The sequence below is a fragment of the Clostridium sp. FS41 genome, assembly GCF_000954015.1.
Classification (GTDB): Bacteria; Bacillota; Clostridia; order Lachnospirales; family Lachnospiraceae; genus Enterocloster; species Enterocloster citroniae.
In genome coordinates this window covers 115,343-173,013 of sequence record NZ_JYHN01000051.1, presented here as the reverse complement: position 1 = coordinate 173,013, position 57,671 = coordinate 115,343, and the positions used below count along the sequence as shown (strand labels likewise).

Genomic DNA, 57,671 nt, shown 5'->3' with positions numbered 1-57,671 from the left:
GATCAAAGCTGGCCCAGCTGTTGGTATACTTAACTTCCATGGTGGCATCCGGGCATACGGAACGCACGCCCAGGAAGAAGGATGTATATCCGCTGATAACCTCAGCATATGGATAAGCGCCCACATATCCGATCTTGCAGGCATCCTTGGCCACTGTGCCGTTCTCGATCATCTGGTTCAGTTTAAGGCCTGCAACCACGCCTGACACGTAACGAGCTTCATAAATAGATGTAAAGTAGTTATGCATATTGCTCAGACCGCTGGAAGCCGCCTGGAAACCGGTAGCATGGCAGAACTGAACCTCAGGATACTCCTTGGCTGCCTCGATCACATAGGACTCATGTCCAAAGCTGTTGGCAAATACGATCTGGCATCCCTGGTCTGCCAGGTCCATGGCTGCATCCTTGGCTGTCTCATCCTCTGGAATGTTCCACTTAACAATGATCTGATCGTCAGACAGGCCCAGTGCCTCCTTCATCTCCATGGCGCCGGCATAGTGGGCAGCTGTATATCCCTCATTCTCATCGCCTATGTAGACAAAACCAACCTTCAGATCTTCCTTGGCCACACCGCCCGCAGGCGCTGGTTCCGTGGCCTCTGTCTCAGCCCCGTCTGCTGCCGCAGATGACTCCACTGCTGCTGTGGTGTCCGGTGCCGCTGTGGTCTCCGCTGTCTTGGATCCGCCGCAGGCTGCTAATGACAGTGTCATCACACCGGCCAGGGCCACGCTGACAAACTTACGTAATTTCATAGTACTCTCCTCCATGAAGTGTCGCGTACGATCGGAGGTTCCGAAAGTACACTGTAATTTTAGGGTCAGACCCTGATTGAACATCCATCTCCGCCGTCTGTCCATCCTGCTTTGCGGTATATTCAGCCCAAATTCAGGCTGCATCCCTTGCTATGCGTCCTTTATTTGGTTCAAATCTCCCACAAACAGAAAACATATCTGACGGAAAACAATGATCAAACACGCTCCGGGACCGAAAATACGTCAGGTTCTGACAGTGCCGCAATACTATACAAAGCCGTACCATCTTCTTCCTGACGCTCCATCGCTGTCCTACCCTGTTAAAAGTAACACAAATACGTAGTTAAGTATATCACTTTTTCCATCATTGTCAATATTAACCAGTAATTTCAACCTATTTTTACACAATAAAGTACATCCGCTTTGATTTATCAGCAATCCCCACTCATATTCTTAAGCTACACTTATATTTCAGGCTTGGTCCCGCCCGTTTTCGCAAAATACCTCGCACATAATTCCGGCTCCCAAACGGAACCCATGGCTGAATGTATGGGATTTCTCCATGAAAGTCAGCTCCAGGTAATGCTCCATCAGAGTGTCAAACTCAGCCCTCATATCCTCATCCAGCCGTTCCGTGAAACGTTCCATCTCCTTCAATGATTCCCTGCACATTTCATCATATTCCTCACAGCCCTGTATCACACTGTCCGCGGGGTGCAGCTCTCCTGCATAAAGCATGTCCAAAATTTTACCCATTCCTTATTCCTGCCTTTCATCTGTCAGTATACGGCAGGGCCTGGCCCATCCTGTACTTGATCCCGTGTCTCTGCTGCCTCTCTCCTCATCCAAAATCCATCTTATCCATCATCTATTCCTACCCTCAATGGACAAAGGTAAATATATCCCCTGCCTGCTGAGGGTACCATCTGCTTATCTCAAGGCACAGATACGGAGCACATTCCAAACGCCCCCACCCTGTCTATGATTTAAGAATAACACAGCCCCGGGGCAAATGCAAATTTAAATTGCATCTGTCCCGGGGCTGCAATACAAGAATCCGTATTCAGGATCACGCTTCCTGCACCCTGTTAAAGATCTCCATAAATTCCTCGCCGGTAATAGTCTCCTTCTCCAGCAGATGGGCAGCTATCTCATGGAGCCTGGTTTCATTGTTCCGAAGGATATCCAAAGCCTTGGCATGCTGTTCTTTCACGATCTTAACAACCTGTTCATCTATGAGCCTGGCAGTCTCCGGCGCACAGGCCAGGGAGGTGTCACCGCCCAGATACTGGTTGTTTACAGTCTCCATGGCAACCATATCAAATTCATCCGTCATGCCGTACCGGGTGACCATGGAGCGGGCAATCCTTGTGGCCTGTTCAATATCATTGGATGCGCCTGTGGTGATGGAATGGAAAATGAGTTCTTCAGCCGCCCGTCCCCCTGTAAAGGTGGCGATCTTGTTCAGCGCCTCCTCCTTGCTCATGAGATACCGCTCTCCCTGTTCCACCTGCATGGTATATCCCAATGCACCGGATGTCCTTGGTATGATGGTGATCTTCTGCACCGGTGCGGAGTGTGTCTGGCAGGCCGCCACCAGGGCATGGCCAACCTCATGGTATGCCACGATCTTGCGCTCCTCCTGGGAGATCACGGCGTTCTTTTTCTGGTATCCCGCAATGACGGTCTCTACGCTTTCCTCCAGGTCCGCCTGCACCACGGCTCCCCTGCCCATTCTCACCGCTCTCAGGGCTGCCTCGTTAATGATATTGGCCAGCTCCGCTCCGCTGGCTCCTGCCGTTGCCCTGGCAATGGCATTGTAATCCACATCATCAGACATCTTCACATTTTGTCCGTGTACCTTTAAGATGGCTTCCCTCCCTTTCAGGTCAGGCAGCTCCACGGGCACTCTCCGGTCAAACCGGCCCGGACGCAGAAGGGCCTTGTCCAGGGATTCCGGACGGTTGGTGGCAGCCAGGATCACAACCCCCTTCTTGCCGTCAAATCCGTCCATCTCGGTCAGAAGCTGGTTCAGGGTCTGCTCCCTCTCATCATTTCCGCCCATCCCGCCGCCGTCACGTTTCTTTCCAATGGTATCGATCTCATCAATGAATACAATACAGGGCGCCTTGTCATTGGCCTGCTTAAACAGGTCCCTGACCTTGGCCGCGCCCATGCCCACAAACATTTCCACAAATTCAGAACCTGATATGGAGAAAAAGGGCACATGGGCTTCACCTGCAACAGCCCTTGCCAGCAGCGTCTTACCTGTTCCGGGAGGTCCCACCAGAAGGGCGCCCTTGGGAAGGTTTGCGCCAATGTCCGCATACTTCTGGGGATTGTGCAGGAAATCCACGATCTCCTTCAGCGCATCCTTGGCCTCCTCCTCGCCCGCCACATCTGCAAATGTGATCCCTGTTTCATTTTCAGCATAAATCTTTGCATTGGACTTTCCAAAAGTCATGGCATTGTTACCGCCCATGCGCTTGCTCATCATGCGTCCCATGATCTGTCCGATGATTACAAACATCAGGATGGGCGCCACCCATGACATCAGGAAACTCAGCAGCGGGGAAGCCTTTGTGGGAATCTCCCTTGTATAGTTTTCCACCTTTCCTTCCGACTTAGCTGTGTCCAGACGCTGGGCCAGATTATCACCCGGCACAGGGCCTGTCTTGTAAGTCACATTCCACTGCTGGTCCTTGGTGGAAAACTGGACCTGTGTCTCATCGCTGCTCATGTACACGTCTTTCACATTACCGGAATCCAGCTGTGTGATAAATTCACTGTAGGGAACCTCAATTGAGCGCTCCATCATGGGAAATACCAAGGCATTTAACACCATGACGATCAATATGACTAAAAAATAATAGTAGATAAACGGCTTTTTATTACCTGGGCCGCCGGCTGTTCTCTTGCCGTCTTCACTTGTACCCATATATGTTCTCCTTTTCTCTTCTCATACTCTGTGATGCGTCTTCCTACGCATCCCCGTATTTTTTGTTTCCGTTCACATGTAAGATAATACGAAATGCAAATTTTGTCAATGATTTATAGTAAATTTTTATTTACTTTTAATATTTATTGACATTTCTCCCGTTATGTGATAAAACGTGAAAAGAGGACTCACAGAGGAGGTAGTTACATTAATGACTGATCATACACCTGATTCCAGAACTGTGGGGGAACATTTCCTGGAATTTATCATCTCATTTTTTAACCTGGCAAAGGGCAGGTACCAGCAGCAGAACCAGATCAAGGCCAACTCCGTGGCCTTTCATGCCCTGGTGGTATTAAACCAGCCGGGCCGTCCGGCTCCCACCATGTCGGAGCTGGCCTCGGAACTGGAGATCACCAAACAGCAGCTGACCAAACTGGTCAATGACCTGGAGGAAAAGCAGCTGGTGGAAAGACAGCATGACCACAGGAACCGGCGCCAGGTCTATCTGACCATCACTCCCACCGGCGTCAGGATCGTGCAGCAGTTAAAGGAAGCCATGCTCAGCTGCACCATGGCCGGGCTTTCCGGCTTTACCAGGGAGGAGCTGTCTGAGATGGATGACTGCCTGGTAAGGCTTTCCGCCCTTTTAGACAAGTTCGACCCCCAGAAGCCCCAGGATATGGACTGCGGGGATTTCCCTCAGATATAGGATTTGCGAAATCTGACACAATATACAAAAAGGCCGCTGCCCTTGACCGGAAACATTTCTGCTTCCGGCCAAGGGCAGCGGCCCTGCTATATATGAAGTACCTGTTATGTTACAGCACCTTGCTGAGGAATGATTTCAGTCTCTCATTCTTAGGATTGCCGAAAAACTCTTCCGGCGCAGCTTCCTCCATGAAATACCCTTCATCCATAAACATTACGCGGTTGGCCACCTCCCTGGCAAATCCCATCTCGTGGGTAACCACCACCATGGTCATCTTTTCCTTGGCCAGATCACGCATAACGCTTAATACCTCGCCTACCATTTCCGGATCCAGGGCGGACGTGGGCTCGTCAAACAGCATCACATCCGGTTTCATGCACAATGCCCTGACAATGGCAATACGCTGCTTCTGACCGCCGGACAGCTGGCTTGGATACGCATGAGCCCTGTCGGCCAGGCCCACACGCTCCAAAAGCGTCATGGCCTCCGCCTCGGCCTCCTGGGCGCTTTTTCCCTGGAGCTTCATGGGAGCAATGGTCAGGTTCTTCATGATATCCATATGGGGGAACAGGTTAAATTGCTGAAACACCATGCCCATCTTCTGGCGGTGCTTGTCAATGTCTGTCTTGGGATCCGTTATATCGGTCCCCTCAAAATAGATCTGGCCCTGTGTGGGTTCCTCCAGAAGGTTCAGACATCTCAGGAACGTACTTTTGCCCGAACCGGAAGGGCCTACCACAAACACCACATCACCTTTGTATATATTTACATTGATTCCCTTTAATACATGGATGTCGCCAAAGCTTTTACCCAGATTCTGTACCTGGATCAATGGCTCTCTGTTCAAATTACCGCTCATTCTGCCTTAACCTCCCTTCCAGGATCTGGATCAGTTTTGTAAATATCATGACAATGACCAGATACACAAGGGCTACCGCGATCAAAGGCATGAAAGCGCTGTATGTCCTGCTTCGGATAATATCGCCGCCCTTTGTCAGATCCTGGATGGCAATATAACCGGATACGGAGGTTTCCTTTAACAGGGAAATGAACTCGTTGCACAGGGTCGGGAGCACGGTCTTAAATGCCTGGGGCATGATGATGTACCACATGGTCTGTACATAGTTAAAGCCCAGACTGCGTCCTGCCTCCATCTGTCCCGCGTCAATGGACATGATACCGCTTCGGAATATCTCAGCCACATAAGCGCCTGAGTTGATGCCAAATGCCATAATGGCCACCAGCACCTTGTCGATCCTGGCACTGCCAAACACCACAAAGTAGATGATCAGCAGCTGTACCACCACGGGCGTGCCGCGGATTACGGTCAGATACACTTTGCAGATGGCATTTAACAGTTTCAGTTTGTGGGTCTTTTCATAGGTGGAGCGGATCATGCCCACAATGAAGCCCAGCACAATGCCCATAAGACAGGCAAACAGTGTGATAATCAATGTTGTCTTCAAACCGTCCGTGAGATATTTCCACCGGTTCTCAGAAACAAAGTTCAGGTAAAATGCATCTGTAAACGTATTCCACATGCTAATCGTCCTCTGCTCTTTCTTCTATAATAAATCGTAAAAACTGCCGCAGACTGCCGAAGACAGTACTGCGGCAGTCCGATACCGGCCAATCATGCCACTGCCGGCACCCTCATGTCGTTATATCAGTCAATTATTCTGCCTTGATATACTTAGCAACGATCTCATCCAGAGTACCGTTTTCCTTCAGGGTCTTTAATGCGCCGTTGATCTTGTCTAACAGCTCTGTATTGCCCTTCTTTACAGCAATCGCATATTCCTCATCTGTAAAGGACTCCTCAAGGATCTTTAAGCCTTCGGTCTGTGCAACAAACGTCTTGGCAGGCTCGCCATCGATCACAACCGCATCGATTTTGCCCTGGCTTAATGCCTGAACAGCCTCAAAGCCCTTGTTGTAACGCTCTACCGTGGTGCCGTCTGCTTCCAGGTCAGATACATAGATGTCGCCGGTGGTTCCAAGCTGAACGCCTACAATCTTGCCTGCCAGGTCATCCGGGGAAGCAATCTCGCTGTCCTCTTTTACAATTACCTTCTGGGACGCCTTTGCATAGGTATCGGAGAAGTCTACGGACTGCTTGCGGTCCTCTGTAACAGTCATGCCTGCCAGGCCCATATCAGCCTTGCCGGAAGTGATCTCAGGAATAATGGAATCAAATGCAATATCTTCAATCTCCAGTTCCATGCCCAGTTCGCCTGCAATTGCCTTTGCGATCTCCGCATCAATACCAACGATCTCGCCGCCGTCATGGTACTCATATGGCGGGAACTCTGCATTAGTAGCCATAACCAGAACACCGCCGGCTGCCTCTGTCTCAGCTGCCTCAGCTGATGTCTCTGCGTTTTCAGCTGCCGTTGTATCTGCTGCCGTTGTGTCTGCTGCTGTAGTTGCTGCAGTGGTTTCTTTTGCACCGCCGCCGCATGCGGTCAGGGAAGCTGCCATAAGCGCTGCCATGGTCAGAGCTATCATTTTCTTCTTCATAATTACTCTCCTCTTTTCTTTTATGCATGAAAATGCATAACTATAAAAATATTTAACATTTTATATTATAATGCATTTTTTAAGTTTAGCAAGAGGAAAATGCGGGAATTAGCAAAGAATTTCCTTTCAGCCTTCCAGGCCGGCTCTGCGAAGAGCTGCACAGAGCAGATGCTTGGCCAGCACCGCGGTAGTCACCGCACCCACGCCGCCAGGTACGGGTGTAGCCATGGAAGCCGTCTCTGAAATGGAATCAAAATCCACATCCCCGCACAGCTTACCGTTCTCATCCACATTGATCCCCACATCGATCACAACCGCGTCACGGCCCACATACCGGCTGTCCAGCATTTTGGCACGGCCTGCGGCGGCTACAAGGATCTCTCCGTCACGGCAGGTTGCTTCCAGTTCCCTTGTCCTGGTGTGGCAAATGGTAACGGTTGCATTTTCTTTCAGCATCAGCATGGACAAGGGGCGGCCAACCACCATACTGCGGCCCACGATCGTCACACGCTTTCCTGTAATAGGGATATTGTTTGCTTTCAGCACCTCAATAACCGCCTCCGCGGTACAGGGGGCAAATCCCGTGCTGTCTCCTGCAAACACCTTTGCGATGTTGGACGGGGAGATGCCGTCCAGGTCTTTTGAAGGATCGATCATCTTCTCAATGTCGGCTTCCACAATCTGTTTTGGCAGGGGGCGCAGCAGCAGGATCCCTGTCACATCCTCATCACGGTTGATCTTATGAAATTCCTGTTTAAACTCCTGGTCCGACACATCTTCCGGGAACACATAGGACTGTACCCTGAGTCCGAAGCTCTCCATCTTTTTTGTGGCGCCCCGCTCATATGACATGTCGTCCGGCCGCTCTCCCACCCTGACAATTGCAAGTTTCGGCACATGCTCTCCCAGCCGGGAAAGCATCTGTGCGGCCTGCTCCTTAATCTTGGCAGAAACCTCTGCCCCCTTTAGTATCTCCATTGTTGTCTCCTTCCTGTTGCCAACTGTTCACTCCAAAACGTGTCTGCATTTTACCGTTTCTCACTTCAGCTGTTCCAAAACCCCGGCATAGATCCGGTCCGCCCTGGCTGTTCCCTCTTCGATCAACCGCTCTGCCCTGGCATTCAGGTCCTCTGCCTTATCCCTGTTCTTCATGGACTTCGTATTGATATACACATTCATCACGGCTCCCAGGACCGCGGTGCGGATAAACTGCACACCCACTCCCACGTCACTGATTGCCAGCCGGCTTCCCTTTTCCCCCAGGACTTCCAGGATATCCAGCATTTCCACTGCCCGTTCCATGATCTCCAGCGGAACACAGCTTGCGTCCAGCAGGCGTTCTTCCATCACCTTTTCCTTATAAGCCTTTTCCTCCGGCGTGGCGGAAGGAAGGCTGTAGCACTGGGCCAGTGGGGCAAACACCTCTGCATCCCTGTCTGCCAGGGCCACAAACTGGGCCTGCATCTTTTCCATCCTGGATAGAAGCCCCTGTATCTCTTCCTCCACATCCGCATACTTTTTCTTTCCAATGGTCAGGTTTCCCACCATCCGGCCAAGGGCATTGCCCAGGGCCCCTGCCAGGGCCGATGCCCCGCCGCCGCCCGGCACAGGCTGTTTAGAGGACAGTACCTCCAGAAATGCTTCTATTGTCTTTTGTTCTACCATACTGACGACCTCCTGCGTTTTATCAATGTTATTCCGTACTGCTCCATGCACTACTTCCCGGGGCGTGCCGCCCTATACGATTTTGACCCCCATCAGCTTTGCCAGCTCCGCTGCCTGAAAAAGGTTCACCTTGACACCTGAAAGTTCCGTGTACTGGTCTGATACCATTATATTGTCAATGGTGCAGTCTGACAAGTCCATTCCTTTTAAGGGCGTCCTGAAAAAATCCGTCTGAGTCAGATCTGTTTTGGAACACGTTGTTTTCTTGAATTTTACCTCGGACAAAAAGGACTCCCTAAGGCAGCAGCAGGTGATCTCACAGAATTCCCAGTATGCCGTGGAAAAATTGGCATAGCGGAACTGGCATTCCTGAAACGTCACCCACTTGAAGCTGGAATTGGTAAACCGGCTTCCGTCCCCTTTACAGCCCTTTGCCTTTGTGTTTTTCCAATAGCTGTCCCCAAAGGTACAGTTGGAAAAATCGCAATTGTCAAATAAGACATTGCAGAAGGATGCCCCTGTAAAATCACAGTCCGTGAACCGGCATCTTACAAAGGTGACCGTGTCAAATTCCACCCGCTGTCCCTTTGCCTCCTCTGCAACCTCATCCGTGTATTTCTGATTCTCCACAGGGCATTCCTCAAGGGCTGCCTGCACAATGTCATTTAAAAGCATATGTTTCCTTTCATTATTATTCATTCGCCTTGGCGCACAGCTTCTCCACATCCAGGCGTATGACCGCAGTGCGCCGAAGCATTGCGTCAGGATATTCCCAGGTTCCGGTTCCGGACATATGCTTCATGATACAGTCCAGTCCGTGCCGTTTCTCCTCCGGATCCTCCACCACAGCGATCCTTCCCTCCCCCACAATACTCCGGTAGCGGAATGAGAAACCGCAGGCCGCATCCGCCCTCACCAGTTCATGTGCCGTGTCCATCTCAAAACCGGCACATCCGTTTTTGCGGATCAAGTCCATTTTCCTTCCCTTCGCCGCGCCATGAAAGTATAATACATTGCCCGCACTGTCATATCCAAAATTTACAGGCACGATATATGGGCACCTTCCGTCAGCCAGCGCGATCCTGCAGCATTGACACTCCCGTATGATCTTAAGGATGCTGTCCCTGTCCGCTATCTCCCGTTCTTTTCTTCTCATTTCCATCTTTATTCCTCCAAAATTTCCTCAAAGGTATTCTGCATCAGGGAAAGAAAGCTTTCTCCGTGGGACTGCTCGTGAAGGGACCTGCCCCCGTATCGTTCATAATACAGTTCACTGTCCCAGTCAATCCGTATGCCTTTAATAAACCGGTCCGTATGATCCATGTCAAACTGCTCCTTATTCCGGCGCCCTTCAGCACGCATCCGGCCTTCTAACCTGGACCCATGCCTTGCTGCCGCCGCTCTTTTCCTTAACCACCACGATCTGGCGCTCGATCCGTTCCTTTAACTCGGACACATGGGAAATGATCCCCACCAGGCGCCTTCCCTCCGCCAGATCCCCCAGGGCTTTCATGGCAAGGTTCAGGGTATCCTCATCCAGGGATCCAAAACCTTCATCCACAAACATGGTATCCAAACGGATCCCCCCTGCCGCTGACTGGATCTCGTCTGAGAGCCCCAGGGCAAGAGACAGGGATGCCTGGAAGGATTCCCCGCCGGACAAGGTCTTGACGCTCCGCTCCGTGCCATTGTAATGGTCTATTACATTCAGCCCCAGGCCGCTCTTTCCCCGGTTGTCCTCCTCAACACAGCGTTTCAGCTCATATTGGCCGCCGCTCATGACCATGAACCTGGTGTTGGCCCTGGCTATGATCCTCTCAAAATATGCCATCTGGACATAGGTTTCAAAGGTGATCTTTTCTTTGCCTCCCACTTCCCCTGAAGCGGTATCGGACAGGGATTTCACCCAGTTCCATTGCTGCTGTATCTCCTCCATGGCATCCTTCTGCCTCATGATCCGGCTGAATGCCATGCGGTTGGTCTCCAGGCGGTGGTGGACCCGGCTTCGTTTTTGTTCCAATGCCTCCAGCTCTGACTTGGCGGCGTTCTGAGCCTGGGATAACCGGGCCATCCGGTTCTGCAGATCCGTGACCGCATCTCCTGCCGATTCCGCGCCCTCCGGTTGTTTTGTCTCCCCCGGCTGTTTTATATCCTTGCCCGCGTCTGCCTCCCCCGGTTGTTTTATATCTTCCAGCTGTGCCCGCAGGGCCTCTGTCTTGGCCTGGGCATCCATGGCTGTGCGGCTTCGTTCATTGTACTGCATTTCCGCCTCTTTGTATGCCTGCTCCATCTGCGCCAGGACGCCGCGCTTGTGGGCCAGCTCTGCCTGCGCCTGGTCCCTGTCCCCAAATGGGAGAGTTTCCGCCAGTTCCTTCAGCTGGCGGTCCAGGCCCTTTTGGAATTCCTGGGCTTCTATGAGAAGCTTTTGGGCATTCTGCCTTTTCTCCCCGGCATCCTCCATGGATTTTCTGCGTCCTGCCTTGCCCTGTTCCAGTTCTTCCTTTCTGCGGACCCGGACTTTGGTGTCAGCCACCCGCCTTCGGCCGGCCTCCTCCTGCCGTATTAGCTGTTCTTTCAACTCACCTAACATTTCCTCCCATGTTCTCAGAAAATGCTGCCCCAGTCCTCCCTGCCGCTCCCCTGACTCCGCCTGTGACAGACGTTCCCTCCATGAATCCTTCCATGAACTCACTTCAAGGTCTATCTGCTGACGCATCCTGGTATAGCGGGTCTGAAGGCCTCCTGCCAATTTCCCTGCTTCCAGGCTCATGGCCGATGCGGTCCTGTTCTTTTCCTCAGACTCTTTTGCAGCCTGGTCCACCCGTTCCTTTGTCACATCTTCCCCCACCCCCGCAAACGGGGCCGGAGACGGATGGGACACGGAACCGCACACCGGGCAGGGGCTTCCATCCGTCAGTTCCCTGGCCAGGATCCCCGCCTGGTTGTCCAGAAATTTCTGGTAAATGCTTCTGTAAGCAGCATCCGCCTTCCGCCGCTCCTCATCTGCCCTTTTGTATCTTTCCTGGGCCTGCTCCAGACACTGTTTTTCCCTGTGATACTCTTTGAGCTCCGTGTCCAGTGTCTCCACGCGAGCCCTGTAATCCGCCAGCTTATCCATGGCAGCCTGGGCGGCCTGATATTCCTCGCCTGCGTGTTTTAATGCCTCCAGCTCCGCCTCATCCTGGGCCAGGCGCCTGCGCCATTGATCTTCCTCCTTACAGGCGGTAAGCACAGCTTCCTCAAGCTTCACAATACGGCTGTTCCATGACCGGATGCTGCCTGTCAGTTCATCATACTGGACATAGGATTTCATGGCCTCCTCCATTTTGGAGATGGATCCGATCAGACTGTCCCGCTCCTTTTGGCGCCCTTTCTCCCTTTCATACAGCTCTCCGGCGGCTTTCAAAAGAGGTGCATTTTCCTCCGCAGTCTTTCTGGCTGAATCTAAATCCAGAAGAATACGGACCGCTGACTGGGCCCTGCCCAGCAAAAGGCCCAGGGTGGCCATTTCCTCCCGCACTTCCTTCATCCGGTCATCCGCACCGGCCTCCTCCCGGCTGTCCGCATCGATCATCTGCTCCAGAATCCCCAGCATCCCCTCCAGGCTTCCCTGCTGCGCCTCCTTCCAGCGGATCGACAGGTCCTCACGTTCTTCATGAGGCATCACTCCGCCGGTATACTGTTCAATGCTTTTCCTGCTGTCCAGATACTGGCCGTACAGGCCTTTTGCCTGCTCCTTCAGCTTTTCCTGGAACTGCTGGTAAGGGCGTGTCCCAAAAATTTCCCGGAATATCAGTCCCCGGTCCTCAGTCTTGCCTGAGAGGAGACGTGAAAAACTGCCCTGGGCCAGCATGGCGATCTGTGAAAACTGCTCCCTGCTAAGGCCCAGAAGCCGCTCCGTCTCCTGGGTCACTGCCTTATCCCCGGTAATGACCCGGCCGTCCGGCATATACAGAACTGCATCCGGCTTTTCCCTTGTCTCGCCCTCGCCCCTCTGCTTTGCACGCATGTATTCGGGATTCCGCCGCACCAAATACTCCAAACCGTTATATAAAAATGCCATTTCCACAAATGTCCGTCCATCCATGGGTGCATATTTGCTTCTCAGCATCCTGGGCCTGCGGCTCTCACCGCTGGCATTTCCATAGAGTGCAAAGGTGATGGCATCAAAGATTGTAGTCTTTCCGGCGCCTGTATCCCCTGTAATAAGATACAGCCCCCGGTCCCCAAGGGCCTCCATATCCAGTTGTATCTCTCCCGCATATGGCCCGAATGCGGATATGGTCAGTTTTGTCGGTCTCAATTTATGTCCTCCCAGATCCCTTCCATCAGCTTCCTGGAATATTCTTCCTGTTTTCCGCTCATGGGCTGGTTATTCTGAAGCTCATAAAGCTCCCCAAACAGTTCCATGGGAGACTTGTGTATCTCCCCCGCAGTGTCCACGGTCTGCCCGGCCCTGGTACGCCGGTTGTCGTAATCCAGTTTCATTACATTGGGATAAATGGACCGCAGCTTTCCAATGGCATCCAGTATATCCTCCTCATCCGTCAATGTAATGTGCAGGTAATCATCCGTGGCGGTCCCTGCATAGAATCCCCGGTCCGTAACCTGGCTGTAGCTGCCTTTGATCTCCCTCATGTCGTGAAGTGGATGAAGGGGCCTGACGGAAACGGAAACATTCCCCTTTTCAAACAGTTCCACCACGGTCACTGATTTCTTATGTCCTGCCTCTGAAAAAGAATACTTAAGAGGCGTACCGCAATAGCGCATGGTCTCCCGCCCGATCTTCTGGGGGCCGTGTATGTGCCCCAGGGCCACATAGTCAAAATCCCGGAACAGGTCTGCACTGACCTGTTCCAGTCCTCCGATGGACAGTTCCTCAGAATCACAGGCCGAAGCACCCATCACAAACTGGTGAGCCATCAGTATGTTCCGTTCGTCTGCAGAAAAGCCTTCTCCGCTTATGTTTTCCAGCACACACCTTACCGCATGGTCAAAGGTCTCTGCCTCCCGGCCGGGATAGCACCGCCTCACAACCGCAGGCTTTACAAAGGGAAGCATGTACACGGATACGCTTCCATATTGGTCATTCATCCGCACCGGCTCCACATGCCCGTCAAACACAGGCGACATGTACACGCCCCGTCCGGCCATAAGCTGCGCCCCGAAGGCCAGACGCTCGGGACTGTCGTGGTTTCCGCTGATCACAAACACAGGCATATTCCGGTCCGCCAGACTGGTAAGAAATGCGTCAAAAACCTGCACTGCCTCGGCAGGCGGCACCGGTTTATCATACACATCCCCGGCAATCAGCACGCCATCCGGCTTTTCCTGGTCTATTATGGACAGGATTTCCTTTAATATATATTTTTGATCCTCCAGCATAGGGAATTCATTGACCCGCTTTCCAATGTGCAGGTCTGAGAGGTGGATAAACTTCATTTGGATCATTTCCTTTCCGGATTCATTTCTTCCGTTGCCATTCACAGGTGCCCTGGGAACAGCTACTTCTTCCATCATCATATCATAAAATCCTGGATTCCGGGTAGAAATTTCCTCACCCCTGTGTTACACTTGTGGCGAGGTGAATATAAGATGAATCCAATGCTATTATTACAGCTGAAACCATCCTGGGAACAATTTAAGACCAATCATCCCAAGCTTATGAACTTTGTAAAAGCCGCTTCCAAAGACGGCTTTATGGACGAAGGTACCCTGATCGAGATCAGCATTACCAACAGTTCAGGCAAGACCATTGCCTCCAATGTGCGCGTGAAACAGGAGGATCTCACATTTCTCACCACGTTCAAAAGCGTGCTGGAGGACGAGTAAAGGCGGGGATATCCCCGCCTTACAATTCAGATGCTATAAATACTCCCCGCAAAATACGGCTATCTGCCCCAATATCTCCTCCTCATCGCTGCCATCCACCAAAAATTCCAGTTCATCTCCCTGATTGGCATACAGGTTCATGACGGAAAACACTTCCTTTCCGTTTGCCCTGCGTTCTTTGTTCCTGACCTCTACGGTACTCTCCGCATCACGGCATATCTTTGCCAGATATACGGCGATCCTGGCGTGGAGCCCGTCCCTGCTTATGATCAAATGTTTATATGTTTCCATAAAACCTTCTTTCCAGTATCGCCTCAATAAACTCCTCATACGTGTTGCTCTGCAGGACCTTATCCAGGTTCTGATACTCCAGCAGAAGGACGATCAGATTGTCGAATATTTCATGGAACAGCTCCCGGTCCTCCCTGTTAATGGCAAACAAAAGCACCACATTTACCATATGCTCGGCCCACGCAATAGGTTTATCGCTGAGCAGGATATACATCCCAGTCCTGTTGGCATCCATTTTCAGGGAATGGGGAACCGCCAGTCTTCCAAATGCAGTGGAGGAATGGGCCTCCCGATCCTCCACCTCGTGGATGAACTCCCCATCCACATATCCCTGTTCCTCCAATGCCCTGATCATGTAGGCCAGGGCCTGCTTCTGATTCCCGATTTCTCCGTTTTTGCAGAACAACTCAGGGGAGGTGATCTGCATAAGCATTTTTCTCAGGCGCTCCAGCTTCTTCGCCTGTTTAACCTCGGAAATTTTCCTGCGTATGGATGACAAGTCCCGCTCAGGTAAAAATGGATTGACCTGAACCACATGGTCCCACTGCGCCGGGTCCACTGCAATGGTAGAGATGATCATATCCTCGCGTTTTGCCATGGACAGTTCAGACGGCTTTGTCACCACTGTCTTGATCACCAGATCCTCCGAGAAGCTGCCTGCAATCTTCTCCATCATAATATCCGCCATATCGTAATACTGGGGAGACAAAAGGATACACCCCAACTTGTCCTTCTGGTTTTCATAGGTTTCCAGGTTTCCGCCAATGTGAAGGGCAATATAGGCGATCTCATCCTCGTCCACCTTATATCCGGTCAGCTGGCTGAGGCAATTGGCCACACCCACCGCACATTCAAATATAAGAGGACAGGAATTTTTAATATGCTCTGTCAAAGGATTCTTAGTCGTATATTGATTTTCCATCCTACGAAGCAGGTTGTGGATATGTATGGTGAACTTGACGACAAACTCATCATTTTCCGTATCAATAAAATAATTTTCATTCAGGTACACTAGGACCCGGTCCACTATGTCCAGGCATTCCGGTTCAATAAATTCCCTGATATTCTCATGGTTCAGCATATCATAATCCACCTTCATCAGATGGCTGATGAGCAGAGAGGTAAGCTCCTCGATCTCCTGCTCCGTAAACCGGATGGAAAACGCCTGCTCAATCCGGTCTGCAATCTGTTCCGAAAGCTCCATCTCCCGTATGCCGTACCGGCGCCGTTCAGCCATATGGGTACGGAAAGTGCAGTTTTTTCTGATGCGGTCCATGCTGATTACCACATCCAGTATCAGATTGACCATGGCGTAATCATTGATAAAATAATGGTATTTTTTACACTCTGTCAGGATGATGTCTCTAAGCTCTTCCAGATCATAATCGGGAAATGCGTTCTGAACCACATCCAGGCTCAATATATTTTTATTGAATTCCTCATACAAAATGGAACTTAAAAGCCTTCGCTTATCCAGTTCCCGTCCTTCCATGGATACCTTCTGAGTCACCACATTGGCATATAGTCCATATTCCTTGAGCTTTTTCCTCACTTTGACCATGTCTTTTTTCAGGGTCTCGTAGCTTACAAATATCTTTTCGCTGATATCATAGAGGTCAATGCCCTGCCCCCCTTCACTGTCCCTGGTGAGAAGTTCTGTAATGATATAGTTAACCCGTTCTCCGGGAGTCTCGGGCACACTTCTTACCTGATGGGCCAGCAGTGCCTTTCCCCTCTCCCTCTGTATCATATATCCTTTCCTGGATCCTTCGATCAGATTATTCTCAAAATAATTGATTTCTCCTATATAGTTCTTTACACTGCGCTCCGATATATGAAGCTGAAGGGAAAGCTGCTTTGCAGTCTGCCATTCCTCCTGATTCACAAGGATCTTAATAAGCGCCAGATGTTTCTCCCTCATGTTTCTTTACCCCCGACTATCTGTTCAGCACCACAATTGCTCCCAGTATACAGATAACCCCTGATGCCCCGTAGAAATCCATGGATTCCCCCAGCACAGCCACTCCAAGAAAGGAGGCAACCGCCGGTTCTATGGATGCAATCACGGAAACTCTTCCGGCCTCCATATACTTAAGGGCCGTGTTGTAGGACAGGTATGAAAAAATATTACACACACAGGCTGATACCACAAGTACCACTCCCAGCTGCGGGTACTGACTTATACTATATACCATATGTTTCATATCTGCAAGAAAACATCCCGCTGCTGCGGCAGTTAAAAAGGCATAAAACAGGACTGTCAGAGGATGATACCGTTTCAGCAGCACCCCTGCCACAATACTGTACATGGCATATCCCAGTGCGGCACCCATGCCCCACAAAAAGGCGTCTGCCGGAAATGTCACCTTTCCCGACATGATCCCGGACACAAACGCACAGCCGGTAATTGCAAGTAAGACAGCCACCAGCTTTCTCGAGGAAAGTTTTTCTTTTAATACAGGCACTGCTATCAGGGTTACAAAAACCGGTGATGTATATAACAGTACTGCTGCTGCCGACATGGATGATCTCTCTATGGCAATTCCATAACTCACATTAAAAAACAGCAAACACAGGATTCCCGCCACCCCCAACCATATAAGGTCCCCCGCCCTAACCCTGAACAGGTTCCTGCCCCTGATCAAAAAACAGATTCCCAGGATCGCCGCTGCGATCACCATCCTGGATACGGTCAGTTCCAGAGAACGGATACCATAGCCTGAAACCACATTTACAAACAGGCCGATGGTGCCCCACATACAACCCGCCGCTGCCGCATACATAGCGGCTTTCTTTCTATTTCCACTCATGAAACTCCCTCTGAATTTCTCCCGAAGATGCGCGCTGAGGCACCGTCTCCTGTTGAGATGGTGCCTTCTGGCACTATAATTCTTCTCCGTTGCTCCCAATCACCTTCTGGTACCAGTAAAAGCTGTCCTTCCTGTAGCGTTGTCCGCTTCCATTTCCCTCATCATCCTGATCCACATAGATGAGACCATATCGTTTTTTCATCTCCGCCGATGAACAGCTTACAATATCCATAGGCGTCCACATCATATACCCTTTTAACGGTACACCGTCCGCAATCGCTTCCTTCATCTGGATCACATGCTGTCTCAAATAATCAATCCTATACGGATCGTGGACCGCACCATCCTTCTCCAGCCTGTCCACTGCACCGTAACCATTTTCCGTTATGTAAATGGGGACTCCCGGATATCTGTCGCTGTAATGGTTCAGGTTGACCCTGAGACCAATGGGGTCGATCTCCCAGCCCCACTCTGTTTTTTCCAGATAGGGATTGGTGCTCTTGTCCATGGGGGCATAGGTGTTTTTCAATGAATCATTGATCTTTGTATAATAATAGCTGGTGGACAGGAAATCCATGGGATTTTCCCTCAGCAGCCTTTCGTCCTCCGGGTCAATATGAATATTTATATGGTTTTCCTCAAAAAAGCGGAAGGCATAGGCCGGATAAGATCCCCTGAGCTGTACATCAGGAAAAAAATACTGCATCTGGTTCTTTCTCATATTAAAGAGCATATCTTCCGGTCTGCATGTGGCAGGGTAAGCCAGCTTATCGCTGAGCATGGTGCCCACCCGGATTTGACCCTTATATTTTCCGGCCAGTTCCTTTGCCCTTGCACAGGCCAGGAACTGGTGATGGACTCCCTGGTATTCTGCTTCCATAAAGTTTTTGGCCCGGTTTCCCAATATCCCCAGGGAATTAAATGTGGTCAGATTGATCTGGTTAAACACGATCCAGTATTTTATCTGGCCGTGATACCGCTCAAACAGGGTATTACAGTATGCTGCAAAAAAGTCCACCAGGCTACGGTTCAGCCATCCCCCGTACTTTTTTACCAGATGCACGGGCATCTCATAATGGGAAATGGTCATAAACGGCTCCATTCCATGGGAACGTATGGAGGTGATCAGCCTGTCATAATACCTCAGCCCTGCCTCATTGGGTTCCTCCTCATCTCCCTTGGGATAGATACGGCTCCAGTCAAAGGAGGTACGGAATGCTTTAAATCCCATCTCCTCCATCAGACCCAGATCCTCCTCGAACCTGTGATAAAAATCCACGCCGTGCTGCTTGGGATAATAGAGGCCCGGTTCGATCACAAGGAAATTTTCATCATTGCGTATGGTACTGTCCTCCTTGCGGTCATCCCTGTTCTTTATATTCCTGTAGGGATGGAAATCTGCAATGGACATGCCCTTTTGATCCTCCCTGAACCCTCCGTCCGCCTGGCTGGCGGCAATGGCGCCGCCCCACAGAAATCCTTGCGGAAACTTATGCTGCATTTTCACCATACCTTACACCTCTGCTTTTTCTTCCAGTTTAGATATCCTGTCATCCAGTTTTCTGTACATAGAGATTATTTTTTTTGCCAGGTTCATCTCCGTACAAATGGTCATCACTGTGTCCTGGGCATGGGTAAACAAAAGGGAATATTCGTATTTTTTCCCGCCTGCCTCGGACTGCACCACCTCGGTCTGGAAAATATGGGCCTGGCGCAGTTCTTCCCTGGCCTCCTTAAGCTTATCCTCCGCCTGATCATAAAGCCCCTCCGCCGCATGGTCCAGGGCCTCCATAATCAGGTTTCTGGCATCCCCTGCATGAATCACGATCTGCATGGCAATGGATGCCATTTTCTCTCTCTCTTCTTCATAGCTGCTTATTGTTTCGCACATAATTCGCTCCTCTTATTAATCGTTTTCTTCCATCTCCAGCTTTAACTGTTGTCTGTCATAAATTTTAAAGAAGGGGAAGAAGATGGCAGTTGCAGCAGCCAGGTTGATGGCAGTAAGCACCAGTCCGGAAAGACTGTGGTTCACAAGCCAGGAACTGATGAATACCGGGCAGTACCACATATTAAACACTTCCACAGGGATTGCCACAAGCCCTGTTGCCTGGGCAAGGTAAGTGATAATAGGAAGTACGATTGCCGTGATCCACATAGGGATCATCAGCAATGGATTCCAGGCCACACAGCCAAATACCACCGGCTCATTGATATTGAGAATACTCGGCACAATAGAAGCCTTGCCCAATGCCTTTAACTGCCTGGAGGCTGCAAAAAGCAGCATAATGGACAGGGGAAGGGTTGCCCCGCGCCCGCCCAGGCTGAGCCATGCGTATACCGCCTCGTTGGTAAAGGGCTGTGAAGCGCTCATACCGGCTGCCAGTGCATCTGCATTGGCAGTGATGGCCACCAGTGCGATCGGGTTGATGATCGGCTGGAACACCCAGCCGCTGATACCCATGGAATACAGGATGGTAGGGATCAGATACAGCAAAATCATACCGGGAAGAGACTGGGCAATGTTGTTTAACGGTGCAAAGAAGTTCACAATAAACGCATACAGATCAAAATGCATCTGGATCACCACCAGCCAACCGATCAGCACAACGGAGGCAATGGGAAGCATGGAGTCAAACCACTCCTTCACAAAATCCGGTATCACGGAATCCTGTTTAAAAAAGGTGAATTTTCCATACAGGTTCATGATAAACGCGGTAAACAGTCCGGCTACGATCGCCACAAACATGCCGCCTGCACCAAATGCTGAAAACTGGTACACATAACCGGCATCTGTAATCTCCGGATTCACGAGGATCATGAACAGGGCCACGCCGGTAAATCCGGCAATCAGTTTCATCTTGTGGTTCTTCTTAAGTTCCAGCACATAATAGGGGATCAGAAATACCATAAAAATAGATATGAGCCCAAATGTATAGTCCCTTAGACTGGTCAGCACAGGAAGTGCCGGAATAAAATTCTTAATAACATTGTATATGGTGATAAGGGAACCCACAAGTACCATGGGAAGTGTTTTGATAATGGCCTTCTGCATGGCAGAGAGCCAGGCGTTACCTGTTAATTCTTCCATTTTCGGGGCAACCACATCACCCATCCAGTTCATAAACCGTTCCATACCTTAACCTCCCTCTAGTCCATTAGTTCCAATGCCTGCTTTAATACGGACTCTCCGTCCAGGGTCGCGTAATATTTCCGTTCAATGATCATTGCCTTCACACCCAGATCCCTTACCTCTTCCTCAATCTCGGCAAATTTATGCTTTAGATGCGGGCCGATGAGCAAAACTCCCACCCCATCAATGTTTTCCATAATCTCCGTATCGCTGACAGCCCGGATACTGATATCCAGCCCTTGTTTCTGTGCCGCCTTTCTCATTTTCTGGGCTATGAACCCGCTGGAAGCCCCTGCTCCGCAGGCAAGTAAAATGTTCTTCATGTATTTCTCCTCTCTGATGTCTCTGTCCCATCAGCTGTTATTTGATATCCTAAGTATAACGGAAGATCCCGCCCGGCACAAATCTTCGATTTCACGGAAAGGATGCAAAAAAATACCCGCTTCCACACAAAAAAACACCGGAGCAGCAATGGCGGCGCCGGCATATCCGCGGTATGGCCATTGTTCTCCCGTGCTCTTTTAGTTCAGTTTTATCAATGTGAAACATCACCATCTTCTGAGTGCAGCTGTGTATCTTCCGTTGTCTTAAAATAAAGAGCCCTGACTCAATTGTCAAGACTCTCCATCCAACCTTAATAATTCCTTCACTGAAGTGTAAAAATGCCCTTTCTTACCGGAAATTTCATATTCCGCATTTAACTTTTATGTATAATTTCCAAAAATTTCCCATTTTCTACCATGTAATACAGGGCAGCTGCCCCGCTTCCGGCCACTGCAATGACAGCTAGAACCAGATATCCCTGCCTCATCCCGGCACCTGCAGCTATCTTTCCGGTAACTATGGGAAATGTGGTCATTCCCACCGCATACACGGCCTGAAAGAATCCCATAGCCGTAGACCTCTGCTCCCCGGGCACCCCCTGCATTGCCTCCGAGGTGGCGTAGGAAAACAGGATTCCCGTGGCCATGCCGGGCAGCACCTGAAGTGCCAGAAGAAAGGGAATGCTCCCGGCCACCGGCACCATAAGGCAATAAAAGGCCACTGCCAGCAATACGGCCGGGATCCAGAACCTGGGCCCTTTTTTTGTACAGAAATCAGATGAGGCCATGGCTGCAAACACTACTGCCGACAGCATATACAAAATGGATGAAACTCCTACGATCCCATTGGATGCGCCGATGTTCTTAAGGATCTGGTTGGTAAAGGACATGGTGGTGGTCAGCTGGATCCCCTGCTGGATCAGGGCGATCATGGAAAACATGATGATACGTTTTCCCCTGCACACCTTAAGGAGCTGCGCAGGTGAAAGATTTCCCCTCCCGGGCCTAAGCTCTCCTCCCGGTTCCTTTAAAAACAAGGCCAGCACAAATGCCAGCGTTCCCGCACCCACGCTGAGCGCGCAGATCTTCCCCATGCCGATCCTGGAATAGCACAGCGTGCTGGCCACAAATCCCAGAAGCATCCCCAGGTTATTAAAGAGCACGATCCTGCTGGTAGCCTTTTGCTGGTCCTGGGGATATTTCCCGGTGTAAAATACCATAAAAGAGATCCACATGGCGGAAGCCAGCCCTGACAGCAGGTTGGCTGCCAGAAATCCCCTCTCATTACACAGGCATACCCGAAACAGGGATGCGCTGCCTGAGGCCAGTGCTCCGGCCATGATAAAGGGCTTATGCCGCCCCAGCCGGTCTGCGCACACCCCAACCGGAAGGCGCAGGATGAGCTGGGAAATGCCGTAGGCCCCCACCACGGTACCCACCACGCTGCTGGCAGCGCCGATTCCCGTCAGGTATGTGGTCTGATATGGTATGTATACGTACTGGGCAAACCAGAACAGTGCCACGATTGCCAGAAAAATGACCTCCTGCTGACGTGCACCGCGGGCATCCGCCGTGGTCTGCCCTGTCTTCCCCTCCATCATTCTTTGTTCCATGTCACACCTGGCCTTTCTGCTGAATGGTATCCATCACCCGGTGGATGTGAAGGGTCAGATAAAGTTCTTCCTGATCCGTAATGGAGACCTTAAACCGTTCCCGTACATAGACCCCTATCTTTTCCACACACTCCCGTTCCCTTGCGCAGGTTTCCATGATCTGCCGGTACAGGAATGTGTTCCTCTCATCCGGCATCATCTCGCCCTTCATCAGCCTTTGTGCAAAGAGACGCAGATGGGTCACACAGCGGGTGTATGAGGTGTCTTCCTTATCATATACAATATGGAAACTGTATTTGATAATACTCAGGATATCCTCCACCACGCTGTTGATCACCTGGTTCTGGCTGTTATAGGGATTGTCCTGCTGGGCATTGATAAAATGCAGGGCAATATTGCCCGCCTCGTCATCGGGAAGACGGACTCCCAGCTTTTCCTCCACCAGATCAAGCGCAAAATTTCCCACTTCAAATTCATGGGGATTAAACTTCCTCATCTCCAGGGTGTAGAAATTCTGGAAAATGATCCCATCCTTCACCCTCTGCACCGCATAGGAAAGGTGGTCTGTCAGGGACAGGTAGAGATGGTCCATCAGTTCCATCCCGAACCGCTCCCTTCCATGATCGATCACTGTTTTTGCCAGTTCAAAAAACACCCCGTCCGTGTCAGCTGCCAGGCGGATAATATTTCTGGAAATATTCCGGTCCTTCAGTACAAATACTTTTTCCACTTCCTCTTTCTTCAGCGTACTCCCCGTTGCCTTGTGAAAGCCGATGCCCTTACCCATCAGAATGGCCTCCTGTCCCTCCTCATCCAGAGCCAGGACCAGTGAATTATTCAACACTTTAACAACCCGCACCTTAACATCCCCATCCTTCTGTTTACAGCTCTTCGCCGTTTGTCCGTATCACGTTCTGGTACCAGTAAAAACTGTCCTTTTTGATCCGGGCCAGATCCTTAAGATCCATATCCTCCCGGTTTACATACACAAACCCGTATCTCTTTTTAAAGCCCTGGTGCGAACTTAAAAGATCCATAAAGGACCATGGCGAATATCCCATCAGGTCCACTCCATCCTGGATCGCCAGGGAGCACGCCTTAAGATGTCCTTTTATATAATCGATCCTGTATGGATCATGGACCTGATTGTCCGCAGTGAGTTCGTCTCCCATACCCAGCCCATTTTCCGTTATGATCAGGGGCACATGGTATCTGCTGTAGTAATCATTCAGAACAATGCGCAATCCCATGGGATCGATCTGTGCGCCGTACTCGCTGGCTGCCAGGTTCTCATTCTTCTCATCCCTGCAATAGCCGTACTGGTCAAAATCCACCTCGTTCCCGCGGTATACCCTCATGCCCACAGGGTGGGATCCGTCTGCGGGAAGATAGCTGGCACACAGGGTCCTGTAGTAATTCAGGGCAATGTAGTCCATCCTTCCATGCTTCAGGATCTCCTCATCCCCTTCCATCATGACCGGGACAATCCCCCGCTCGTTCAGATACCTCATGTAATATCCGGGATACCTTCCATAATAATGCATATCCAGGCAGTAGACCGTCTTCATGCAGTCATTCATCCTGGCGGCCCACACATCCTCCGGCTTATTGGTCAGGGGATACGTACAGGTGGAGGACACTGCAGGTCCCACCTTTCCGTCCTTTACCAGCTCGTGGCAGGCCTTAGATGCCAGGGCATGGGCCAGGAACATGTGGTAATCCATCTGGGCACGGATCCGGTCAGCCTTGAGCGGATCCGCTTCATTGATATTCATGCGCTCGTCCACGCGGATCATCAGGTTCTGCTCATTGATGACCTGCCAGTATTTTACCCGGTCCCCATACTGCCCAAAGCAGATCTTTGCATACCGCTCAAAGGCGTACACACACCGCCGGTCCTCCCATCCATTGTACTTTTCCACCAGGGCATAGGGAAGATCAAAATGATAGAGGGTCACAAAGGGCTGGATTCCATGTTCCAGAAGGCAGTTGATCACATCATTGTAAAAAGCAATGCCCTGTTGGTTCACCTCACCGTCCCCGTCCGGGATGATGCGCGCCCAGGAAAGGGAGAACCGGTAAATCTTCATGCCAAGTTCCTTCATCAGTGCAATATCTTCCTTCCAGTGATGGTAAAAATCACTGGCCACCTTACTGTCAGCCTGCTTGTGGGAACGCTTAAAGGAATTATGATCCGCCACTGTCATTCCCTTTCCGCCTTCATCCCATCCTCCCTCGATCTGAAACGCCGAGGAGGAGGCTCCCCACAAAAAGTCCTTTGGAAATCTGTCTGCCATATATGTTCTCCTTTTCCTGTTATCTGATGATTCGGACCACCGGTGTATCACAATCCGCGTGTTCCCGCTCCAATCCTTTTACCTCTGCAAAGTTGGCTGTATTCCCCACTATAACAGGTACAACCGTATCATATCCTGCTTCTTTTATTTTATCAATATCAAAGGAAACTATTTTTGTCCCTTTTTTGATATGGGCGCCTTCCTCCACATGCTTTTGGAAATATCTTCCTTCCAGCTTCACGGTATCCATACCCACATGAATCAGCAGTTCCACCCCGTTGTCCATTGTCAGTCCCATGGCGTGAAGGGTGGGATAGATCAATGTCACCGTACAGTCAGCCGGCGCTGTCACTTCCCCTTTTTCCGGTATCACTGCAATCCCTTTGCCCAGGGCTTCGGACGAAAACACCTCATCCTTTACCGATGTCATGGGAACCGCCTTTCCCTGGATAGGGGAGCCCAGGAGGATCTCATTCTCCCCGGCGTTTTCGCAAACTGCCCTGCTCTCGTCTCCTGCCCTGTTCTCGTCTCCTGCCCTGTTCTTGTCTCCTGCCCTGTTCACGGCAGCAGCCCCATCCCCTTTGTCGGGGATATCGTCAAATCCCACAAAATAGGTGAGCACCGCCGCCCCAAAGAATGACACTGCGATTCCGACCAGGTAGAAAATAAACGGGGTCATCCCAAATGCCGCATAGGTAAAGATCGTCAGCACGCCATTGTTAGCAAAGGCATCTCCGTACACGCCTCCCAGCCCCATGATGCCGCCTCCCAAGGCGCCGCAGATAATAGCGCAGATCATGGGCTTTTTCAGACGCAGGTTGCATCCGTAAATGGCCGGCTCCGTGATCCCTACCAGCACAGCTGAGATGGTTGCTGAGGCAGCCACTCCCTTTAACTCCCTGTTCCTTGATTTAAGCATAACGCCAAGGGCTGCGCCGCCCTGTGAAAAGTTGGCGGCTCCCGCAAATGCCAGCAGGTTTTGTTTTCCGCTCACAGCCACATCATTAAGACCCACGGGCAGCAGCGCCCTGTGTGCCCCGAAAATGACGAACACGCCCCAGAGACCGCCCACCACAGCGCCTCCCAAAACAGCATTAAACTGCATCAGGGCATAGTATACGGTCTGGATTCCGTTGCCCACCCATATGCCGACCGGGCCTAACAGGCACAGTGTCAAGGGCACCATAAGGATCATGGAAATTCCCGGCACAAGAATGATCTGAAGGATCTGGGGAATGATCTTCTCCAGGGCCCGTTCCAGGTACATAAGTACAAACACTGCCAGCAGGATGGGAATCACGGACTCGGTGTAGCTGAACACCCTGGTGGATTCCCCAATGGTCCATGCACCTTTGATCACAGGGATCCCGAATATCCTGGTCACAGCGGACACATCCTGGATAATAGCATCCAATTGCGGATAACACAGAAAACCTCCAATGGTCATGGCAATGATCTCATTACACTTTAACGCCTTTGCAGCCGTGTATCCCAGGAATACAGGCATAAAATAGAAAATAATCTGGCTGGCTGCAAACAGCAGGATGTAGGTGTCATTGGACGCAATATCCACTCCCCGGCCGGCCGCCACCAGTTTTGCGGCTGTCAAAAGTCCTTTGATCAGACCGGAGGCGGCAATGGCCGGAATCAGGGGTGTGAACATCTTGGAAATAACCTGGAGCACATGATTTAACACATTTCCCTTTTCTGCCTGCCCGCCTTCACCGCCGCCGGATTCCAGATCCACCATGGGAAGCATTGCATCATACACCTTGGTAACCTTGGAGCCCAGCACCACCTGGAACTGTCCGCCGGATATGACCACCTGGATCACTCCCTCCAGATGTTCAACCACCTCTTTGTCCGCCTTGGACATGTCCTTTAACACAAAACGCAGACGGGTAAAGCAGTGGCTCAGGTCACTTACATTTTCTTTTCCGCCCACATGCTTTAATATGTCTTTTGCTACTCTGTTGATATCCATAACATTCTCCTCTTTGATTATTCCAATTGGTTGCTCACCGGCCAGTGAATGTCCCTTGATAAGCCCAGTTACCAGACGCACGCACATCCGTCTTAAGAGCAGACACAAAAAAAGACCCAAGTATATCAGAATAAAGTATACCCACTTTATCCTTCTATCCTTCGATCTTGCCTGCATTACCAGTAACATGTCGATTACTGCCTTATCAAATTGATTGGATTATAGCATATAAAAACCCCGTCTGTCAACATTAAAATGCAGTCTCCTGGTAAAACGTCTCCTGGTAAAAGTACGCCGGGCAAAGTATCAACCAGGGCACGGGTGGCGCGGTACTGAGCGGCGCGGCACTGGGCGGCGCCACAGCAGGTAAAGCACAGGGCGGCGTGCACAGCAGGTGCAAAACAGAGGATGTGCACTGCACACCCTCTGTCCCGGACTTTCAGTTCTTCTTAAAACGCTCCTCAAGAAACTCCCACTGCTCTCCCTGGTCCCTGTGGTCATAGAGAAATTGTTCAATGGGGCAGACCTTTGTATCATCCTTTGAGGATTTCACAAGGGGGATGAGCTCTGCATATGTGACAGCCACCCCCATTTCCCTGAACATCTTCAGTCCGCCTTCCGACATTCTCACCCCATGGCATTCCCGGATGGGGATCCGGCCCGCCATGATCCCCATGGCAATACCTGCCTGGTTCGCGTACAGGACCATGGCTTTTACTCCGGAAAATTGATGTTCAAAATATTGGCCATACATGGCTGCCACCGGGCTTTTATCTGATTCCCATATGACATTTCCCAAAGAATCTGTCAGGATTGCCAGCGCTTCCTTTTCCGCGACTTTCTTTAATAAATCCTCTCTCATACGGACACCTGCCTTTGCGTTACAGCCTGTCGGCCGCTTCCTTGATCCGCTTTAACCCTTCCATGACAACTGCCCTGGGAGCCGCAAAATTAAATCTCATAAATCCCTTCCCTTCCTTTTCCCCAAAGGTGGTTCCGTCATTTAATAACACTTTGGCATCCCTGAACATAAAATCCTTTAACTCTTTTTGTGACTGGAATCCAAGTCCCCTGCAGTTCATCCAGATCATAAAGGTAGCCTCCGGTTCAATTGCCTTGATCTTGGGGATGTTTTCATTGATGTATGCCACCGCCTGGTTCTTGGTCTCATTTAAGTACGCAACACACTGGTCTGCGTAGTCATCCCCGTGATTATAGCATGCCATCAATGCTGCGTTTCCGAATATATTTCTTCCCATTCCCTTTTTGTATGTCTGCTGGTTCATCATCCTGCGGTAGATCTCTTTGTTGTGCGTAAACCATGCGGCGGTGCGGAAGCCGGCCACATTAAAGGTCTTGGCAGGATTGATAAATGTCACGGAATGATCGGCAAACTCCTCCGAGATACCGCAGAAAGGAATAAACGTATGTCCGTCAAAAATGATATCCCCATGGATCTCATCCACCCCGATCATCACGTGGTTGCGGATGCACATTTCCCCCATCCTCACCAGTTCTTCCCTGGTAAAGCACCTGCCTGTGGGGTTCTGTGGATTACAGATAAACAGGATCTTCACTTTGGGGTCTGACAGCTTTTTCTCCAAGTCTTCAAAATTGACCTCATAACGGCCGTTGACCAGATCCATCTCGTTGTAAACCAGCTGACGGCCATTATTTTTCACCAGATCATGAAAGGGAGGGTAAACAGGTGTCTGAAGGAGGATCTTATCCCCAACACTTGAAAATTCTTCTGCAAACCATATCATGGCAGGGATGACGCAGGGTGAAAAATCTATGTACTCCGGATTCAGGACCGTGTTGTGCCTTACTTTATACCACCTGGCAATGCTCTCCTCAAATGCCGGATCAATATACGGATAACCGTAATGATTCATCTCCACGCGCTCCCTTAAGGCTTCGGTCACCTCCACCGGGCTTGGGAAATCCGTGTCCGCGATCCAGAATGGAAGCACATCGCCTGGGCACAGGGACGGGTCATATTTTTTTGCATCTGTTCCTCTTCTCTCAACGCCTTTATCAAAATCATATATTATCTTGCTCATCACGAATTCTCCTTTATCTTTTTTCATCATAACACATTTTCATTTAATTAAACAATTACATATGAGACGATCATATTACAGGCAAACATCACGATCGCCGGAACAGAGCACCGTTTTACAATGTCCATGATCTCCAGTTCAGCCATGCCTGAAATGGCAATTACAACACCGGCCACCGGAGACATACACCGGCCGATGCCGGAGGAAAGCTGCATGGGAAGGGCGATGGTGGCTGTGGAAACTCCCATTTGGGCCGTCACATCCGGAACCAGGGGGCCGAAGGCATACCATGATGCATTGCCCGATCCCAGAAGCATACCTGCAAAAAATGTGATCATTGACATCAATGCCATGGTAATGATCGGCGCACTCTTAACAGAGGCCAGGACATTGGATATGATCGTAATACCGCCCAACAGTTTGATGGCTTCCGCAAACACTGCCGCACCGATCAGGATACTTACAACATTGGCAAAGGAATTGCCCATTGCCTTCATTACAACATTAAAGTCATTGGTCACCTCTTTTCTGTCCCTTCTTCTCACCAGCTCCAGGATAAATACAAAGAACAGTCCAAGAAGGTTTGCCGTGACCACATCCATTTTAATGGATGGTATAAAGCTGAAGACGGTGATCAAAACCAAAGGTACAATGGGAAGCACTGCGTAACATGCCGGGCAGCTGGAATCCCTCGGCATCTCCGTCTTTGCCGCAACGCTTCCTGTGGATGCGTCTTTCTTGTCCATGTGCCTCAGATATATGGGAAGAAAGACAGCACAGATAAGAATAAGGATCGCTGCGGCTTTTCCCTGATAGGTGAGGAAATAGTTCATCATGGGCATTCCAACCACATTCTCCGCCGCAAAGATCGCGCTTGAATCATTGGGACCCCAGTCCACAAAGCCGCACATGATCATAACAGTGGCGGCGCTCAGCTTGCTGATCCCCAGGGAGGTGAGGATAGGAAACGCAATGGCCATCAAAAGCATGGCCAGGCCCGCATGGCTTGTGATCACTAGTTTCAGCAGGGTTCCAATGATAAAGAGCATGCTTAAAACTATGTAGGGGTTTTTAATTTTTGATAAAGGCTTGGTTGCCAGATATGCCAATTTTGTGGATGCCCCTATATGAGACATGTAAACAGCGTACCCTGTTACCATCATTAAGGTCAGTCCCACACCGGATGCATTGGATTTGAATGCATTGGCGGCATATGCAAATACATCTATGACCGCATTTCCCGTGGTTTTATCCCCCATGATCGATCCGCCGCCGAAGATTGCCGATAGCAGCAGGATCATCATGCCTGATACCAGGAACACAAATACTGAATTATACTTTTTAATTACCAGTGTTGCAACTATGACGATATACAGCAGCGTTACTATCACAGCTAGTGTATGATTCATGATACTTCTCCTGTCTTTTTGGAATTAGTTTTTGCTCCACCAGCCTGCAGTACCGGTTTTTGCAGTCAAGCAGGTATACTGTCCAAACCCTATATTGTTTAGAATCTTAACCTTTGGTTTAGTATGTATACCTCTTGTTTAGATTCTAAACCTTTTGCCTGATAATGTCAATATCAATTATATAGTTTGTCAATATGCATGAATATGATACGTGTATTTTGTGCGATATATCCAATTTTATTCACAAAAAACATTGACAAGCGGGTTGCCTTTGTTTTTCATCTTCCTGGATCAAGACTTCCCGCACAGTTCTGAACATATATGATTTTCATGGCTTCACCATGAGGTTCATCAGACCGGCGGCTTTGCCGCCAATCTGAAAGGAGCTGCAGCAAATGCTGCAGCTCCTTCCTGACCGTAACCGGACATGGGCCTGTATACGTTAATCTATTTCCTTATCTCTTCCTGCTCTTTTTCTTTTCATTCCGTCTTTCCTGAACCCCCCGCCTTATATCCAGCCAGGCCTCAAGCACACAAAAGGCAGTGTTGACTTCATCCTCTGAAAACCGTTCCCTGACAATATCCATGGATTCCCCAAACCCAACCTCATCATATCTGCGGTGGGCTTCGTCCAGTTCCTTTCCTTTTTCAGTTAAAAACAGGTGGTATCTGTTATCATTCTCGGGATCCACTTCCCTGTAGATCAGCCCCTTGCTCTCCACTTTTTTCAGGATTTGGGAAACTGCTCCTTTTGTCTTTCCATAATCCCTTGCAAGCTCCGTTACCGTGATCCCATGATGGTCGGCAATATGTTTTAGGGTATGTACTTCCACCGATGTATAGGCCTCACCTGTTCCGTAATCATGAGGCACCTTTGTAGATATATATAAGTTAGAAACCTGGTGCAGTATATCCACAGCCTCTACATCGCTATATGATTTCCTTGCCTTCTCATCCATAATGTACTCCTAACTTTACTATATACCGTATTAGCCTTTTCCCAAACTGTTAAAGCATTGTTAAAAGTATACTATAATTAAATATCAATGGCAAGGATTTCTTCCGGTCAATGCGTTTCTAGTCTTTTAGGCACCCCATAAAGGAGATGCCGTTCTGGGGTGCTTTTACCCCGAAATAATCGCACACGCTTGCGCCCACATCGGAAAGGGATTTCCTGATACCCAGCCTTTTTCCGGCAACTCCCTTCCTGTACACCAAAAGGGGAACACACTCCCGCGTATGTTTGCTGTGCCCGATGTCCGGGTCATTTCCATGGTCAGCCATAACCAGAAGCACATCCTCCTCGGTGAGAAGGGGAAGCAGTTCTCCGATGCCGCGGTCTGCTGTTTCCAGGATCTGTCTATAGACAGATGAAGACTGGGAATGGCCGGCCAGGTCGGTCTCCTGCACATTGGTACAGATGAACCCTGTCTCCATGTGTCTGAAGGCATGGATGGTGTGCTCCATACACGCTTCGGTGGGCACACAGGAAATGCTTGTTCCTTTGTCATTTGCAACAATATCCGCCACTTTCCCAATGAGCGTGACAGGAATCCCGGCATCTGTCAGAATGGTAGGGGCCTGTACATTTTTATCAACCCCGTATCCCAGGTGCAGGCACTGGTATCCCTGCTCATAGGATCTGGATTTAGCTGATGCGATCCCGATAAAGGCATGGTCCTTTGTCTCCTCCGCATTCCAAAGATCCTCCATGGAGTTTCCGGTCCCGCCAAACACGATCACACGGCCAACGGTCACCACCTCGCGGACCAGGCGGCCGATCTCATATTCCTTTTCAAAGGGTATATAGTCCAGGGGAGCCGTCACATTGTAGCACATTCCAAGGTCCGCCTCCAGATTGTCGGCCACTGTCACAAAATCATCACAGAGCACATACCGCAGCCCTTCCCTTTCAATAATCTCCACTTTATGCCCCTGTTCCCTGAGATGGCCGGCCACTGCATCCACTTTTTCCTGAAAGGGATGGACATCCGGTTTTCGCGGAAATGTACCCATGATCTCCTGGTGTCCCATAAACGTATCAGCTCCAAAATGCATCAGCTCCGACTTTCCAAAGTTTGCATCTTCCCACATCTTCATACGGCTGCTCTCCGCCCCGTAAGCATTCATCAGCCCCAGACGTTCCAGGTTTGGAAGCTTCATATCAGGATGGTCCCTCAAAATACTTCTCAGTGTATTTGCCTTCTCGTCCCCGGGACGCGCTGTCACAGCATCGTCCATTGCTCCTATTCCAAATCCGTCCAACACGATCACAACAAATCTCTTCAAAATTCTTCCTTCTTTCTTCCCTGGCTGTCATAAATACCTATGATCTCGGGACATCCTTTCCTGATTCCCTTTACCAGCGCCACATCGCTTCTTGTAACAAAAATCTGGAAACGGAATGCCATGACCGCCGTATCTCCTACCGTGCATTCCTCTGATATTCCAAAATGATAATCAATGCTTTCATCCGTGGGCGGTATCACCGTAAGGTCCCTGCTGTCTTTTAAACTTTTTCCCACCAGCACATGTTTCACATGGGACCGCCTGTAATGGCCGCCGCCAAAGCAGTAGGCATTTCCCATAAAATTATGGGAAACTTCACTGACATACACTACGGCCGGTATTTCCTCCAGATCATGTTCCGCATGCATGGGCGTGGTTCCGCTAAGTCCGTGTCCCGGCTCCCCGCAGTTGCCCCCAAACTCCACCATTTTGTCAATGGTATGGCAGCAGGTGGCGGAAGGGGTGTTCACCAGCGTCACGTCTACCCCGCAGGTCTTCAGGATTTCTACCGCGCATTTTACAGTCTCAAGATTCCTGGTGGGCAGCACATCCCCTGCCGTCTCATCATAGAGGTAACAGGGAAATGATGTCACGCCCTTGATCTCCAGCTGGGGGCACTCTGTCTTGATCCAGATCGCGGTTTCCTTCAGCTCATCCAGATGGAAGCCCGCTGTCTGCCCGGAATAGATCATGTCAAAATCACCGTATACCCGAAGCATCAAAGCCTGCCTGCGTCCAAGTTCAGCAGCCGCAGCCTGGATCTCCATGATTTTTTCCCTTGAATAAACCGTCATCACCTCCGGCCCGTATGCCACCATATTCTTGATCAATGCTCCGGGTACCTGCACCAGGTGTCCCACATTGCCTATAGGGATATTGTGCCGCATCATCACAAGCCCTTCCCTGTAATCCACCACCACGGCGCCGCTGTATCCCAGTTCCACCAATGCCTTTGCCAGATAAGGATTCCTTCCGATCTGCTTTAGCATAAAGTACAGCTTGATATGGTTCTCCTCTGCCTTGTGCAGCAGTCTGCGGGCATTTTCCAGAAATGCGTCCACGTCCACCACATAGGAATCCGGCAATATCCGCCCTTCCTGATGAAGCATGAATGCGGTTTCCGCCAGTTCCCGGTTCCGCCTGATTGTCTGGTTCAGAAACATCTACTTCACCCTTTCTATCGATTCCTTTATGATCCTCAAAATGGTATCCGCCCCTGCACGCATGGGATTGATCCGGATCATGCGGTGCTCCAGGGTGGGATCCGCTTTCCGGAAGGTTCCGGACACCCTGTAGAACATGGGGATCATCTCGTATTTGGATTCCGCTCCCACCGGGTTAGGCGCTGCTCCCAGCTTCTCCGCTTCCTCCAGCACCTTTTCCGCAATATTTTCATAAAATTCAACCAGAAGCACCTTGGACTGGGCATTGGCCAGAAATGCATCCCTTACCTGGGGGATCTCCCCTGCCTTAAGCCTGTTTACACACTCCTCATTGACCTGAGCCTGGATCGCCAGTGCCACAGGTGCATAGATCAGGCCATGGAGCACATCCAGCGCCTCATGTCCCTGGGTCTGCATTCCTCCGGAATAGCTCTCCGATATGAGTCGGTCTATATATTGCTTCTTTCCTGCGATCACGCCGATACCCTCCGGCCCCAGGAGCTTAAAGGCTGAAAAGCAGGACAGGTCAGCGCCGCACTGTACCCCGATGTCCTTTACCTTCATCACCGCGTAATTGTCATCGGTCAGGACCGGAATATCCCTTACCGCTTTGATGGTTTTTACCACCTCATGCATATCATAGCAATCATCCAGCTTCTGCCTGGTATACTGCACCAGAGCGCCCTTAATATCCGGATCAGCACGAAGCACTGCCTCAACATCCGGCAGATCATTAAAGTCAGCTTCCACAGGCACCAGACCCAGCATGTCAAAGGACGTGCCGGTGGTATTGTAAACCGGCGCCTTATGGACCAGTATCTTATCCCCGCATGTCAGCATGGCGTGGAGACCGAACCGGATGGCTCCGCTTCCGGCTCCCCTGACCAGCACGCAGGCCTCTGTATCAAAAATACGGGCGATCACCTGTTCTACCTTGCTGGTGGTCACCGGTTTGTTGAGCCCCATCACCACGCCAAGATCACCCCTGTTTAAAAACTCGTGTCCTTCAAATTCTCTTGTGATACAGTCCGTCACCTTAAACTGAAGCTTCATTGCCTCCTCAAGGGACAGGCTGTATAACGGATATGTCTGCATATCTGAAACCTCCTCGTTATGAGCACTTAGCATCCGGCTCCCAAAAGGATCCTCCTCGGATTCTCCCTTAAGAGCATATCGATCTGTGCCTGTGTAAAGCCGCTTTCTGACAGCAGGGGAAGGAATGACTGGAACATGTACGCATATCCGATCCCTCCCCTGTACTTTAGATGGGACTTTCTTGTGATATCCATGGAAAGCACCACCTGGGAAAGCATTCCCTCCTCATGAATCCGCTTCAGCGCCTCTGCCCGGAAGGTATCCGGACAGTAATTCAGTTTCCCCACCGTGTCAAATCCCACATTGACTCCCCTTCTCAAAACCGAGAGTATGGTTTCTATGTTCTGTGACAGATCCATATGTCCGATGATGATCTTCTCGGGCTTTACTCCGCGTTCCATCAGATAATCCGCCTGCTCTGCCCCCATGGTCCCCAGGGTGGTATGGGTGGTTACCGGCACGCCTGTCTTGACCGCTGCCGCTGCCATGGCGTCAAATACTTTTTTCTCCATATCCGTCATCTGCTGTTTACTGGTTCCAAACTCCCCGATTACGGACGCGCACATGCCGGTATCACCGGGCACAGGCTCCCATGACCCATCAATCCCCTGGGTCAGTTCCCGTTCCATCAGCTGAGCCAGTTCCTCCGCCGGCTTGCCGTACACACAGTCCGGCAGGAACGGCTCCTTATAAAACCCGGTGGATACAATAATGTTGATCCCCGTCTGCTCAGATACCCTTTTGATATACTCCACATTCCTGCCCATTCCCAGGTTTGTCACTTCCAGAATATTTCTAACTCCATATCCGTACAGGCTTTTAAACTCTTTTACCGTCTCCTCAAAGCAGTCCAGCCTGCAGTCCTCATCCTTTTTTACACCTGACAAATCAATTGTCACATGCTCATGCATCAGCGTATAACCATCTATCAGCTTCATTTTTCTCCAATCTCCCCAGGAGCATTGATCCCGTGTCCATAACACATTTCAATTTTTCTTAACATATATATCTAAAAATACATATCCAGGTTCAGGAAATACCTGTCCACCAGTTCACTTCTCTCACAGCAGTGATTCTCTGCCGCCCTTAACATTGCGCCGATGTCCTGGGGATGGCTCTCACAGATCAGGAGGGTCGTCATCCCCAGCCTTCGCCCGGGCACGGCCACCGCGCTTTTCCCGCACATATTGACGATCCGCATCAGGCCTTTTCCTGCCAGACGCTGCCGCTCCCCTGTCATCTCATCAAAATGTCCGAAAACAGAATCCCCCATCCCCTGTACATCCACCGGTCCCTCTTCTGAAACCAGCATTTTACCCCTTACAACATGTTCCCGAAGATAGGATATGAGTTTTTCCCGGGAACCGTAGATGTCCTCATTACATGGAACTGTCTCTGTTACCAGTTCCATGTTTCTTCTGTTATATTCAATGCCGGCCCTGCTGCCCCTTAACTCACATTTCAAATCCAAAACCGTATCCACTGCTCCTATGAGCACACTCCACTCCCTTGCGATCAAGCCCACAGAGGGCGAGAACGGAATCCGGTCAGTGGACAGCCTTTTATACTGCTTCATATGTTCCTCTTCTATGAGCGGGGAAATGAATCCGTACAGATTCAGTGCAGCTGCAGGCGCCAGCACGGAGCCGCCCCCGTCTGTGCCCACTCCCAGGTCATTGATCCCATAGAACACGTTAAGCGCCGTTCCGCTGCTGGAACCGGTCATCCACCGGCCGGTCAGGGGATTTACAAGCCTTAAGTCCACAGCCCTTCCTCCCAGGGACATAAGATCCCGGGTATGCTTTAAGAAACCGCCTTCCTCCAGCCTTTTTATCAGGCTGTCCGGGATTATGGGCGTATCTTTGATCCCCATATAATACGCGTCCCCATGTTCTGCCTGGGCCGCTGCCACCCGGTCGATAACACAGGGGTAGACAGCGGTTACGGACCCATACGGGTTTTTCAGCCCCAGGAAAGACTTCTTAGCGTATGTCTCAATCCTTTTATCCATTTTCATCCTAACCTTTATCAGCCCTAATCTTTATCAGCCGGCCGCAGGAACCGCGATCAGCCCGATCACAAGGAGAAGGTTCAGCAGGACACCAAAAATAATACATGCCACAGGTCCTACAGCCAGATCTACAATGGGTTTCTTGGCTTTCTTATTCAGCAGGAAGGCGCCGATCACAAACAGCGCTCCGATCCCCGTGTACCCGGATGCGGATGCGGACATCTTCTCAGCCGCCACAATACCGCCTGATAACAGGGCGACCTCCAGCACCTTGTTCATTGATGTACGCACATACTCACCCATATCCTTAACTCCCGGAAACCGGTCCATTCCCTTTGCAAACAAGTCGATCAGGGCAATCTCAACCACCATGATCACAACGCCCGCCACAAATGCAAAGAGTGGGTTTCCGTGAAGAAAAAGACCTGCCACAAACACAAAGGTACAGCCGGCCGCACCGTAAACACCGGTTACAATGGCTGTTGTAAATACCAATGGAATGAAACCGATCGCCCTTGCCAGTGCTGTCAGCGCCGCATTGGTATACTCTCCCTCTGCCAAAAGGGCCAGGGAAGCCGGGTCGCCTGCAATCATGGACATACTTGTTCCGGCTGCGATCAGACCACCCATCACCGCAAGGATAAGCCAGTTCTTGCGGATACGTGAAACATTTCCCTCAAACCCCAGGGTGAGTGCTTCATTATTCTTCTCTGTTCCTTTTTTCTGCGCCGCGTAGAAGATCATCAGCAGCATACCTGCCAGCATTGCCATACCTTCTGCATTCAGCGCCACCGATTTGCTGCTGATGGTAAACACGCCAAACTTTTTAATCAGATAATAGATCAGTACGGTTGCCAGTCCCGTGATCATGCCTTTTTTGAAACCATGCTGATATGCAACTCCCACTGCCGGGAACACTGCAAATCCGACCGTCACATAACCTGAAACACTGCCCAGATCATTGGTAAAGTTGTAGGGCATCATGGAAAACAGGTTTACGATAAACTCAAGTCCTGCAAGGATCGCAAGCCCGTACACCGCGCCAATGGCTGCTGACAGGACCATACCGGTCTTTGTATCGGGACAGAACGATCCGATCATATCCGTTGTCAGCAGGAGACAGTGGATCAATATGATGCTGGCTGCAATGGATGTGGGGATACCAAATCCGATCACCAGCCCGAAGCTGATGGCAAAGCTCATGGCCGCCAGTTCTTTTCTTGAGATTTCCTTATTAAAATACTGGCCCACAATGGGTCTGAATCCATCGTTAAATACGGCAATACCCTGATTTGATAAAACGGATGCAAGCGCTCCGATCAAAGCAATCACTATATATTTCATAATGTCCCCTCTTCTTTCTTAACCATTGCGTTTAACAGTACCGGCACAACAGCATCCTTGTGCTGTGCAGTGAAGCCAAAGGCAACCTTCCCGTCCCTTACCTCAGCTTCGATCTCCTCATCGCTTCTGATCTGGCCTGGCATGGATACGGTGGCACACTTGGCCTTCCCAAGAATGGCCAGCGCCATGGCAAGGGCACCGCCGCCCCCGGTATTACATGCTCCCACATAATAATCATACTGTCCTGTCTTCATACCCATGGTTGCATCCAGATCACCTTTTACAGTTACCACAGCCTTTTCACCCAGCTGTTTTTCGATCAGGGAAGCAATCTCTTCCTTATCGATCTGTCCTCCTACAACAATCTTCATCATCATTTACCCTCCTATTCTTGTGTCTCACTCATTTCCTTCACCTCTGCATCACCGGCTTAAGAGATTGCATAAATGAACGGAAAGAAAGTCTCTTTCTGTTTCCGGGAATTGAATATCGGTATATAAAAGCATCTCATCCCTCAGCTTCACCGCGTCCTCAAACACCGGTTCCAGCTTTACTGCCTCAAATATAGCCGCGTCCATGGGATTTTCCTCTGTTCCCTCCTCTGCCCGTTTACCTGCCATGGCCAGGTGTGTAAAAAACATCTCCGCCCTGTCCTGGAGAACATCCGGTTTCTGTTCCAGGACCATATCGATCATCTGCCTTGTATATGCTGCAACTTTCTGGCTGATCACCTGGTTGTCTTCCAGAATTGACACCCTGAAGTACAGTGTTTCTTTTAAATCCATCTTTCTTCCACCCTCCAATATACATTTTTTTGTACTTTACGTCATATATGAAAGAGCGTCAGCGGCGCTCTTTTATATTCACCAAAACACTCGCAGTGAAATGCTAGAAATAGGGCTGCCTGATACCTTCCCTTACCTCTCCCAGAATCTTTAAAGTCATCTCCACACTGATATTCTTTCTCAGCAGTTCGGCCAGGTAATCATTCCCTTTTCTGATCACCATCACCGCGGTGGAGAACAGGTTATTATATTCATTCTCTGCCAGGAATACGATCTTCAGATCATCCAGGCGGTGATTCTCGATCATATCATCATAGTTCCACACGCCTGCGTCAATGGTCCCGTCCAAAAGCGCGGAGATCGTCTGCTGGGTTCTCAGATTCACCAGCCGGACCTTCTTATTCTTAGTCAGGTTCTGTGTGATCTTGCTCTGGTCCAGGGAATCCTCGTCATAGGCCACCTTCATGCCGTCCATGATCCCCTCGGCAGACTTGTCCCTGAGCAAAAGAATGTGCTTTGACAGGAAACTGCCCGCCCCAAAGTTCATCAGGCACTCGATCTCCCTTCCACAGGAGATGGCATGTTCCGCTGCATACTGGGATACCACTGCAAACTGGTATGTGCCTGATTCCACCATCTGGATCCTGCCTACCGCCCCTCTTGCATACGCCATGTTAAACTTAAGGCGCTTAAACTGTTCATAGATGGCTGTGGCAAACCCTTCATAGGTCTGGGAATAGGGAAGGGGCATAATGCCCATGATCTCCCTCTGCAGACAGCTTTCCTGAAGCTTTATGTAGTCAAGGGCCTCAATGTACGTTCCCTGATGTCCGTGATGGGCCAGAGTGACAGCGCCCATGTCCTTCAGGTAGTTAAAGGCATTCTGCATGGTTCCCCTGGACACCTGAAATTCCTCCTGGTAATAGGAAATAGGGGCAATGCGGTCTCCCACATCCTTGGACAGCAGATCCATAGCCAGCTTGCTGATGGTAACACCCTTTTTCTGATATAAAACCTGATTGGCATCCTGCTTCATAAACCTTCCACCCCTTTGGCACAAACCAATGTTCAAAATTTTGTACCTTTTATGGATTTATCATAACATTCCTGCTTTGTGTTGTCAAGTATAAACTTACCCTAAGAGACCAAGTGCACACACGCACCCTGTACGCTGAGGATATGGATCCGCAAAAAACTCCCCGCCCCATATTTTTATGGAATATAGACAAGGAGTTGGTATTTTTGTCCAAATAATCTTAGGTGTTTAAAAGAAGGGCATCGATAATCCCCTGCGGGGTCTTTTCCTTTACCTGCAATGTCAGTTCCGGTTCATTAATATGCTCCAGATAATGCGCATCCGAATTACTGATAATACGGCAGTGGTCCAGATACGGATGGTCCTGTTTCAGCTGGTGCAGCTTTTTCAGGTCCTTTACCTCAGCTGTGGTAAACTTGCTGTCCGGAGGAATAAAACCCAGGTTTGCGATCAGACTGTTGGCCGTCTTATCCACATGCGCCGGGAACATCACGCCGCCATAGGACCGGACCAGTTCCCACAGGCCGTCAAAGGAGATCTCCGTTGCATTGATCAGCAGGTTGGGTTCAGTGCCCCATACGTGGTCCTGGTCATCATAGATCTGCTGTTTTCCAAAAATAGTTTCATTATTGGGGAACTTGATCAGCTTTGCGTACACATAGGCATCAAAATCCAGGGCTGACTCCAGCGAAGGAAACAGGCACACTGCGTGGACCTCCTCCGAGGTGTTGATCTCCATCCCCGGCACTGCAAGGATCCCGTACTCAGCCGCGGCAGCCAGAAAAGCAGGGCAGTTGCGGCAGGTATTATGGTCGGTGAGGGCAATGGCCTCCAGTCCCTTAAGGGCCGCCATACCCGCAATATTGGCAGGGGTCATATCATCATCCCCGCAGGGTGACAGACAGGAATGGATATGGAGGTCATAGGCCAGGTTCATCCCTGCAGCAGCCCATGTATCTTAAGGGCTGCCTCAAATATGGGCATCTCTGTGGACAGAACCGTGATTTCCTGGTCCACCGCCTTCTTTTTGGCCACCTCATCCAGGACCGCACCCTCTGCCAGGATCACACAGGCCGCATCGGTCAGCGCAGCCACGGCCAGCGTATTCATGTTGCCCATCACCGTCACCCAGGCGCAGCCGGAAGGCGCCCGGCCCATGGCAATGCTTAAAAGATCGCAGCAGAACGGGGTGGTGATCTCCCGGTCCAGCCCATCCCCCTTGTTTACCACATCAAATAATCCCTTATCAATCAGTCCCTGTACTGTCACAGTTCCTCCTCCTCTTCATCCTTCTTATCCAGCAGCGACATCTCATCGGAAATCCTCTGTATATACTCCTTGAGAATACGCAGAGTCTCCTGCCCGCCTTTGTCTCCATTGTGCAGGTCATCTGCCAGTACCGACACCTCCTCAGACAGCTTGTGAAGGTTTTCACGCAAGTAGTAAACGCAGTCGGTCTCATTTGCATTTCCCCTTACAATGTCCTCAGCCAGCGCCTTGCAGGTGGGTGCCCCGCAGGAACCGCAGTCCAGTCCCGGGAACTTCTTCATCAGACGCTCCACCTGGTTCAGCCTGGAAAAACTCTCCATCATGTTGTTGCCCAGGTTAAAGACAGGCTCGTACTCCACACCTGTGGTCCATTTGATCAGGCGCTCCTCGCTGTCATGCATATGGCTTCTGGCCACGGGCATATATTTGCGCAGGCGTTTCAGCTTTACCTCAGCCACATAGGGATTCTCAACCGTCAGTACCCCGCCCACGCAGCCGCCGTTACAGGCGTTCAGCTCCACAAACCGCAGGTTGGTGAACTTCTGGTCCTCCATGTCCTCCAGCACCCGTATCACATTCTCTATTCCGTCCGCTGCCAGGTAATTCTCAGTAAACAGGCCGCTGGCCTCTCCCCCGCTGTGTCCCCAGCTGATACCGATCTTGCCCGAGGTGCCGATAACAGGGTAATCCTCCGCCACCACGGCCTTCATGCAGGCCAGCAGCTTGGGATACACATCCTTGATGGCCAGCACATGGTCCACCTGGCTTTTCTCCGTTCCAAGGGGCGCCTTCACATAGGTCACCTTGGAGGGACACGGGGAAATGAACATGATTCCAATCTTCTCCCTTGGAAGCCCTGTATCCTTCATGGCCTTTTCCGCAGCCAGAATGGCAGCCACCTCCACCGGAGGGTTCAGGGGCAGCAGGTGGGGGATCAGGTTTGGAAACCGTACCCGGATGAGACGAACCACAGAAGGACAAGCCGTGCTGATAAAAGGCAGCTGCTCCTCATGGTCCGATATGTACTGCCTGGTGGCCTCGCTTACCAGCTCCGCTGCGGCGCTGACCTCAAACACATCGTCAAAGCCCATGCGCACCAGGGCGTTGAGCACAATATTCACATCATCCAGATTATTAAACTGGCTGTACAGGGACGGAGCCGGAAGGGCCACCGTGTATTCGTACTGCTTCATCACATCCATCTTATCATAGGTAGCATGCTTGGCGTGATGGGGACAGACCCTGATACACTCACCGCAGTCAATACAGAACTTGTTATTGATGCTGGCCTTACCGCCCCGCACGCGTATGGCCTCTGTGGGGCAGCGCTTGATGCAGTTGATGCATCCCTTGCACAGGGACTCATCCAGCCTCACAGAATGATAAAATTTATCCATATCAAAACGCTCCCTTGCTTCTATCTTTCCTTATATCTTCACCGTCATGGTGATGGTGGTTCCCTCTCCCAGTTTGGTGTCGATCTCCATGTTATCTGAATATTTCTTCATGTTGGGAAGGCCCATGCCCGCACCAAAGCCCAGGGACCGGATCTCATCCGGAGCAGTGGAATAACCGGCCTGCATGGCCAGCTCCACATCCGGGATGCCGGGCCCCACGTCCGCCAGTATCATCTTGATCTGCTGCGGTGTGATCTCCACCGTGATCAGCCCCCCGCTGGCATGGATCACCATGTTGATCTCACCCTCATACATAGCAATGGCCACCTTTCGGATAGCCTCAGGGTCAACACCCATCTGCTTTAATTTCCGTTTCACATCACTGCTTGCCTCACCTGCCCTGGTAAAGTCATCAGCTGATATGTCATATGTTAAAACAATTGCGTCCTCCATAATCGGTTCCCTTCGTTCATTTTAATTTAGATTGCACCGCTGTGCAGGCCGGCCTCATAGAGCATTCCGCAGGCTGAAAACATACGGTGCCCCGTGGCCATGACGATCAGATCACGCTCCCTTGCCATCTCAAGCATTGACTCATCCGGCTTCTTGCCTCTCACAAATATCAAACATACAATGTCTAACATCTCCGCTGTCCTGATCACCTGGGGATTACATAATCCTGTGAGCAGGATGGAATGGTCCTTGGAAAATGCCAGCACATCGCTCATCATATCCGAACCGCAGGCTGACTTCACTTCCCTGTCCAGAAATTCTTCCCCCACCAGTACCCTGGCGCCTAAAATGTCCCTTGCATCCCTTACCGTCATACCCTGTCTCTCCTCATTAAAAATTTAATGTTCCACGCCCGGAGTGCGTTTGATCCCCACTCACATGGGCTGATGGTTACGTTTTCGGTTTTTTCATTGAGAAAGTACTTACATATTTGATTTTATTAGCCAAAAGCAATTGTACACAATTTAATACAATATAGCATACCATCCATTTTGTTGATTTTCAATACATTTCCGGTTTTTCACATGTTTTTCATCGTTAGAATTTTCACATTAAAGGTAGATTTTTTCAGGGTTTCATGATAAAATATTGATACATTGCACAATGTACAACTAGTGAGGAGGTAATAAAAAGATGGCTTGCAAAAAACAAACCGTTCCCTTTGCGGGGACACCTGAGCAGGAGGCTGAACTGAAAGCAGTGATAGCCGAGCTTAAGGACCAGCCTGGCGCGCTGATGCCGGTAATGCAGAAGGCCCAGGACATTTATGGTTATCTTCCTATCGAAGTGCAGACCATGATATCTGACGAAATGGGTATTCCGCTGGAAAAAGTCTACGGAGTATCCACATTTTATGCCCAGTTTGCGTTACAACCAAAGGGCAAGTACAAGGTATCTGTCTGTCTCGGTACGGCATGTTACGTTAAAGGTTCCGGTGACATCTTCAACAAACTGGAAGAATTGCTGGGCATCACCAATGGTGAATGTACAGCAGATGGCAAATTCTCCCTGGATTCCTGTCGATGTGTCGGTGCCTGCGGACTTGCTCCCGTCATGATGATCAACGGCGAGGTATACGGAAGACTTACGGTTGACGATATACCCGGCATCTTAGCGAAGTACAATTAAGCCTATGATGACAGAGATTTCCCTGAATGTACTGGATGTATCGGAGAATTCCACACGGGCAGGCGCCTCTCTGGTTTCCATTTCCGTGACAGCTGACACGGTCCATGACAAGCTGACCATTGTCATAGCGGATGACGGCTGCGGGATGACGGCTGAACAGGTTGCCCATGTAACGGATCCTTTCTTTACCACCAGGACCACAAGAAAAGTAGGACTTGGGATTCCATTTTTCAAATATGCCGCAGAAAGTACTGGCGGCAGCTTCCATATTGAATCGGAACCAGGTAAGGGAACCACCGTGAAAGCAGTCTTCGGACTGTCCCACATTGACAGGATGCCCCTTGGCGACATGAACGCCACTATACACAATCTGATCGTGTATCATCCTGACACGGACTTCGTCTATACATACGCGTATAATGATACATCATTCACACTGGATACCCGGGAAATGCGGGAGATTCTTGGCGGGATCCCCTTAAACAGCCCGGAGATATCTGCTTACATAATGGAATTTCTGAGGGAGAATCAACAGGAAACGGACGGAGGCGCCCAGCTTTAAGCCGGACACCCGTTCATAACAAGGTAAGTGCTCAAAATCAAGGAGGATAATCGCATGAAAACTCTTGCTGAATTACAGGCAATCAGAGAGAAAATGCAGAGCCAGGTTAACCTGCGTGCTGAGGATCACAGCCATACACGTGTGGTAGTAGGCATGGCTACCTGCGGTATCGCAGCAGGCGCAAGACCGGTTCTGAATACACTGGCACAGGAAGTTCAGTCCAGAGGACTGACTAATAAGATTTCCGTCACACAGACAGGCTGTATCGGCTTATGCCAGTATGAGCCCATCGTGGAAGTGATGGAGCCAGGCAAAGAAAAAGTTACATATGTTAAAATGAACCCTGACAAGGCCCTTGAGGTGATGGAGCGCCACTTAATCGGTGGACATCCGGTTGAGAAGTACACCATGGGCGCTGCAGGTCTTAAATAATAAAGGAGGAAAGTACCATGTATCGTTCACACGTGTTAGTCTGCGGTGGTACCGGCTGTACTTCCTCTGGAAGTCCAAAGATCATGGAAGCCCTGCAGAATGAAATTAAAAAACAGGGACTGGAGGAAGAAGTGGCAGTGGTTGAAACAGGTTGCCACGGTCTTTGCGCCTTAGGTCCCATTATGATCGTATATCCGGATGCCACCTTCTATTCCATGGTCCAGCCGGAAGACATTCCCGAGATCGTTGCCGAGCACCTGTTAAAGGGCCGTGTGGTAACACGCCTCCTTTACCAGGAGACCATCAGCCCAAGCGGCGGCATCAAGGCTTTAAGCGACACTGATTTCTATAAGAAACAGCACCGCATTGCCCTGCGCAACTGTGGTGTTATCAACCCTGAGAATATCGAGGAGTACATCGGCACCGGCGGATACCAGGCCCTTGGCAAGGTTTTAACAGAGATGACCCCGGATGATGTGATCCAGACCCTGCTTGACGCAGGTCTTCGCGGCCGCGGCGGCGCAGGCTTCCCCACAGGATTAAAGTGGAAACTGTGTAAGCAGAATGATGCGGACCAGAAGTATGTCTGTTGTAACGCGGACGAGGGCGATCCAGGCGCATTCATGGACCGTTCCGTTCTGGAAGGCGATCCCCATGCACTGCTTGAGGCCATGGCCATTGCAGGCTATGCCATCGGATCCAACCAGGGTTATGTCTATGTGCGTGCCGAGTACCCCATCGCCGTGGAGCGTTTGAAGATTGCCATCAACCAGGCCCGTGAGATGGAACTCCTTGGCAAGAACATTTTCGGAACCGGATTTGATTTTGATGTGGACATCCGTCTGGGCGCAGGAGCATTTGTCTGCGGCGAGGAAACCGCTCTTATGACCTCCATCGAGGGCAAGCGCGGCGAACCAAGGCCAAGACCTCCCTTCCCTGCACAGAAGGGTCTGTTCGGCAAGCCAAGTATCTTAAACAACGTTGAGACTTACGCAAACATTCCTCAGATCATCCTCAATGGACCTGAGTGGTTTGCTTCCATGGGCACCGAGAAATCAAAAGGCACCAAAGTATTTGCCCTGGGCGGCAAGATCAACAACACCGGTCTTGTGGAAGTTCCCATGGGAACCACACTGCGCACCGTTATTGACGAGATCGGCGGCGGCATTCCAAACGGCAAGAAGTTCAAGGCAGCACAGACCGGCGGACCTTCCGGCGGATGTATCCCTGCTGAGCACTTCGATATCCCTATTGACTATGATAACCTGCTCTCCATCGGCTCCATGATGGGTTCCGGCGGACTCATTGTCATGGATGAGGATGACTGTATGGTGGATATCGCCAAGTTCTTCCTGGAATTTACCGTGGAAGAATCCTGCGGCAAGTGTACTGCCTGCCGTATCGGCACCAAGCGTATGCTGGAGATTCTGGAAAAGATCACCAAGGGAACAGCCGAGATGGCCGACCTGGACAAACTGGAAGAACTCTGCCACTACGTAAAAGCCAACTCCCTGTGTGGTCTGGGCCAGACCGCTCCCAACCCTGTACTGTCCACCCTTCATTTCTTCCGTGACGAGTACGAGGCACATATCAAGGAAAAACGCTGTCCGGCCGGAGTATGTAAGGCTCTTCTGTCTTATGTCATTGACCGCGACAAGTGCCGTGGATGTACCCTGTGCGCACGTACCTGTCCTGCAGGTGCAATTGTCGGAAGCGTTAAGAATCCGCACGTCATTGACCTTAACAAGTGTATCAAGTGCGGCGCTTGTATGGAGAAATGTAAGTTCGGCGCAATCTACAAGAAATAATAAGGGAGGGAATAGACGATGGAGACAATTAATCTTAAAATCAACGGCATTGCAGTCACCGCTCCCAAGGGTACCACTATCCTGGAGGCAGCAAGACTGGCACATATCGAGATCCCTACTCTGTGTTTCTTAAAAGAGATCAACGAAATCGGTGCCTGCCGTATCTGTATTGTAGAATTAAAGAATGGAAAACTGGTAACTTCCTGTGTGTATCCTGTTGAGGAAGGCATGGAAGTATTCACCAATACACCAAAGGTTCTGGATTCCAGAAAGAAGACACTTCAGCTTCTGTTATCCAACCACAACCGCTCCTGCTTGTCCTGTGTCCGCAGCGGGCACTGCGAGCTTCAGGAACTGGCTCATGAGCTGGGTGTTGAGGACGAGGCTTATTATGACGGGGAAAAGACGCCGTCTGAGATCGACTACTCCGCTGCCCACATGATCCGCGACAACAGCAAATGTATCCTGTGCCGCCGCTGTGTGGCTGTATGTGATAACATACAGGGTATTGGCGTGATCGGCGCTAACCATCGCGGGTTTGCAACTGATATCGGCTCCGCCTTTGAGATGGGTCTGGGAGAAACCTCCTGTGTATCCTGCGGACAGTGTATTGCCGTATGTCCTACCGGAGCTCTGACTGAGAAAGATTACACCGGTGACGTATTTGCAGCCATTGCAGATCCCGCCAAACATGTCATTGTGCAGACAGCTCCTGCCGTACGTGCGGGACTGGGCGAGGAATTCGGACTGCCCATCGGCACGGACGTGGAGGGCAAGATGGCAGCTGCACTGCGCCGTCTTGGCTTTGACAAGGTATTTGACACCAACTTCTCCGCTGACCTGACCATTATGGAAGAGGCCCATGAATTCCTGGACCGCGTACAGAACGGCGGCGTGCTTCCTCTTATTACCTCCTGTTCACCGGGCTGGGTTAAATACTGTGAGCACTACTTCCCGGATATGACCGAGAACCTTTCTTCCTGCAAGTCTCCTCAGCAGATGTTTGGCGCCATTGCCAAATCCTACTATGCTGAGAAGGCAGGCATTGACCCCAAAAATATCGTAAGTGTCAGTGTAATGCCATGTACTGCCAAGAAGTTTGAGATCGGCCGTGACGACCAGGATGCCAACGGCGTACCGGATGTGGACATTTCCATTACCACCAGGGAGCTGGCGCGCATGATCAAGAAGTCCGGCATCAGGTTCTTAGACCTTCCGGACGAGAAGTTTGACGACCCATTGGGCCTTGGCACCGGCGCTGCCGTTATCTTTGGCGCAACCGGCGGCGTTATGGAGGCGGCACTGAGGACCGCTGTGGAAACACTGACCGGCGAAGAACTGCCCAAACTGGATTTCGAGGAAGTCCGCGGTACAAAGGGAATCAAGGAAGCTACCTACAACGTAGCCGGTATGGATGTAAAGGTTGCCGTGGCCTCCGGCCTTGGCAATGCAAAAGAACTGCTTGAAAAGGTGAAATCCGGCGAAGCCGATTATCACTTTATTGAGATCATGGGATGCCCCGGCGGCTGTGTCAACGGCGGCGGACAGCCCCAGCAGCCGGGATATGTGCGCAACACCACTGATATCCGCGGCCTGCGCGCAAAGGTTCTCTACAATATTGATTCCGCTAACCCAATCCGTAAGTCCCATGAGAATCCTGCCATTAAGGAACTCTACTCAACTTACCTGGGCGAGCCTGGAAGCGAGAGGGCCCATCACCTGCTCCACACCACTTATGTAAAGAGGACCATCAATAAAAAGATCGTCAATGAAAAGCCCAATATTGCCATTGAGGTTGGGGATTACTAAGGTTTTTTGCAAGCATTTTTATATACAAAACAGCGGACTGCAGGCTTGCCCCTGCATCCGCTGTTTTGCTTTGTCTTCTATTTTATCCTCTATTCTATGTCCTCTGTTTATTTGACCAGCTGGTTATATTTCCCTCGCCTCACATAGTGGGTGTGGAGCAGATGGTGGGACAAATGCCCGTTGGGCTCTCCCAGGTACTCGTTATAGAGCTTCATCAGATCCGGGTTCTCATGGGATTTGCGCAGCACCTTGCGTTCATCCTCGCTGTAAAGGGCCTTTGAACGCTTTTCACGGTAATTTTCCTCCGTACAGCGCGGCTGTCCTCCGCCGTTGATACATCCTCCCGGGCATCCCATGACTTCGATAAAGTGATAGGGCGAAGTACCTGCCGCCACTTCCTCCATAAGCTTGGAAGCTCCCTCCAGACCGCTGGTCACAGCCACATTTACCGTTACCCCGTTCAGGTGCCCATAGACGGGAAGAGGTTCTTCTATGGTAATGGATGCTGTTTTTACCTGGTCCAGACCTACAATAGGTGTCACATGCAGCTTTTCAAAGGGCAGTTCCCTGCCTGTCACCACTTCATATACGGTGCGCAGCGCTGCCTCCATAACGCCGCCGGTCACACCGAAAATGTCGGCGGCTCCTGTTCCCAGCCCCAGTGGGGAATCAAACTCACCTTCCGGCAGATTCACAAAATCCAATCCCGCCTTTTTGATCATCCTGGCCAGTTCCCTGGTGGTCAGGACCGCATCCACATCACGGCGTCCGTCCACTTCCATCTCCGGGCGCTGGATCTCATATTTTTTTGCCGTACAGGGCATCACGGATACAACGAACATGTCCTTGGGATCCGTGCCGGTGCGCTCTGCATAAAATGACTTTACAACCGCTCCCAGCATGGTGTGGGGACTCTTACAGGTAGACAGGTGGTCCAGCTCCTCCGGGAACTGGTGTTCAATGTGTTTGATCCAGCCCGGGGAACAGCTGGTGATCATGGGAAGGGCAGTTGGCCCCTCCTTGTTGTCATCCCCCTTCAGCACTGCGTTAAGGCGTCCCAGCAGCTCCGTTCCCTCCTCCAGGATGGTCAGGTCAGCTGAAAACAAAGTGTCGAACACGTCATCAAATCCGATCTCATGGAGAGCCGTGGCCATTTTACCGGTGACAGGTGTTCCCACAGGAAGGCCGAACTCCTCTCCCAGGGCAGCACGCACAGCCGGGGCCACCTGGACCACCACGCGCTTGCCGGGATCAGCAAGCGCCCGCCATACCGGGGTAAGGCCGTCCGTTTCCTTCAGCGCTCCCGTGGGACAGACCACCGTACACTGGCCGCACATGGCACAGGCCGTGGAATTGAGAGGAAGGCCCATAGCCGGGCTGACCACTGTGTCAAATCCCCTGTTCTGCGCCTGGATCGCTCCCACCTTCTGGATCTCCTTACAGACAGTCACACAGCGGCGGCACAGGATACATTTGCTGGTATCCCTTGTGATGGACGGGGAAATGTCCACCAGGGGTTTTGTCATTGCCCCCTCAAAACGGCTCTCTGTCACTCCCAGCTCATATCCCAGGTCCTGAAGTTCACAGTTGGTATTGCGCCCGCAGTTTAGGCAGTCCTTGGGATGGTTGGAGAGAAGCAGTTCATAGAGCACCTTTCTGGCCTCCAGCACTTTAGGCGAATGGGTCCTGATAACCATCCCCTCCCGCACCTTTGCCATACAGGATGCCTGCAGGTTCCTCATGCCTTCCACTTCCACCACGCAGATACGGCAGGAACCGTACTGGTGAACGTTCTTCATATGGCAGAGACTGGGAACCTTGATACCCACGGACTCTGCTGCTTCCATAATGGTAGAGCCCTCCGCTGCCTCCACCGGTTTTCCGTTGATTGTTATATGTATCATACGATTATCTCCTCCTTGTTACGATCAGTTGGCATCCCGTCTATCTGCGGTCACAGTGCAGACATCTCAGCGCCTCGCCCATGGCATCCAGTTTATGGAACCCGCAGTTTACTTCCATGAAGTTGTCTTTTCTCTCCTCCGGAGACAGGCATCTGGTCTGGAACCGGTTATGAGGTTCATTTACTTCTATATCGATCTCGGGAATGGTAAACTGCTCACCCTGATTCAGTTCGCCCTGTCCGCCCAGGTACTGGTCGATCTTCACAGCCGCCTTTTTACCGTCCGCAATGGCTTGGATCACCACATTGGCTCCCCAGGGGCTCACATCGCCTCCTGCAAATACGCCTTCCTCGCCGGTCGCTCCGGTGAAACGGTCAATGGCCAGCTTTCCGTTCTTCTTCACTTCCACATTGGTGGTCCTGTATGCCTGATGGTCCACATCCTGGTTAATGGCCGTCACCACGCCATCGCACTCCAGGAAGAAATCAGAATCCGGGATATGCGCCGTGCGTCTGCGTCCGTCACTGCCGTAATCCGTCTCCTTTCTGCGTACCAGGTGAATACCGGTCACCTTTTTGTCCGCTCCCAGGAATTCCACAGGAGATGCCATGGTGATGATCTTCACACCCTCTTCCCTGGCCTCCACGATCTCCTCCCCGCCTGCGGGCATTTCCTTCTCAGATCTGCGGTAGATAACGGTTACCTCTGATGCACCCAGACGGACCGCGGTCCTGGCCACATCCATGGCCGTGCTTCCGCCGCCGATCACCACCAGCTTATTAGGAACGCTCATATCCTGTTTCAGTCCGATCCGCTTAAGGAATCCAAGGCCGCTTTCCACGCCCTTTAAGTCCTCTCCCGGCACATCCAGCAGCCTGGAAACCTGGGTTCCTGCCGCGATATAGATTGCATCGGACTGCTTTTTCATATCTTCAAAGGAGATATCCGTACCAACCTTTGTGTTCAGGTGGATTTTCACACCGCTCATCTCAATGGCGCGGATCTCTTTCTGGAGCACTGCCTTGGGAAGTCGGTATTCAGGGATTCCCCAGTAGAGCACGCCTCCTGCCACGGATTCCGCCTCATATACATGGACCTCATGCCCCATATTAGCCAGAAAATATGCACAGGAGAGACCGGAAGGGCCTGCTCCGATAATGGATATGCGTAATCCGGTGGCGGGCCTTGGCTCAATCATAGGAATGGCATACTCATCCCGCAGGGCATAATCCCCGATAAACCGTTTCACGGAACAGATGGACAGCGCCTCATCTACCTGGGAACGGCGGCAGTGGTCCTCACATGGATGGGTACATACACGTCCGCACACTGCGGGGAAGGGGTTATCCTGGCGGATCAGGCGGTAAGCATCCTCGATCCTTCCGGCTGCCAGCATGGACATATAGCCGGGTATAAATACATTGGCAGGGCAGGCGTTGCGGCAGGGCGATGACTGAAGTTCCGCGCATACACCAGCGGTACAGTGTTTTTCGTAAATATGGGACTCATATTCACTTCGGAAATATTTAAGGGTGGAGAGCACCGGGTTGGGGGCTGTCTGGCCCAGGCCGCACATGGCCGTCTGCTTGATGGTTTCTGCCAGTTCCTCCAAAAGCTCCAGGTCTCCCGGTTCTCCCTTGCCCTCTGTAATGCGCTCCAGGATCTCCAGCATCCGCCTGGTGCCATTACGGCAGGGGAGGCATTTTCCGCAGGACTCGTCACAGATAAAGTCCATAAAATACCTGGCCGTATCCACCATACAGGTGTCCTCATTCATGACGATCAGTCCGCCGGAACCCATGATGGCCCCCAATTTGGACAGGGATTCATAGTCCACTGAGGTATTCAGGTGTTCTTTGGTCAGGCATCCTCCGGAAGGCCCGCCGGACTGGATGGCCTTAAACTTCTTGCCGCCAATGATCCCGCCGCCGATCTTATAAATAATGTCACCCAGCACGGTTCCCATGGGAACCTCGATAATACCCGCATTGACAATATCTCCTGCCAGGGCAAACACCTTTGTACCAGCGCTTTTCTCAGTGCCGATCCCATGGTACCACCCGGAACCGTTGAGGATAATGGGGGCCACATTGGCCAGCGTCTCCACGTTATTGATGATGGTGGGACTTTCAAACAGACCCTTTTCAAAGGGGAAGGGCGGTTTCTGCCTGGGCTCGCCTCTCCTGCCCTCGATGGATGCCAGGAGGGAAGTCTCCTCGCCGCAGACAAACGCTCCTGCACCGATACGGATCTCCAGGTCAAAGGAGAAATCGCTGCCAAATATATGCTCACCCAGAATTCCGGCTTTCCTGGCCTGGTCAATGGCATTGCCAAGGCGTTCCACCGCGATCGGGTACTCGGCACGGACATATACATATCCTTTGGAGGCCCCGATGGCGTATCCGCCCAGCATCATGCCTTCAATAATGCTGTGGGGATCTCCTTCCAGAATACTTCTGTCCATAAATGCTCCGGGATCGCCCTCGTCCGCATTACAGACCATGAATTTCCGGCCGTCCTCAGAAACAGCCTTAAGCCCTGCTTCCCACTTTACACCGGTTGGGAAACCAGCTCCGCCTCTGCCCCGAAGCCCCGAGGCCTTCATCTCATCCACCACTTCCTGGGGTGTCATGCCGGACAGCGCCTTGGCCATTGCAGCATATCCATCTCTGGATATGTATGCTTCCAGGGAAGCATATTCCATATGACCGCAGTTTCTCAGGGCGATGCGCACCTGGCCCTGGAAAAACTCTATATCCTCCATCTTTGGAACGTAGTTCCCCGATTCCTCGTCAAAATATGTAAATTCCTCACAGATCTCATCCTTCAGAAGATGCCTAGCAACCACCTGCTCTGCTTTTTCCGGATTCATCTTTGTATAGAAAATGCCTTCCGGTTCCACCAGGATCACAGGTCCCATGGCGCAAGTGCCCATACATCCGGTCACTGTCACCTTCACTTCATGGGACAAGTGATATGCATCCACCGCCTTGACCAGTGCATCCCTTACTTCCCCGCAGTTGGAGGAAATGCAGCCCGCGCCTCCGCATACCAGCACCTGGCGTCTGTAAGACAGCTGATGCCTGAGATATTCTTCTTTTATTCTTAACAGATCTTCCTGCTTTCTCACTTCCATCACTGCTCTCCCTCCTCTTCATAGTAACGTTCCAGGATCTGCTCCAGTTTGTCGGGGTTTACCTGCTTGTAAACCTGGTCGTCAATGGACATGGCCGGTGCCAGACCACAGGCTCCGATACAGCGCGCCACCTCAAAGGTGAACTTCCTGTCGGCCGTTGTCTCTCCGATCTCCACATCCAGCAGATCCTTTATCCGTTCCACGATTTTTTTGCCGCCCCGCACGTAACAGGCGGTTCCCAGACAGACACGTATGGTGTGCTCTCCTCTGGGCTGTGTGGAGAAGAAAGAGTAGAATGTCACTACTCCCGATACCTCTGCCAGCGGAACGTCCAGCGCGTCCGCAATCACCTTCTGTACTTCCAAAGGCAGATACCCATAAATTCCCTGCGCCATATGAAGGACCTGGATCAGGCTTCCTTCCTTGCCCTTGTACTCTGCCGCCAGTTCACCAATCCGTTTTAACAGCGCTTCCTCACTGTGGTCACAGCAGCATGTATGCGTGTTTTCACCCATAACTTTACCTCCTCACTTTTCCACGATCCATTTGACCGTGGACCTTCCTTAGCCCGCTTTTGTTTTCCATTTGTTTAAGCGTTGCGTTGCTGGCCTGGCAAACGGCTGCAGTCCGTTTGACGGCTCCCTCATCGCAGGTTCTCCCGATCATTGGGAGAGTGTATTGTGAAAAATTATACAAAGTTAAGGCGGGAGCAACCTTATGGGTTGCTCCCGCCAAAATGTCCCTGTATAATCATTTCTGACTTTTTAAAAATCTCTCGCTTGCGGTGTAGCAAACGAACATTGCCAATTACAACTCTCATATCGCACCTCAATCCAATGAACTAATATGTAAACAATTCAATCTCCCTTAAAAACTGGTGTCCGCGCCCGTCATGCCCCGTGGCATCTTATGCCGGAAAGTTCCGCCGGAACGCCCTGCACATCCGGGAGACGTATGAACGTTGGTATGTCCTATCATCCTGTCCTTTGTATTGTGCCTAAAAATTTTTGGTATATCAAAATAATTTTGTATATATTTTATGGTAACATATAAAATTGTACTTGTCAATATACAATCTTTTTTATAACAATCTTTTTCACCGTTCCAATTCTCCATTTTTACCCGATTTTTTTCAGTCTATTCTAAATTTTTCCTGTCGATTTCTGTCGAATTTCTGAATAATATTTGCACCATTTCCAACATATGGTACAATAGCTTTAACAAAATCTTTATACTTTTTTATCAGAAAGGAGTCCTTATGTTTGATTTAGATTTTATCATCACTGCTTTGGGCTTTATTGTCCCCATCATTCTTGTTATCCTCATTATTACCCAGGGGTACGTAAAAGCTCCGCCGGACCACGCCTATATCATATCCGGCCTTCGCAAACAGCCCCGCGTGCTCATCGGCCGGGCAGGTATCAAGATACCTTTTTTTGAGCAGATGGATAAACTGTATCTGGGGCAGATCACCGTGGATATCAAAACGGATGAGTATATCCCTACCAACGACTTCATCAATGTTATGGTGGATGCGGTTGCCAAAGTAAGGGTTGCGGATGATGGTGAACGTATGAAGCTGGCCATGAGGAACTTCCTCAACAAGGAGCCTGCCAAGATCGCATCGGACCTTCAGGACTCCCTTCAGGGCAATATGCGTGAGATCATCGGCACACTTACCCTGCGGGCCATTAACACGGACCGTGATTCCTTCTCAGACCAGGTAATGATCAAGGCCTCCAAGGACATGGAAAAGCTGGGAATTGATATCCTCTCCTGTAACATCCAGAATGTAACGGATGAGCACGGACTGATCCAGGACCTTGGTATGGACAACACTTCCAAGATCCGTAAGGACGCATCCATTGCAAAAGCCGAAGCGGAAAGGGATATTGCCATTGCCCAGGCTGCGGCCGACAATGCAGCCAATGATGCCAGGGTGATCGCCGAGACGGAGATCGCCCAGAAGAACAATGAACTGGCCATCAAGAAAGCCGAACTTCAGAAAGCATCCGACACCAAGAAAGCGGAGGCGGACGCTGCTTACGAGATCCAGAAACAGGAACAGCAGAAAACGATCCAGACCGCCACGGTCAATGCACAGATTGCCAGGGCTGAGCGTGAGGCCGAACTGCGCAAGCAGGAGGTATTAGTCCAGCAGCAGGCGCTGGAGGCCGAGATCAACAAAAAGGCGGACGCTGACAGATATGCCATTGAGCAGGCTGCCGCGGCCGGACTGACCAAACGCCAGCGTGAGGCGGAGGCCAAGAAATACGAGCAGGAGCAGGAAGCACTGGCCAAAAAAGCCCAGGCCGATGCGGAACAGTATGAGCGCGAAAAGGATGCGGAAGCGCAAAAAGCCATTGCGGAAGCACAGAAGTATGCCATGGTCCAGGAGGCGGAAGGTATCCGGGCCAAGGGCGAAGCCGAGGCTACGGCCATCCGGGCCAAGGCATTGGCTGAGGCAGAAGGTATGGAGAAAAAGGCCGAGGCTTACCAGAAGTACAACAAGGCAGCCATGGCCGAGATGATGATCCAGGTGCTTCCTGAAATTGCAGGAAGAATTGCTGAACCCCTTTCACAGATCGACAAGATCACGATCATCGGAGGAGGCGGCAGCGACTCTGAAAGCGGTGTTGGCTCCATCGCCGGTAATGTCCCCGTTGTTATGGCAAAGCTGTTTGAGTCCATGAAAGAGACCACGGGCGTGGATCTGGCTGAGATCATGAAAGCCGATACATATGATGCCAAAGTGACACGCAATGTAAATCTTACCGGCGCCCCTGACATAGTGATCGGCGCAAATGGGGAGGCAAGTCCCAATCAGTCTGTTTAATTCCTATTTTGTCTACATATTGAGATGGTGCAGCCAGATTTCCGGCTGCACCATCTTCTTAATATCATCTTCATAATATCATTTTTTTAATACTATTTTTATTTTTACATATCCTTATCTGGCATCTCGGGATTCCTCATCCTGGACCACGGTCCATTCTCCGGATATCACTTCAATGTCATCAGATGCCTCCCTGTCCGTAATTCTTCCATCTTCCCCGGACACAGGTGCTCCGCCTCCTCTGTTATCCAGATTCGGATACTGATCCGGATTTTGTTCCATTCCTCCTTCCGGTCCTTGTTCCGGTCCTCTTTCCGGTTCTCCTTCCGAATCCTTCTCCTGCCCTTTATCCGGTTCCTTATCTCGCTGCACCATTGCTTCCTTCCAGCGTATGATCACCCTGAACAGGTCATCCTCCACCTCGATCTTCATGGTGCCGCCCTGGACCTCCACAAAACTTCTGGCAATGGCAAGCCCCAGGCCGGAGCCCTCTGTGTTGCGGGATGAGTCGCCCCGCACAAACCGCTCGGTCAGCTCCTCCGGCGATACATTCAGCTCCTTGGCCGATATATTGCGCATGGAGATATTAACATACCCATCCGGTTCCCGGGCGACCAGAATGTATGCCCTGGTTCCCGGCAGTCCGTACTTCGCAATGTTGACCAAAAGGTTTTCAAATATACGGTATGTCTTCTGGCTGTCCAGGTACAGAACCACACGTTCCTCGGGCAGGTTAAACCTGAACTCGATCCCGCTGGCCTCCATCTTATCCGACAGTTCAAAGCGGACCTGCTTCAAAAGACTGATAATATC

General features: G+C 50.8%; 54 protein-coding genes (2 of these 54 running past the window's edge). 8 read left to right on the top strand and 46 right to left on the bottom strand.

Annotated features, from left to right (window positions below):
* The 3 genes from CLFS41_RS09030 to ftsH all read right to left on the bottom strand — a co-directional run.
* On the bottom strand, positions 1 to 751 hold the 5' portion of the coding sequence (locus CLFS41_RS09030) for a BMP family ABC transporter substrate-binding protein (RefSeq protein ID WP_045092077.1). Its footprint begins 530 nt before the window's first position; only the first 751 of its 1,281 coding nucleotides appear in the window; the start codon lies at positions 749 to 751; its stop codon lies beyond the left edge, outside the window.
* A 471-nt stretch (positions 752 to 1,222) separates the two neighbouring features.
* Positions 1,223 to 1,507, bottom strand: coding sequence for a DUF6809 family protein (locus tag CLFS41_RS09025; protein ID WP_007862786.1), 285 nt, complete (start codon positions 1,505 to 1,507; stop codon positions 1,223 to 1,225).
* A gap of 313 nt (positions 1,508 to 1,820) precedes the next feature.
* Complete coding sequence (gene ftsH / locus CLFS41_RS09020; RefSeq protein ID WP_045092076.1) at positions 1,821 to 3,689, bottom strand: ATP-dependent zinc metalloprotease FtsH; 1,869 nt, start codon at positions 3,687 to 3,689, stop codon at positions 1,821 to 1,823.
* 211 nt (positions 3,690 to 3,900) lie between these two features.
* Here ftsH and CLFS41_RS09015 point away from each other — a divergent pair, with 211 nt between their 5' ends.
* Positions 3,901 to 4,401, top strand: coding sequence for a MarR family transcriptional regulator (locus CLFS41_RS09015; RefSeq protein ID WP_007862790.1), 501 nt, complete (start codon positions 3,901 to 3,903; stop codon positions 4,399 to 4,401).
* Between the two features lie 109 nt (positions 4,402 to 4,510).
* On the opposite strand, the gene CLFS41_RS09010 is transcribed toward CLFS41_RS09015, so the two are convergent.
* The 10 genes from CLFS41_RS09010 to CLFS41_RS08965 all read right to left on the bottom strand — a co-directional run bounded on the left by CLFS41_RS09010 (position 4,511) and on the right by CLFS41_RS08965 (position 14,028).
* Positions 4,511 to 5,260, bottom strand: a complete 750-nt coding sequence (locus CLFS41_RS09010; protein ID WP_007862791.1) for an amino acid ABC transporter ATP-binding protein — start codon at positions 5,258 to 5,260, stop codon at positions 4,511 to 4,513.
* A complete protein-coding gene (locus CLFS41_RS09005; protein WP_007862792.1) occupies positions 5,250 to 5,942 on the bottom strand; it encodes an amino acid ABC transporter permease in 693 nt (230 codons plus the stop codon). The genes CLFS41_RS09010 and CLFS41_RS09005 overlap by 11 nt, the downstream gene beginning before the upstream one ends.
* A gap of 133 nt (positions 5,943 to 6,075) precedes the next feature.
* Entirely contained in the window at positions 6,076 to 6,921 is an 846-nt protein-coding gene (locus tag CLFS41_RS09000) for a basic amino acid ABC transporter substrate-binding protein (protein WP_045092075.1), read from the bottom strand.
* A gap of 126 nt (positions 6,922 to 7,047) precedes the next feature.
* Positions 7,048 to 7,899: a bifunctional 5,10-methylenetetrahydrofolate dehydrogenase/5,10-methenyltetrahydrofolate cyclohydrolase gene (locus CLFS41_RS08995; RefSeq protein WP_045092074.1), complete on the bottom strand. Its 852-nt coding sequence runs from the start codon at positions 7,897 to 7,899 to the stop codon at positions 7,048 to 7,050.
* Between the two features lie 60 nt (positions 7,900 to 7,959).
* Positions 7,960 to 8,586, bottom strand: a complete 627-nt coding sequence (locus tag CLFS41_RS08990) for a cyclodeaminase/cyclohydrolase family protein (RefSeq protein ID WP_007862795.1) — start codon at positions 8,584 to 8,586, stop codon at positions 7,960 to 7,962.
* A gap of 72 nt (positions 8,587 to 8,658) precedes the next feature.
* Positions 8,659 to 9,261 carry a pentapeptide repeat-containing protein gene (locus CLFS41_RS08985; RefSeq protein WP_045092097.1) on the bottom strand — a complete coding sequence of 201 codons (603 nt, stop codon included), beginning with the start codon at positions 9,259 to 9,261 and terminating at the stop codon, positions 8,659 to 8,661.
* 16 nt (positions 9,262 to 9,277) lie between these two features.
* A complete protein-coding gene (locus CLFS41_RS08980) occupies positions 9,278 to 9,748 on the bottom strand; it encodes a pyridoxamine 5'-phosphate oxidase family protein (RefSeq protein WP_330412685.1) in 471 nt (156 codons plus the stop codon).
* A 2-nt stretch (positions 9,749 to 9,750) separates the two neighbouring features.
* On the bottom strand, positions 9,751 to 9,948 hold the full coding sequence (locus CLFS41_RS30715) for a hypothetical protein (RefSeq protein WP_045092073.1): 198 nt from the start codon (positions 9,946 to 9,948) through the stop codon (positions 9,751 to 9,753).
* Positions 9,938 to 12,889, bottom strand: coding sequence for an SMC family ATPase (locus tag CLFS41_RS08970; RefSeq protein WP_045092072.1), 2,952 nt, complete (start codon positions 12,887 to 12,889; stop codon positions 9,938 to 9,940). The genes CLFS41_RS30715 and CLFS41_RS08970 overlap by 11 nt, the downstream gene beginning before the upstream one ends.
* Positions 12,886 to 14,028: an exonuclease SbcCD subunit D gene (locus tag CLFS41_RS08965; protein ID WP_045092095.1), complete on the bottom strand. Its 1,143-nt coding sequence runs from the start codon at positions 14,026 to 14,028 to the stop codon at positions 12,886 to 12,888. Before CLFS41_RS08965 ends, CLFS41_RS08970 begins: the two co-directional genes overlap by 4 nt.
* A 153-nt stretch (positions 14,029 to 14,181) precedes the next feature.
* Here CLFS41_RS08965 and CLFS41_RS08960 point away from each other — a divergent pair, with 153 nt between their 5' ends.
* Positions 14,182 to 14,418 (top strand): hypothetical protein, encoded by a 237-nt coding sequence (locus CLFS41_RS08960; protein WP_045092071.1) that lies wholly within the window; start codon positions 14,182 to 14,184, stop codon positions 14,416 to 14,418.
* Between the two features lie 33 nt (positions 14,419 to 14,451).
* Here CLFS41_RS08960 and CLFS41_RS08955 read toward each other — a convergent pair whose 3' ends face one another.
* The 29 genes from CLFS41_RS08955 to CLFS41_RS08815 form a co-directional block, all read right to left on the bottom strand.
* Entirely contained in the window at positions 14,452 to 14,709 is a 258-nt protein-coding gene (locus tag CLFS41_RS08955) for an HPr family phosphocarrier protein (protein ID WP_007862809.1), read from the bottom strand.
* Entirely contained in the window at positions 14,696 to 16,630 is a 1,935-nt protein-coding gene (locus CLFS41_RS08950; protein ID WP_007862810.1) for a PRD domain-containing protein, read from the bottom strand. The genes CLFS41_RS08955 and CLFS41_RS08950 overlap by 14 nt, the downstream gene beginning before the upstream one ends.
* A 16-nt stretch (positions 16,631 to 16,646) precedes the next feature.
* Positions 16,647 to 17,519: a DMT family transporter gene (locus CLFS41_RS08945; protein ID WP_007862812.1), complete on the bottom strand. Its 873-nt coding sequence runs from the start codon at positions 17,517 to 17,519 to the stop codon at positions 16,647 to 16,649.
* 73 nt (positions 17,520 to 17,592) lie between these two features.
* The gene (locus tag CLFS41_RS08940; protein ID WP_045092070.1) at positions 17,593 to 19,029 is read right to left on the bottom strand and encodes a family 1 glycosylhydrolase; all 1,437 of its coding nucleotides are present in this window, start codon (positions 19,027 to 19,029) and stop codon (positions 17,593 to 17,595) included.
* A 3-nt stretch (positions 19,030 to 19,032) separates the two neighbouring features.
* The gene (locus tag CLFS41_RS08935; protein ID WP_045092069.1) at positions 19,033 to 19,410 is read right to left on the bottom strand and encodes a PTS lactose/cellobiose transporter subunit IIA; all 378 of its coding nucleotides are present in this window, start codon (positions 19,408 to 19,410) and stop codon (positions 19,033 to 19,035) included.
* Positions 19,411 to 19,425: 15 nt separating this feature from the next.
* Positions 19,426 to 20,655 carry a PTS transporter subunit EIIC gene (locus CLFS41_RS08930; RefSeq protein ID WP_007862817.1) on the bottom strand — a complete coding sequence of 410 codons (1,230 nt, stop codon included), beginning with the start codon at positions 20,653 to 20,655 and terminating at the stop codon, positions 19,426 to 19,428.
* Between the two features lie 14 nt (positions 20,656 to 20,669).
* Positions 20,670 to 20,975, bottom strand: coding sequence for a PTS sugar transporter subunit IIB (locus CLFS41_RS08925; RefSeq protein WP_007862819.1), 306 nt, complete (start codon positions 20,973 to 20,975; stop codon positions 20,670 to 20,672).
* A 374-nt stretch (positions 20,976 to 21,349) separates the two neighbouring features.
* Positions 21,350 to 22,588 carry an MFS transporter gene (locus CLFS41_RS08920; RefSeq protein ID WP_082082544.1) on the bottom strand — a complete coding sequence of 413 codons (1,239 nt, stop codon included), beginning with the start codon at positions 22,586 to 22,588 and terminating at the stop codon, positions 21,350 to 21,352.
* Position 22,589: 1 nt separating this feature from the next.
* A complete protein-coding gene (locus tag CLFS41_RS08915; RefSeq protein WP_007862821.1) occupies positions 22,590 to 23,447 on the bottom strand; it encodes a PRD domain-containing protein in 858 nt (285 codons plus the stop codon).
* A gap of 22 nt (positions 23,448 to 23,469) precedes the next feature.
* A complete protein-coding gene (locus CLFS41_RS08910; RefSeq protein ID WP_007862822.1) occupies positions 23,470 to 24,885 on the bottom strand; it encodes a glycoside hydrolase family 1 protein in 1,416 nt (471 codons plus the stop codon).
* 19 nt (positions 24,886 to 24,904) lie between these two features.
* Positions 24,905 to 26,869 (bottom strand): beta-glucoside-specific PTS transporter subunit IIABC, encoded by a 1,965-nt coding sequence (locus tag CLFS41_RS08905; protein WP_045092068.1) that lies wholly within the window; start codon positions 26,867 to 26,869, stop codon positions 24,905 to 24,907.
* A 439-nt stretch (positions 26,870 to 27,308) separates the two neighbouring features.
* Positions 27,309 to 27,731, bottom strand: a complete 423-nt coding sequence (locus tag CLFS41_RS08900; RefSeq protein ID WP_007862824.1) for a DUF1893 domain-containing protein — start codon at positions 27,729 to 27,731, stop codon at positions 27,309 to 27,311.
* A gap of 19 nt (positions 27,732 to 27,750) precedes the next feature.
* Positions 27,751 to 28,932: a MalY/PatB family protein gene (locus CLFS41_RS29395; RefSeq protein ID WP_082082543.1), complete on the bottom strand. Its 1,182-nt coding sequence runs from the start codon at positions 28,930 to 28,932 to the stop codon at positions 27,751 to 27,753.
* A 47-nt stretch (positions 28,933 to 28,979) separates the two neighbouring features.
* Positions 28,980 to 30,341: a C4-dicarboxylate transporter DcuC gene (dcuC, locus tag CLFS41_RS08890; protein ID WP_007862830.1), complete on the bottom strand. Its 1,362-nt coding sequence runs from the start codon at positions 30,339 to 30,341 to the stop codon at positions 28,980 to 28,982.
* Between the two features lie 455 nt (positions 30,342 to 30,796).
* Complete coding sequence (locus tag CLFS41_RS08885) at positions 30,797 to 31,300, bottom strand: MarR family transcriptional regulator (protein WP_007862832.1); 504 nt, start codon at positions 31,298 to 31,300, stop codon at positions 30,797 to 30,799.
* A 118-nt stretch (positions 31,301 to 31,418) separates the two neighbouring features.
* Positions 31,419 to 32,630: a phosphopentomutase gene (locus tag CLFS41_RS08880; RefSeq protein WP_045092067.1), complete on the bottom strand. Its 1,212-nt coding sequence runs from the start codon at positions 32,628 to 32,630 to the stop codon at positions 31,419 to 31,421.
* A complete protein-coding gene (locus tag CLFS41_RS08875) occupies positions 32,627 to 33,793 on the bottom strand; it encodes a YhfX family PLP-dependent enzyme (RefSeq protein WP_007862838.1) in 1,167 nt (388 codons plus the stop codon). The genes CLFS41_RS08880 and CLFS41_RS08875 overlap by 4 nt, the downstream gene beginning before the upstream one ends.
* A complete protein-coding gene (locus CLFS41_RS08870) occupies positions 33,794 to 34,888 on the bottom strand; it encodes an aminotransferase class V-fold PLP-dependent enzyme (protein ID WP_007862839.1) in 1,095 nt (364 codons plus the stop codon). It lies immediately after the preceding gene.
* Between the two features lie 26 nt (positions 34,889 to 34,914).
* Positions 34,915 to 35,826 (bottom strand): hydrolase, encoded by a 912-nt coding sequence (locus CLFS41_RS08865; RefSeq protein ID WP_045092066.1) that lies wholly within the window; start codon positions 35,824 to 35,826, stop codon positions 34,915 to 34,917.
* Positions 35,827 to 35,897: 71 nt separating this feature from the next.
* Positions 35,898 to 36,899: an amidase family protein gene (locus tag CLFS41_RS08860; protein ID WP_045092065.1), complete on the bottom strand. Its 1,002-nt coding sequence runs from the start codon at positions 36,897 to 36,899 to the stop codon at positions 35,898 to 35,900.
* Positions 36,900 to 36,932: 33 nt separating this feature from the next.
* Positions 36,933 to 38,243 (bottom strand): YhfT family protein, encoded by a 1,311-nt coding sequence (locus CLFS41_RS08855; RefSeq protein WP_045092064.1) that lies wholly within the window; start codon positions 38,241 to 38,243, stop codon positions 36,933 to 36,935.
* Positions 38,240 to 38,620, bottom strand: a complete 381-nt coding sequence (locus tag CLFS41_RS08850; RefSeq protein ID WP_242827920.1) for a DUF2620 domain-containing protein — start codon at positions 38,618 to 38,620, stop codon at positions 38,240 to 38,242. The genes CLFS41_RS08855 and CLFS41_RS08850 overlap by 4 nt, the downstream gene beginning before the upstream one ends.
* A gap of 45 nt (positions 38,621 to 38,665) precedes the next feature.
* Positions 38,666 to 39,028, bottom strand: a complete 363-nt coding sequence (locus tag CLFS41_RS08845) for a PRD domain-containing protein (RefSeq protein ID WP_007862846.1) — start codon at positions 39,026 to 39,028, stop codon at positions 38,666 to 38,668.
* Positions 39,029 to 39,131: 103 nt separating this feature from the next.
* The gene (gene yhfZ / locus CLFS41_RS08840; protein WP_007862848.1) at positions 39,132 to 40,064 is read right to left on the bottom strand and encodes a GntR family transcriptional regulator YhfZ; all 933 of its coding nucleotides are present in this window, start codon (positions 40,062 to 40,064) and stop codon (positions 39,132 to 39,134) included.
* Positions 40,065 to 40,284: 220 nt separating this feature from the next.
* Positions 40,285 to 41,001 carry a PHP domain-containing protein gene (locus tag CLFS41_RS08835; protein WP_007862850.1) on the bottom strand — a complete coding sequence of 239 codons (717 nt, stop codon included), beginning with the start codon at positions 40,999 to 41,001 and terminating at the stop codon, positions 40,285 to 40,287.
* Positions 40,998 to 41,333 (bottom strand): hypothetical protein, encoded by a 336-nt coding sequence (locus CLFS41_RS08830; protein ID WP_007862852.1) that lies wholly within the window; start codon positions 41,331 to 41,333, stop codon positions 40,998 to 41,000. The genes CLFS41_RS08835 and CLFS41_RS08830 overlap by 4 nt, the downstream gene beginning before the upstream one ends.
* Entirely contained in the window at positions 41,330 to 42,730 is a 1,401-nt protein-coding gene (locus tag CLFS41_RS08825) for a [Fe-Fe] hydrogenase large subunit C-terminal domain-containing protein (RefSeq protein ID WP_007862856.1), read from the bottom strand. Before CLFS41_RS08825 ends, CLFS41_RS08830 begins: the two co-directional genes overlap by 4 nt.
* 30 nt (positions 42,731 to 42,760) lie before the next feature.
* A complete protein-coding gene (locus CLFS41_RS08820; protein WP_045092063.1) occupies positions 42,761 to 43,183 on the bottom strand; it encodes an ATP-binding protein in 423 nt (140 codons plus the stop codon).
* Between the two features lie 26 nt (positions 43,184 to 43,209).
* Positions 43,210 to 43,557 (bottom strand): DRTGG domain-containing protein, encoded by a 348-nt coding sequence (locus CLFS41_RS08815; RefSeq protein ID WP_007862860.1) that lies wholly within the window; start codon positions 43,555 to 43,557, stop codon positions 43,210 to 43,212.
* 319 nt (positions 43,558 to 43,876) lie between these two features.
* Between CLFS41_RS08815 and CLFS41_RS08810 the strand changes: the two genes are divergently transcribed.
* From CLFS41_RS08810 to CLFS41_RS08790, 5 genes are read left to right on the top strand one after another with little or no spacing between them, the layout of a single operon-like run.
* Positions 43,877 to 44,371, top strand: coding sequence for an NAD(P)H-dependent oxidoreductase subunit E (locus CLFS41_RS08810; RefSeq protein ID WP_007862861.1), 495 nt, complete (start codon positions 43,877 to 43,879; stop codon positions 44,369 to 44,371).
* 4 nt (positions 44,372 to 44,375) lie between these two features.
* Positions 44,376 to 44,933, top strand: a complete 558-nt coding sequence (locus tag CLFS41_RS08805) for an ATP-binding protein (protein ID WP_045092062.1) — start codon at positions 44,376 to 44,378, stop codon at positions 44,931 to 44,933.
* Positions 44,934 to 44,987: 54 nt separating this feature from the next.
* Entirely contained in the window at positions 44,988 to 45,365 is a 378-nt protein-coding gene (locus CLFS41_RS08800) for a (2Fe-2S) ferredoxin domain-containing protein (protein ID WP_007862865.1), read from the top strand.
* 17 nt (positions 45,366 to 45,382) lie between these two features.
* On the top strand, positions 45,383 to 47,173 hold the full coding sequence (gene nuoF, locus CLFS41_RS08795) for an NADH-quinone oxidoreductase subunit NuoF (RefSeq protein ID WP_007862867.1): 1,791 nt from the start codon (positions 45,383 to 45,385) through the stop codon (positions 47,171 to 47,173).
* Positions 47,174 to 47,191: 18 nt separating this feature from the next.
* Positions 47,192 to 48,982 (top strand): NADH-dependent [FeFe] hydrogenase, group A6, encoded by a 1,791-nt coding sequence (locus CLFS41_RS08790; protein WP_045092061.1) that lies wholly within the window; start codon positions 47,192 to 47,194, stop codon positions 48,980 to 48,982.
* A 107-nt stretch (positions 48,983 to 49,089) separates the two neighbouring features.
* Here CLFS41_RS08790 and CLFS41_RS08785 read toward each other — a convergent pair whose 3' ends face one another.
* Genes CLFS41_RS08785 through CLFS41_RS08775 form a run of 3 tightly spaced genes read right to left on the bottom strand, consistent with a single transcriptional unit; the run spans position 49,090 to position 54,537 of the window.
* Positions 49,090 to 50,886, bottom strand: coding sequence for an NADH-dependent [FeFe] hydrogenase, group A6 (locus CLFS41_RS08785; protein WP_007862872.1), 1,797 nt, complete (start codon positions 50,884 to 50,886; stop codon positions 49,090 to 49,092).
* Between the two features lie 40 nt (positions 50,887 to 50,926).
* Entirely contained in the window at positions 50,927 to 54,022 is a 3,096-nt protein-coding gene (locus CLFS41_RS08780; protein ID WP_045092060.1) for an NADH-ubiquinone oxidoreductase-F iron-sulfur binding region domain-containing protein, read from the bottom strand.
* The gene (locus CLFS41_RS08775) at positions 54,022 to 54,537 is read right to left on the bottom strand and encodes an NAD(P)H-dependent oxidoreductase subunit E (protein ID WP_007862874.1); all 516 of its coding nucleotides are present in this window, start codon (positions 54,535 to 54,537) and stop codon (positions 54,022 to 54,024) included. Before CLFS41_RS08775 ends, CLFS41_RS08780 begins: the two co-directional genes overlap by 1 nt.
* A 743-nt stretch (positions 54,538 to 55,280) precedes the next feature.
* Between CLFS41_RS08775 and CLFS41_RS08770 the strand changes: the two genes are divergently transcribed.
* A complete protein-coding gene (locus tag CLFS41_RS08770) occupies positions 55,281 to 56,858 on the top strand; it encodes an SPFH domain-containing protein (RefSeq protein ID WP_007862875.1) in 1,578 nt (525 codons plus the stop codon).
* Between the two features lie 114 nt (positions 56,859 to 56,972).
* On the opposite strand, the gene CLFS41_RS08765 is transcribed toward CLFS41_RS08770, so the two are convergent.
* Positions 56,973 to 57,671: the final stretch of a sensor histidine kinase gene (locus CLFS41_RS08765; RefSeq protein WP_045092059.1), read on the bottom strand. The gene runs 2,049 nt beyond the window's last position; the window shows 699 of its 2,748 coding nt (coding positions 2,050–2,748); the start codon falls outside the window, past its right edge; its stop codon occupies positions 56,973 to 56,975.

What these genes read in the sequence shown, in the direction of transcription:
- CLFS41_RS08815 (WP_007862860.1), bottom strand. Translation starts at nt 43,557, where the DNA reads ATGACGGTAAGGGATGCAAGGGACATTTTAGGCGCCAGGGTACTGGTG.
- CLFS41_RS08820 (WP_045092063.1), bottom strand. Translation starts at nt 43,183, where the DNA reads ATGGAGGACGCAATTGTTTTAACATATGACATATCAGCTGATGACTTT.
- nuoF (WP_007862867.1), top strand. Translation starts at nt 45,383, where the DNA reads ATGTATCGTTCACACGTGTTAGTCTGCGGTGGTACCGGCTGTACTTCC.
- CLFS41_RS08810 (WP_007862861.1), top strand. Translation starts at nt 43,877, where the DNA reads ATGGCTTGCAAAAAACAAACCGTTCCCTTTGCGGGGACACCTGAGCAG.
- CLFS41_RS08980 (WP_330412685.1), bottom strand. Translation starts at nt 9,748, where the DNA reads ATGGAAATGAGAAGAAAAGAACGGGAGATAGCGGACAGGGACAGCATC.
- CLFS41_RS09025 (WP_007862786.1), bottom strand. Translation starts at nt 1,507, where the DNA reads ATGGGTAAAATTTTGGACATGCTTTATGCAGGAGAGCTGCACCCCGCG.
- CLFS41_RS09005 (WP_007862792.1), bottom strand. Translation starts at nt 5,942, where the DNA reads ATGTGGAATACGTTTACAGATGCATTTTACCTGAACTTTGTTTCTGAG.
- CLFS41_RS09015 (WP_007862790.1), top strand. Translation starts at nt 3,901, where the DNA reads ATGACTGATCATACACCTGATTCCAGAACTGTGGGGGAACATTTCCTG.
- CLFS41_RS08825 (WP_007862856.1), bottom strand. Translation starts at nt 42,730, where the DNA reads ATGGATAAATTTTATCATTCTGTGAGGCTGGATGAGTCCCTGTGCAAG.
- CLFS41_RS08790 (WP_045092061.1), top strand. Translation starts at nt 47,192, where the DNA reads ATGGAGACAATTAATCTTAAAATCAACGGCATTGCAGTCACCGCTCCC.
- CLFS41_RS08910 (WP_007862822.1), bottom strand. Translation starts at nt 24,885, where the DNA reads ATGGCAGACAGATTTCCAAAGGACTTTTTGTGGGGAGCCTCCTCCTCG.
- CLFS41_RS08885 (WP_007862832.1), bottom strand. Translation starts at nt 31,300, where the DNA reads ATGGATGAGAAGGCAAGGAAATCATATAGCGATGTAGAGGCTGTGGAT.
- CLFS41_RS08965 (WP_045092095.1), bottom strand. Translation starts at nt 14,028, where the DNA reads ATGAAGTTTATCCACCTCTCAGACCTGCACATTGGAAAGCGGGTCAAT.
- dcuC (WP_007862830.1), bottom strand. Translation starts at nt 30,341, where the DNA reads ATGAATCATACACTAGCTGTGATAGTAACGCTGCTGTATATCGTCATA.
- CLFS41_RS08850 (WP_242827920.1), bottom strand. Translation starts at nt 38,620, where the DNA reads ATGATGATGAAGATTGTTGTAGGAGGACAGATCGATAAGGAAGAGATT.
- CLFS41_RS08940 (WP_045092070.1), bottom strand. Translation starts at nt 19,029, where the DNA reads ATGGTGAAAATGCAGCATAAGTTTCCGCAAGGATTTCTGTGGGGCGGC.
- CLFS41_RS08860 (WP_045092065.1), bottom strand. Translation starts at nt 36,899, where the DNA reads ATGGATAAAAGGATTGAGACATACGCTAAGAAGTCTTTCCTGGGGCTG.
- CLFS41_RS08865 (WP_045092066.1), bottom strand. Translation starts at nt 35,826, where the DNA reads ATGAAGCTGATAGATGGTTATACGCTGATGCATGAGCATGTGACAATT.
- CLFS41_RS08870 (WP_007862839.1), bottom strand. Translation starts at nt 34,888, where the DNA reads ATGCAGACATATCCGTTATACAGCCTGTCCCTTGAGGAGGCAATGAAG.
- yhfZ (WP_007862848.1), bottom strand. Translation starts at nt 40,064, where the DNA reads ATGAAGCAGGATGCCAATCAGGTTTTATATCAGAAAAAGGGTGTTACC.
- CLFS41_RS08950 (WP_007862810.1), bottom strand. Translation starts at nt 16,630, where the DNA reads ATGAGGGAGAAACATCTGGCGCTTATTAAGATCCTTGTGAATCAGGAG.
- CLFS41_RS08770 (WP_007862875.1), top strand. Translation starts at nt 55,281, where the DNA reads ATGTTTGATTTAGATTTTATCATCACTGCTTTGGGCTTTATTGTCCCC.
- CLFS41_RS08775 (WP_007862874.1), bottom strand. Translation starts at nt 54,537, where the DNA reads ATGGGTGAAAACACGCATACATGCTGCTGTGACCACAGTGAGGAAGCG.
- CLFS41_RS08905 (WP_045092068.1), bottom strand. Translation starts at nt 26,869, where the DNA reads ATGGATATCAACAGAGTAGCAAAAGACATATTAAAGCATGTGGGCGGA.
- CLFS41_RS08995 (WP_045092074.1), bottom strand. Translation starts at nt 7,899, where the DNA reads ATGGAGATACTAAAGGGGGCAGAGGTTTCTGCCAAGATTAAGGAGCAG.
- ftsH (WP_045092076.1), bottom strand. Translation starts at nt 3,689, where the DNA reads ATGGGTACAAGTGAAGACGGCAAGAGAACAGCCGGCGGCCCAGGTAAT.
- CLFS41_RS08945 (WP_007862812.1), bottom strand. Translation starts at nt 17,519, where the DNA reads ATGAGTGGAAATAGAAAGAAAGCCGCTATGTATGCGGCAGCGGCGGGT.
- CLFS41_RS08900 (WP_007862824.1), bottom strand. Translation starts at nt 27,731, where the DNA reads ATGAGAGAGGATTTATTAAAGAAAGTCGCGGAAAAGGAAGCGCTGGCA.
- CLFS41_RS08990 (WP_007862795.1), bottom strand. Translation starts at nt 8,586, where the DNA reads ATGGTAGAACAAAAGACAATAGAAGCATTTCTGGAGGTACTGTCCTCT.
- CLFS41_RS08935 (WP_045092069.1), bottom strand. Translation starts at nt 19,410, where the DNA reads ATGTGCGAAACAATAAGCAGCTATGAAGAAGAGAGAGAGAAAATGGCA.
- CLFS41_RS08920 (WP_082082544.1), bottom strand. Translation starts at nt 22,588, where the DNA reads ATGGAACAAAGAATGATGGAGGGGAAGACAGGGCAGACCACGGCGGAT.
- CLFS41_RS09000 (WP_045092075.1), bottom strand. Translation starts at nt 6,921, where the DNA reads ATGAAGAAGAAAATGATAGCTCTGACCATGGCAGCGCTTATGGCAGCT.
- CLFS41_RS08955 (WP_007862809.1), bottom strand. Translation starts at nt 14,709, where the DNA reads ATGGAAACATATAAACATTTGATCATAAGCAGGGACGGGCTCCACGCC.
- CLFS41_RS30715 (WP_045092073.1), bottom strand. Translation starts at nt 9,948, where the DNA reads ATGCGTGCTGAAGGGCGCCGGAATAAGGAGCAGTTTGACATGGATCAT.
- CLFS41_RS08780 (WP_045092060.1), bottom strand. Translation starts at nt 54,022, where the DNA reads ATGGAAGTGAGAAAGCAGGAAGATCTGTTAAGAATAAAAGAAGAATAT.
- CLFS41_RS08960 (WP_045092071.1), top strand. Translation starts at nt 14,182, where the DNA reads ATGAATCCAATGCTATTATTACAGCTGAAACCATCCTGGGAACAATTT.
- CLFS41_RS08845 (WP_007862846.1), bottom strand. Translation starts at nt 39,028, where the DNA reads ATGGATTTAAAAGAAACACTGTACTTCAGGGTGTCAATTCTGGAAGAC.
- CLFS41_RS08805 (WP_045092062.1), top strand. Translation starts at nt 44,376, where the DNA reads ATGATGACAGAGATTTCCCTGAATGTACTGGATGTATCGGAGAATTCC.
- CLFS41_RS08835 (WP_007862850.1), bottom strand. Translation starts at nt 41,001, where the DNA reads ATGAACCTGGCCTATGACCTCCATATCCATTCCTGTCTGTCACCCTGC.
- CLFS41_RS08925 (WP_007862819.1), bottom strand. Translation starts at nt 20,975, where the DNA reads ATGAAGAACATTTTACTTGCCTGCGGAGCAGGGGCTTCCAGCGGGTTC.
- CLFS41_RS08985 (WP_045092097.1), bottom strand. Translation starts at nt 9,261, where the DNA reads ATGCTTTTAAATGACATTGTGCAGGCAGCCCTTGAGGAATGCCCTGTG.
- CLFS41_RS08930 (WP_007862817.1), bottom strand. Translation starts at nt 20,655, where the DNA reads ATGGAACGGTTTATGAACTGGATGGGTGATGTGGTTGCCCCGAAAATG.
- CLFS41_RS08855 (WP_045092064.1), bottom strand. Translation starts at nt 38,243, where the DNA reads ATGAAATATATAGTGATTGCTTTGATCGGAGCGCTTGCATCCGTTTTA.
- CLFS41_RS09010 (WP_007862791.1), bottom strand. Translation starts at nt 5,260, where the DNA reads ATGAGCGGTAATTTGAACAGAGAGCCATTGATCCAGGTACAGAATCTG.
- CLFS41_RS08800 (WP_007862865.1), top strand. Translation starts at nt 44,988, where the DNA reads ATGAAAACTCTTGCTGAATTACAGGCAATCAGAGAGAAAATGCAGAGC.
- CLFS41_RS08785 (WP_007862872.1), bottom strand. Translation starts at nt 50,886, where the DNA reads ATGATACATATAACAATCAACGGAAAACCGGTGGAGGCAGCGGAGGGC.
- CLFS41_RS29395 (WP_082082543.1), bottom strand. Translation starts at nt 28,932, where the DNA reads ATGAGCAAGATAATATATGATTTTGATAAAGGCGTTGAGAGAAGAGGA.
- CLFS41_RS08875 (WP_007862838.1), bottom strand. Translation starts at nt 33,793, where the DNA reads ATGTTTCTGAACCAGACAATCAGGCGGAACCGGGAACTGGCGGAAACC.